Annotated in this window: 49 protein-coding genes and 1 pseudogene (1 of these 50 cut by a window edge); 25 read left to right on the forward strand and 25 right to left on the reverse strand. The window is 64.0% G+C overall.

The window, feature by feature from the left end:
• Window positions 1–237: 237 nt before the first annotated feature.
• The 3 genes from ACI2JH_RS11410 (at window position 238) to ACI2JH_RS11420 (ending at window position 4356) form a co-directional block, all read left to right on the forward strand.
• Window positions 238–1032: a DUF4198 domain-containing protein gene (locus tag ACI2JH_RS11410; protein ID WP_349998863.1), complete on the forward strand. Its 795-nt coding sequence runs from the start codon at window positions 238–240 to the stop codon at window positions 1030–1032.
• Between the two features lie 24 nt (window positions 1033–1056).
• Complete coding sequence (locus ACI2JH_RS11415) at window positions 1057–1884, forward strand: EF-hand domain-containing protein (RefSeq protein ID WP_404736239.1); 828 nt, start codon at window positions 1057–1059, stop codon at window positions 1882–1884.
• A 162-nt stretch (window positions 1885–2046) separates the two neighbouring features.
• Entirely contained in the window at window positions 2047–4356 is a 2310-nt protein-coding gene (locus ACI2JH_RS11420) for a TonB-dependent hemoglobin/transferrin/lactoferrin family receptor (protein ID WP_404736240.1), read from the forward strand.
• A gap of 161 nt (window positions 4357–4517) precedes the next feature.
• On the opposite strand, the gene ACI2JH_RS11425 is transcribed toward ACI2JH_RS11420, so the two are convergent.
• Window positions 4518–5918 carry a DEAD/DEAH box helicase gene (locus ACI2JH_RS11425; RefSeq protein WP_182657198.1) on the reverse strand — a complete coding sequence of 467 codons (1401 nt, stop codon included), beginning with the start codon at window positions 5916–5918 and terminating at the stop codon, window positions 4518–4520.
• Between the two features lie 620 nt (window positions 5919–6538).
• Here ACI2JH_RS11425 and ACI2JH_RS11430 point away from each other — a divergent pair.
• Together ACI2JH_RS11430 and maiA are read left to right on the forward strand one after the other, a co-directional pair.
• A complete protein-coding gene (locus ACI2JH_RS11430; RefSeq protein ID WP_404736241.1) occupies window positions 6539–7528 on the forward strand; it encodes a fumarylacetoacetate hydrolase family protein in 990 nt (329 codons plus the stop codon).
• Window positions 7525–8211: a maleylacetoacetate isomerase gene (gene maiA, locus ACI2JH_RS11435; RefSeq protein ID WP_404736242.1), complete on the forward strand. Its 687-nt coding sequence runs from the start codon at window positions 7525–7527 to the stop codon at window positions 8209–8211. Before ACI2JH_RS11430 ends, maiA begins: the two co-directional genes overlap by 4 nt.
• Window positions 8212–8290: 79 nt before the next feature.
• On the opposite strand, the gene ACI2JH_RS11440 is transcribed toward maiA, so the two are convergent.
• Entirely contained in the window at window positions 8291–9418 is a 1128-nt protein-coding gene (locus ACI2JH_RS11440; protein ID WP_042613770.1) for a PilT/PilU family type 4a pilus ATPase, read from the reverse strand.
• Between the two features lie 125 nt (window positions 9419–9543).
• On the opposite strand from ACI2JH_RS11440, the gene ACI2JH_RS11445 reads away from it, so the two are divergent.
• From ACI2JH_RS11445 to ACI2JH_RS11485, 9 genes are all read left to right on the forward strand, one after another.
• Complete coding sequence (locus ACI2JH_RS11445) at window positions 9544–9912, forward strand: DUF4398 domain-containing protein (RefSeq protein ID WP_191771406.1); 369 nt, start codon at window positions 9544–9546, stop codon at window positions 9910–9912.
• Window positions 9912–10796: a hypothetical protein gene (locus ACI2JH_RS11450; protein WP_182656957.1), complete on the forward strand. Its 885-nt coding sequence runs from the start codon at window positions 9912–9914 to the stop codon at window positions 10794–10796. Before ACI2JH_RS11445 ends, ACI2JH_RS11450 begins: the two co-directional genes overlap by 1 nt.
• A gap of 325 nt (window positions 10797–11121) precedes the next feature.
• Complete coding sequence (locus ACI2JH_RS11455) at window positions 11122–11361, forward strand: YdcH family protein (protein WP_101100166.1); 240 nt, start codon at window positions 11122–11124, stop codon at window positions 11359–11361.
• A gap of 285 nt (window positions 11362–11646) precedes the next feature.
• The gene (locus tag ACI2JH_RS11460; RefSeq protein ID WP_101100167.1) at window positions 11647–13017 is read left to right on the forward strand and encodes a pyridoxal-phosphate dependent enzyme; all 1371 of its coding nucleotides are present in this window, start codon (window positions 11647–11649) and stop codon (window positions 13015–13017) included.
• 126 nt (window positions 13018–13143) lie between these two features.
• Window positions 13144–14325, forward strand: a complete 1182-nt coding sequence (locus ACI2JH_RS11465; RefSeq protein ID WP_404736243.1) for a cystathionine gamma-synthase — start codon at window positions 13144–13146, stop codon at window positions 14323–14325.
• A gap of 77 nt (window positions 14326–14402) precedes the next feature.
• Window positions 14403–15233: an ABC transporter permease gene (locus ACI2JH_RS11470; protein ID WP_223181788.1), complete on the forward strand. Its 831-nt coding sequence runs from the start codon at window positions 14403–14405 to the stop codon at window positions 15231–15233.
• Window positions 15223–16542 (forward strand): ABC transporter ATP-binding protein, encoded by a 1320-nt coding sequence (locus tag ACI2JH_RS11475; RefSeq protein WP_404736244.1) that lies wholly within the window; start codon window positions 15223–15225, stop codon window positions 16540–16542. Before ACI2JH_RS11470 ends, ACI2JH_RS11475 begins: the two co-directional genes overlap by 11 nt.
• Before the next feature lie 5 nt (window positions 16543–16547).
• A complete protein-coding gene (locus ACI2JH_RS11480) occupies window positions 16548–18683 on the forward strand; it encodes a glycosyltransferase (RefSeq protein WP_404736286.1) in 2136 nt (711 codons plus the stop codon).
• An 8-nt stretch (window positions 18684–18691) separates the two neighbouring features.
• Window positions 18692–20629 (forward strand): hypothetical protein, encoded by a 1938-nt coding sequence (locus tag ACI2JH_RS11485; RefSeq protein ID WP_404736245.1) that lies wholly within the window; start codon window positions 18692–18694, stop codon window positions 20627–20629.
• Between the two features lie 19 nt (window positions 20630–20648).
• Here the strand turns inward: ACI2JH_RS11485 and ACI2JH_RS11490 are convergent, their stop codons facing one another.
• From ACI2JH_RS11490 to ACI2JH_RS11535, 10 genes are all read right to left on the reverse strand, one after another.
• Window positions 20649–22061, reverse strand: coding sequence for a glycosyltransferase family 4 protein (locus tag ACI2JH_RS11490; protein WP_404736246.1), 1413 nt, complete (start codon window positions 22059–22061; stop codon window positions 20649–20651).
• A 47-nt stretch (window positions 22062–22108) separates the two neighbouring features.
• The gene (locus tag ACI2JH_RS11495; protein WP_404736247.1) at window positions 22109–22831 is read right to left on the reverse strand and encodes a glycosyltransferase family 2 protein; all 723 of its coding nucleotides are present in this window, start codon (window positions 22829–22831) and stop codon (window positions 22109–22111) included.
• Between the two features lie 20 nt (window positions 22832–22851).
• On the reverse strand, window positions 22852–23862 hold the full coding sequence (gene galE / locus ACI2JH_RS11500; protein ID WP_404736248.1) for a UDP-glucose 4-epimerase GalE: 1011 nt from the start codon (window positions 23860–23862) through the stop codon (window positions 22852–22854).
• A gap of 55 nt (window positions 23863–23917) precedes the next feature.
• Window positions 23918–25480 carry a hypothetical protein gene (locus tag ACI2JH_RS11505; protein WP_404736249.1) on the reverse strand — a complete coding sequence of 521 codons (1563 nt, stop codon included), beginning with the start codon at window positions 25478–25480 and terminating at the stop codon, window positions 23918–23920.
• Complete coding sequence (rffA, locus tag ACI2JH_RS11510) at window positions 25480–26610, reverse strand: dTDP-4-amino-4,6-dideoxygalactose transaminase (RefSeq protein ID WP_404736250.1); 1131 nt, start codon at window positions 26608–26610, stop codon at window positions 25480–25482. Before rffA ends, ACI2JH_RS11505 begins: the two co-directional genes overlap by 1 nt.
• 30 nt (window positions 26611–26640) lie before the next feature.
• The gene (locus ACI2JH_RS11515; RefSeq protein WP_101100177.1) at window positions 26641–27024 is read right to left on the reverse strand and encodes an EamA family transporter; all 384 of its coding nucleotides are present in this window, start codon (window positions 27022–27024) and stop codon (window positions 26641–26643) included.
• Window positions 27021–27776 carry a GNAT family N-acetyltransferase gene (locus ACI2JH_RS11520; RefSeq protein ID WP_182656967.1) on the reverse strand — a complete coding sequence of 252 codons (756 nt, stop codon included), beginning with the start codon at window positions 27774–27776 and terminating at the stop codon, window positions 27021–27023. Before ACI2JH_RS11520 ends, ACI2JH_RS11515 begins: the two co-directional genes overlap by 4 nt.
• Complete coding sequence (locus tag ACI2JH_RS11525; RefSeq protein ID WP_232767772.1) at window positions 27769–28689, reverse strand: glycosyltransferase family 2 protein; 921 nt, start codon at window positions 28687–28689, stop codon at window positions 27769–27771. The genes ACI2JH_RS11520 and ACI2JH_RS11525 overlap by 8 nt, the downstream gene beginning before the upstream one ends.
• 177 nt (window positions 28690–28866) lie before the next feature.
• Window positions 28867–29805: an electron transfer flavoprotein subunit alpha/FixB family protein gene (locus tag ACI2JH_RS11530; protein WP_404736251.1), complete on the reverse strand. Its 939-nt coding sequence runs from the start codon at window positions 29803–29805 to the stop codon at window positions 28867–28869.
• On the reverse strand, window positions 29805–30551 hold the full coding sequence (locus tag ACI2JH_RS11535) for an electron transfer flavoprotein subunit beta/FixA family protein (RefSeq protein WP_182656970.1): 747 nt from the start codon (window positions 30549–30551) through the stop codon (window positions 29805–29807). The genes ACI2JH_RS11530 and ACI2JH_RS11535 overlap by 1 nt, the downstream gene beginning before the upstream one ends.
• A gap of 256 nt (window positions 30552–30807) precedes the next feature.
• Here ACI2JH_RS11535 and rfbB point away from each other — a divergent pair, with 256 nt between their 5' ends.
• The 4 genes from rfbB to rfbD are packed head-to-tail and all read left to right on the forward strand — an operon-like array spanning window position 30808 to window position 34217.
• Complete coding sequence (gene rfbB / locus ACI2JH_RS11540) at window positions 30808–31863, forward strand: dTDP-glucose 4,6-dehydratase (RefSeq protein WP_101100181.1); 1056 nt, start codon at window positions 30808–30810, stop codon at window positions 31861–31863.
• 22 nt (window positions 31864–31885) lie between these two features.
• The gene (gene rfbA / locus ACI2JH_RS11545; protein WP_182656971.1) at window positions 31886–32773 is read left to right on the forward strand and encodes a glucose-1-phosphate thymidylyltransferase RfbA; all 888 of its coding nucleotides are present in this window, start codon (window positions 31886–31888) and stop codon (window positions 32771–32773) included.
• Window positions 32770–33327 (forward strand): dTDP-4-dehydrorhamnose 3,5-epimerase, encoded by a 558-nt coding sequence (gene rfbC / locus ACI2JH_RS11550; protein WP_182656972.1) that lies wholly within the window; start codon window positions 32770–32772, stop codon window positions 33325–33327. The genes rfbA and rfbC overlap by 4 nt, the downstream gene beginning before the upstream one ends.
• Window positions 33324–34217: a dTDP-4-dehydrorhamnose reductase gene (gene rfbD, locus ACI2JH_RS11555; RefSeq protein WP_404736252.1), complete on the forward strand. Its 894-nt coding sequence runs from the start codon at window positions 33324–33326 to the stop codon at window positions 34215–34217. The genes rfbC and rfbD overlap by 4 nt, the downstream gene beginning before the upstream one ends.
• 108 nt (window positions 34218–34325) lie before the next feature.
• Here rfbD and ACI2JH_RS11560 read toward each other — a convergent pair whose 3' ends face one another.
• The 3 genes from ACI2JH_RS11560 to ACI2JH_RS11570 all read right to left on the reverse strand — a co-directional run bounded on the left by ACI2JH_RS11560 (window position 34326) and on the right by ACI2JH_RS11570 (window position 40526).
• On the reverse strand, window positions 34326–35729 hold the full coding sequence (locus tag ACI2JH_RS11560) for a mannose-1-phosphate guanylyltransferase/mannose-6-phosphate isomerase (protein ID WP_404736253.1): 1404 nt from the start codon (window positions 35727–35729) through the stop codon (window positions 34326–34328).
• Between the two features lie 18 nt (window positions 35730–35747).
• The gene (locus ACI2JH_RS11565) at window positions 35748–37094 is read right to left on the reverse strand and encodes a phosphomannomutase (RefSeq protein WP_182656975.1); all 1347 of its coding nucleotides are present in this window, start codon (window positions 37092–37094) and stop codon (window positions 35748–35750) included.
• A 93-nt stretch (window positions 37095–37187) separates the two neighbouring features.
• Entirely contained in the window at window positions 37188–40526 is a 3339-nt protein-coding gene (locus tag ACI2JH_RS11570) for an SNF2-related protein (RefSeq protein ID WP_404736254.1), read from the reverse strand.
• Window positions 40527–40696: 170 nt separating this feature from the next.
• Between ACI2JH_RS11570 and ACI2JH_RS11575 the strand changes: the two genes are divergently transcribed.
• The 3 genes from ACI2JH_RS11575 to ACI2JH_RS11585 are packed head-to-tail and all read left to right on the forward strand — an operon-like array spanning window position 40697 to window position 42652.
• Window positions 40697–41428, forward strand: a complete 732-nt coding sequence (locus ACI2JH_RS11575; RefSeq protein WP_101100187.1) for a CoA transferase subunit A — start codon at window positions 40697–40699, stop codon at window positions 41426–41428.
• 1 nt (window position 41429) lies between these two features.
• A complete protein-coding gene (locus ACI2JH_RS11580) occupies window positions 41430–42062 on the forward strand; it encodes a CoA transferase subunit B (protein ID WP_101100188.1) in 633 nt (210 codons plus the stop codon).
• Entirely contained in the window at window positions 42062–42652 is a 591-nt protein-coding gene (locus tag ACI2JH_RS11585; protein WP_101100189.1) for an alpha-ketoglutarate-dependent dioxygenase AlkB, read from the forward strand. Before ACI2JH_RS11580 ends, ACI2JH_RS11585 begins: the two co-directional genes overlap by 1 nt.
• A gap of 19 nt (window positions 42653–42671) precedes the next feature.
• Here ACI2JH_RS11585 and ACI2JH_RS11590 read toward each other — a convergent pair whose 3' ends face one another.
• The 5 genes from ACI2JH_RS11590 to ACI2JH_RS11610 all read right to left on the reverse strand — a co-directional run bounded on the left by ACI2JH_RS11590 (window position 42672) and on the right by ACI2JH_RS11610 (window position 47242).
• Entirely contained in the window at window positions 42672–43628 is a 957-nt protein-coding gene (locus ACI2JH_RS11590) for a glycosyltransferase family 2 protein (RefSeq protein ID WP_404736255.1), read from the reverse strand.
• A 91-nt stretch (window positions 43629–43719) separates the two neighbouring features.
• A complete protein-coding gene (locus ACI2JH_RS11595) occupies window positions 43720–44364 on the reverse strand; it encodes an ABC-type transport auxiliary lipoprotein family protein (RefSeq protein ID WP_182656978.1) in 645 nt (214 codons plus the stop codon).
• 5 nt (window positions 44365–44369) lie between these two features.
• Window positions 44370–45296 carry an MlaD family protein gene (locus ACI2JH_RS11600; protein WP_042613801.1) on the reverse strand — a complete coding sequence of 309 codons (927 nt, stop codon included), beginning with the start codon at window positions 45294–45296 and terminating at the stop codon, window positions 44370–44372.
• A gap of 3 nt (window positions 45297–45299) precedes the next feature.
• The gene (locus ACI2JH_RS11605) at window positions 45300–46127 is read right to left on the reverse strand and encodes an ABC transporter ATP-binding protein (RefSeq protein WP_319278098.1); all 828 of its coding nucleotides are present in this window, start codon (window positions 46125–46127) and stop codon (window positions 45300–45302) included.
• A 2-nt stretch (window positions 46128–46129) separates the two neighbouring features.
• Window positions 46130–47242: an MlaE family lipid ABC transporter permease subunit gene (locus tag ACI2JH_RS11610; RefSeq protein WP_101100191.1), complete on the reverse strand. Its 1113-nt coding sequence runs from the start codon at window positions 47240–47242 to the stop codon at window positions 46130–46132.
• Between the two features lie 103 nt (window positions 47243–47345).
• Between ACI2JH_RS11610 and ACI2JH_RS11615 the strand changes: the two genes are divergently transcribed.
• The gene (locus tag ACI2JH_RS11615; protein ID WP_101100192.1) at window positions 47346–48605 is read left to right on the forward strand and encodes a threonine/serine exporter ThrE family protein; all 1260 of its coding nucleotides are present in this window, start codon (window positions 47346–47348) and stop codon (window positions 48603–48605) included.
• Window positions 48606–48888: 283 nt separating this feature from the next.
• On the opposite strand, the pseudogene ACI2JH_RS11620 reads toward ACI2JH_RS11615, so the two are convergent.
• The 3 genes and pseudogenes from ACI2JH_RS11620 to ACI2JH_RS11630 all read right to left on the reverse strand — a co-directional run.
• Window positions 48889–49257, reverse strand: a pseudogene (locus ACI2JH_RS11620) (H-NS family nucleoid-associated regulatory protein); the annotation flags it as partial.
• Window positions 49258–49405: 148 nt separating this feature from the next.
• Window positions 49406–51097 (reverse strand): proline--tRNA ligase, encoded by a 1692-nt coding sequence (locus ACI2JH_RS11625; protein ID WP_404736256.1) that lies wholly within the window; start codon window positions 51095–51097, stop codon window positions 49406–49408.
• A 71-nt stretch (window positions 51098–51168) separates the two neighbouring features.
• Window positions 51169–51540, reverse strand: a complete 372-nt coding sequence (locus ACI2JH_RS11630) for a DUF4124 domain-containing protein (protein ID WP_042615516.1) — start codon at window positions 51538–51540, stop codon at window positions 51169–51171.
• An 80-nt stretch (window positions 51541–51620) separates the two neighbouring features.
• Between ACI2JH_RS11630 and pssA the strand changes: the two genes are divergently transcribed.
• The 3 genes from pssA to rimI are packed head-to-tail and all read left to right on the forward strand — an operon-like array spanning window position 51621 to window position 53397.
• Complete coding sequence (gene pssA / locus ACI2JH_RS11635) at window positions 51621–52400, forward strand: CDP-diacylglycerol--serine O-phosphatidyltransferase (RefSeq protein ID WP_101100291.1); 780 nt, start codon at window positions 51621–51623, stop codon at window positions 52398–52400.
• On the forward strand, window positions 52397–52903 hold the full coding sequence (locus ACI2JH_RS11640; RefSeq protein ID WP_404736257.1) for a hypothetical protein: 507 nt from the start codon (window positions 52397–52399) through the stop codon (window positions 52901–52903). Before pssA ends, ACI2JH_RS11640 begins: the two co-directional genes overlap by 4 nt.
• On the forward strand, window positions 52900–53397 hold the full coding sequence (gene rimI, locus ACI2JH_RS11645; RefSeq protein ID WP_349998890.1) for a ribosomal protein S18-alanine N-acetyltransferase: 498 nt from the start codon (window positions 52900–52902) through the stop codon (window positions 53395–53397). Before ACI2JH_RS11640 ends, rimI begins: the two co-directional genes overlap by 4 nt.
• Window positions 53398–53714: 317 nt before the next feature.
• On the opposite strand, the gene ACI2JH_RS11650 is transcribed toward rimI, so the two are convergent.
• On the reverse strand, window positions 53715–56555 hold the full coding sequence (locus tag ACI2JH_RS11650; RefSeq protein ID WP_404736258.1) for a valine--tRNA ligase: 2841 nt from the start codon (window positions 56553–56555) through the stop codon (window positions 53715–53717).
• 79 nt (window positions 56556–56634) lie between these two features.
• On the reverse strand, window positions 56635–57010 hold the 3' portion of the coding sequence (locus tag ACI2JH_RS11655; protein WP_101100359.1) for a DNA polymerase III subunit chi. Its footprint extends 50 nt past the window's final position; 376 of the gene's 426 nt are visible here — the last part of the coding sequence; its start codon lies beyond the right edge, outside the window; it ends in the stop codon at window positions 56635–56637.

A 57010-nucleotide genomic window follows, 5' to 3' on the forward strand; every position in this document is an offset into this window, starting at 1 on the left:
TGGGCCATGCAGGACCGTCTGTTCGCATGGATGCGAACAGCGAGCCTCCATGGACGGATTCACGGCGTGTCCTGCATGGCCCACCCACCCGGCGCCAACCCAGCAACCCGCTCCTGACCCACCCGCCGCGAGGGACCCAGCCGCTCGCAGCCTTAACAATCGTATTGCGAATCATTCGCAATAGGCATAGAGTGTGCGCCGCCGGACTGGGGCCGGTGCCTTCCACTCGAGATGCCGATGAAAACCTGCCTGTTGGCCGGCCTGTTACTGGCCGCCGCCGTGATGCCTGCCCATGCGCACACGCCGTACCTGGCGCCTGCGACCTTCCAGATCCAGCCCACCAGCCTGGTGACCCTGGATGCCAGCTTCGCCGAAACCTTTTTCGTGCCCGAAGTGGTGTTCGACAACAGCACCTTCGTGGTGACCGATCCGGATGGCATGCAGCATGCGCCGGACACCGTGCACCTGCTCAAGACCCGCGCGGTGGTGGAACAGCGCCTGCCGGGCAAGAAGGGCACTTACCGCTTCAGCACCGGCAACCGCCTGGGTGCGGTGTTCCGCACTTTTGAAGTCAACGGCAAGGTGGAAAGCAGCCGCGATCCGTCCAAGCCGCTGCCGGCGGGGGCGAAGATCGTCTCGCATTACCAGAGCCTGTCGCGTTCGGAGGTGTACCTGACCGCCGGCGCGCCGACCACCGAAGCGCTCGCACCGTATGGCAAGGGTCTGGAGTTGGTGCCGGTAACCCACCCGAGCGATCTGTATGCCGGCGAACACTTCCAGTTCGAAGTGCGCTACGACGGCAAGCCGCTGCCGGCGCAGAAGGTCGAGATCAACCGCGCGCTCGGCGATGGACAGGCGCAGCCGGCACCGATCGTGCTGACCACCGATGCCGCCGGCAAGGCCAGCCTGCCGCTGCAGCATGCCGGCGCCTACCTCGCGCTGATCCGCTACCGCGGCGTGGCACCCGAAGGCGCGGCCGCACCGCAGTACGGCAACAACTACACGCTCAGTTTCCGCGTGTTGGAACCCTGAACCCTCCTTCCAAGGCCCACCCGAATGAACAAGAGCGTGATCTTCATGGCCCTCCTGGCCACGACCACCGGCGCTGCCGCACAGGCGCCCCAGACCGGCGCCAAGGCACCATCCTCCGCCGCCGCCGACTTCCTTGAGCAGTTTGATCCTCAGGACACCGGCGCGGTCAGCTGGGCGCAGTTCGAGACCTTCCGCCGCGCCCGCTATGACGCCACCGACACCAACCGCGACGGCAGCGTCGACAAACAGGAATACATCGACGAATACCTGCAGCGCTTCGACGAGCGCCTGGCCCAGGCCCGCGAAGGCCACCTGCGGCAGACCGACACGCGCTTCAAGGCGCTGGACCGCGACAACGACGGCCGCATCAGCCGCGACGAGTTCGACGCGGCCGGAGAACGCACCTGGGCCGGTTACCAGAAGAGCCAGGAAGCGACCCGTGAAAGCGCGGCGGCGACCAACCGCGATCCGCTGAAGATGCCGACTTCGCACACCGCCAACGGCATGCTGGAACTGTATGACCGCAGCGGTGACGGGGTAGTCGACCGGGCCGAGTTCGATGCCGCGCGCGCCGCGACCTTCGCCGCCACCGACGCCGACGGCGATGGCCAGCTGGATCTGGCCGAGTACACCGCCGAGTTCGCCGGCCGCCTGGACGCGCAGCGCGCCTCGGTGCGCCAGGCTGGTGCCCGCCAGGCGGGCGTGCGTTTCGGTGCGCTGGACACCGACAAAGACGATCGGATGACCTTCGCCGAGTACCAGGTGTCGGGCAAGCGCCTGTTCGAGCGCGCCGACACCAACGGTGACCGCATTGTCGACGCGCGCGACCCGGAACCGGTGGCCTCACCCTGATCCACGCCGGTGCCGGCAAGCCGTCGGCACCACGGCGCCGCGACCACGCGTCGCGCGCCCGGAACCCGAACTTCCACGACCTCCCAGCCCGCACCGGCGCCACGCGCGCCGACAGCCAGGAACGGCGTACGTCCAGCCCTTTCTCCCTGCGGAGCTTTCCCGATGAACCTGTCCCTTTCCCTGCTCTCGCTGGAGGTGCTCGCCAGCCTGTCCGCGATGCCCGCCGCGCATGCCGATGCGCCGGCCGATGCCGGTACCCTCGATACCGTGCGCGTGGAAGCCGAACGCGCGAAGAAGAGCACCTCGCGCAACCAGAACGTCACCGTCCTCAGCGCTGCCGACCTGGACGCGGAAATGGCCAACAACATGGAAGAGGCGATCCGCTACATTCCCGGCGTCAGCGTGGTCGACATGGGCCGCTTCGGTGACAACGGCTTCAACATCCGTGGCCTGGAAAGCGACCGCGTGGCGATCACCGTCGACGGGCTGAGCCTGGGCGAATCGGTGGAGACCGCGCGTTCCTACGAGTTCTTCCGCGGCGGTCGCGGCGACGTGGACATCGACACGCTGAAAAGCCTGCAGGTGATCAAGGGCGCCGACTCCATCACCGCCGGCAGCGGGGCGCTGGGCGGCGCGGTGGTGTTCACCACCAAGGACCCGGCCGACTACCTGAAGGCGGCGGGCAATGACACGCACGTCGGCATGAAATTCGGCTACAGCGGTTCCAACGATGAAACGATGGGCACGCTGACCTTCGCCAACCGCACCGGCATCGCCGAATCGATGCTGGTCTACACCCGCCGCGAAGGCCATGAGTCGGAGAGCTGGTACGACACCACGGTGGACCGCACCGGCGTCGGCCGGCGGACGCCGGACCCGGTGGACAGCACCCGAGACAACCTGCTGGGCAAGCTGGACCTGCAGTTGGACCAGCGGAACACGCTGGGTTTCATGATCGAGCGCGGCCGCGCCCGCAATGAAGTGGACAACCTGTCGCGGGTCTATTCGCCAGGCTATCTGGAGCGCCGTGGTGACGACCGCAACGACCGTGACCGCTATGGCGTGCGCTGGCAGTACCGTGCGCAGAATGCGCTGTTCGACAGCATGGAGGCGCAGCTGGACCACCAGGTCACCGAAAGCCGCGGGCTGACCACCATCCTCGCCGGCAGTGGCTGCCCGGGCCGCACCGTGCCCTGCCTGCGCAGCGAGAACCGCTCCACCGAACAGACCCTGGACCGTGCAGCGCTGGATTTCAGCAAGGTGCTGGACAACGCCGGCGCGCGCCATGACATCGTCTACGGTCTGGCCTGGCAGACCCGCGACGTCGACTTCACCGCCGTGGATACGCGCTGGAACGCGGCCGGCGACATCGCCACCGTGGAGCAGGATCCACGCCAGGTGCCGAAGACCGATGCGCGCAACTGGAACCTGTACCTGCGTGACAGCATCACCCTGATGGAGGAGCGTCTGGTGCTCAGTGGCGGCGCACGCTATGACCGCTATGACTACTCGCCGACAGTAGACGCGACCTTCGTCGATCCGACCGGCAGCGTGCGCGACCTGCGGTTCTCCGCGCCCAGTTGGCAGCTCGGTGCCGAGTTCCGCTTCCTGCCCGATCATGCCGTGTGGGCCCAGGTCGGCCGGGGTTTCCGCGCGCCGAGCGTGGCCGATCTGTACTCACCGACCGGCAGCACGCTTGCCTTCGATGCCATCACCGGTGCCCAGGTGCAGTTCGATACGTCCTCGTCCAACCCGGACCTGGACGCGGAAAAAAGCCTCAACGTGGAACTGGGCTACCGCTGGAGCACCGACCGTGGTCAGCTGGGTTTCTCGCTGTTCCGCGACCGCTACAGCAACTTCATCGAGACGGTGACCACCGCACAGGCGTACCCCAACGGCTACCGCACCACTGCGACCGCGCCGATCCAGTACAGCTACAACGCCACCATGCCGATGAATGCCGGCAAGGTCACGGTGAAGGGCGCCGAGCTGGAAGGGCGCTGGCAGTTCAGCCACGCGTGGTCCTCGCGCATTGCCGCCGCTTACAGCGAAGGCGAGAAGGCCAACGGGGACCCGCTGGAAAGCATCGTGCCGGCCAGTGCGGTGGTCGGCCTGCGCTACGCGCCGTCACCGGTGTGGAATGTCACCGCCAACCTGACCCATGCGTGGGGCAAGAATGCCGATGATGCCTACACCACGCTGGCCAACGCAACGCGCGAGACGCCGGACTGGGTCGGCAAGGCCGATGGCTACACCGTGCTGGACCTGGTGGGCAGCTGGAACGTCACCGAACAGCTGCGGGTCAGTGCCGGCGTGTACAACCTGACCGATCGTGAGTACTACCTGTGGCAGCGCGTGCGCGGTAGCTACGAGGGCACCAATACGCTGTATGGCTATGTCAACGAGCAGGGCATCGGGCGGTACAGCGAACCGGGCCGCAACGCGCGCGTGACCGTGGCCTACAACTTCTGACATAGCGCGATGGTAGCGCCGAGCGCTGCTCGGCGTACGCGGAGAATCGGTAGCGCCGAGCCATGCTCGGCGGACGCAAACGAAAAAGGGACGAAGCTCGCGCTCCGTCCCTCTTTCAATCAGGCAAGACGACCGAAATCGTCACCTGTGCATGGCGCGGATCAGACCGCGCGGCTGCTGCTGCCCTGGCTGCGGCCACCGCCACCACGGCGCTGGCCCTGGCCCTGCGCAGCACGCGCCTGGCCGGCACCACCGCCGCCTTCGCGACGACCACCGCCGGCCTTCTTCGGGCCTGCATGGGCGTGACGCGGGGCATCGCTGTGCGGACGACGGGCATGCGAGGTCTTGCGCACGCCACGGTCACCCATATCGCTGTCGGCCTTGCCCGGGGCGCTGTTGCCCCAGCGGATCGGCACCTGCAGCTCGAAGCCCGGCACGTCGCGGATGTCCATGTCGCGGCCGAGCAGGCGCACGATCTGGCGCAGCAGCTTCACTTCATCCTGGGCAACCAGCGAAATCGCTTCGCCGGTGGCACCGTTGCGGCCGGTACGGCCGATGCGGTGCACGTAGTCTTCGGCGACCATCGGCAGGTCGAAGTTGATCACCTTCGGCAGCTCGTTGATGTCGATGCCGCGCGCGGCGATATCGGTGGCCACCAGCACGGTCACGCGACCGGCCTTGAAGTCAGCCAGTGCACGCAGGCGCTGGCCCTGGCTCTTGTTGCCGTGGATCGCGGCGGTCTTGATGCCGGACTTGTCCAGGAACGCGGCCAGCTTGTCGCTGCCGTGCTTGGTGCGGGCGAAGACCAGGGTCTGCTCGCGGCTGTCCTGGGCGAGCAGGTGCAGCAGCAGGTCGCGCTTGCGACCGCCATCGACCGGGTGCACGCGGTGGGTGATCAGTTCGGCGACGGTGTTCTTCGGCGTGACCTGGATCTGCTCCGGGTTGCGCATGAACTCCATCGCCAGCTGCTTGATGCTCTCTTCGAAGGTCGCCGAGAACAGCAGGGTCTGGCGGTTCTGCTTGGGCAGCTTGGCCAGGATGCGCTTGATCGACGGCAGGAAGCCCATGTCGAGCATGCGATCGGCCTCGTCCAGCACCAGCACTTCAATGCCGGACAGGTCGATGCTGCGACGCTCGATATGATCGATCAGGCGGCCCGGGCAGGCCACCAGCAGGTCCACGCCACGGCGCAGGATGTCCAGCTGGTTGCCCATGCCGACGCCGCCGTAGATGCAGGCACTCGGGATGCGCAGGTACTTGCTGTAGCCGCGCAGGCTGTCGTGCACCTGGGTGGCCAGTTCGCGGGTCGGGGTCAGGATCAGGGCGCGCGGCTTGCGCGGGCCGCCGTTGGACACTTCCTGCGAATTGGTGGCCAGGTGCTGCAGCAGCGGCAGGCCGAAGGCGGCGGTCTTGCCGGTGCCGGTCTGTGCGCCGGCCAGCAGGTCACGGCCGGCCAGGGCGAGCGGGATGGCCTGCTCCTGGATGGCGGTGGGGGTTTCATAGCCCTGCTCGGAAAGCGCACGCAGCAGGAAGGGCGCAAGGCCCAGGGATTCAAAAGACATTCGAGAAAGCTCCAAAAACAGAGAACGCCTGACCGAATGGCCAAGCGGGGGCAGATCGATGAGATCGGCTGACTCGGAGCGTTCCCGTGAACCGCGCTGCGAGAATTGGGTGCAGCCGGCGCGGAGAGCGCAGGCTGGAATGCGTGACGAACGGCGCCGGAGTGGGGGCGGGCGAGGGGTCGGGTGACCTGGCTCGCCGGCGATCCCGGAGGGAAACGGACGGCCGCTGCAGACCGGCGAAGTCTAACCGAAGAATGAGATCCGGCGCAAAGGTGCGCGTTCAGGTTTGGCTTTAGTGCAAAAGCCGGATCCGGGTGGGGGCCGGGCGGGGAGGCTGTGCGGGGGACGGCAAAGGCCGCATCCTGCGGGCCTCGTTTCGCGCCATCCATGGCGCTCAACGCCCTCGCACAGCCTCCCCGCCCGGCCCCGCTGACAGGTTCCGTGGCGTCTGGAGAGCGGGTAGCGCCGAGCCGTGCTCGGCGGAGGGTAGGGCGCGAGCGGGGTCTCCGATCATCGGCATGTGCGGCATACACTCCTTGCCATGCGGCGGCGCAGCTTTCCGGCGTCGCGGGGGTTTGATTACACTTGAAACTTGTTTGCCACCTCAGCCGGATGTGCCCATGAAGCTTGGTTCTTTGAAGGAAGGCGGCCGCGACGGCACCTTGATTGTCGTTTCGCGTGACCTGGAGCGCGGGGTGCGCGCCACGGGCATCGCCGCGACGTTGCAGGCGGCGCTGGAAGACTGGGCGCGCAGCGCGCCGCGGTTGCAGGCGTTGTCCGATTCGCTGAATGCCGGCGACGCCGATGGGGTGTTCGACATCGATATGCAGGCGTTGGCCTCGCCGCTGCCGCGTGCGTATGAATTCCTGGATGGCAGTGCCTACCTGCCGCACGTGGCACGGGTACGCCGGGCGCGTGGCGCGGAGGTGCCCGACAGCTTCTATACCGATCCGCTGATGTACCAGGCGACCAGCGCCGGTTTTTATGGTCCGCGCGATGCGGTGAAGGTGGTCAGCGAAGACCATGGCATCGACCTGGAAGCGGAGATCGTCGTGGTCACCGATGACGTGCCGATGGCCGTCAGCCCGGAACAGGCGGCCACGCACATCCAGCTGATCGGGCTGGTCAACGACGTATCACTGCGCAACCTGATCCCGGGCGAGCTGGCCAAGGGCTTCGGTTTCCTGCAGTCCAAGCCGCGCTCGGCGCTGTCGCCGGTGTTCGTCACTCCCGATGAGCTCGGTGATGCATGGCAGGACAGCAAGCTGCATCTGCCGCTGGTGACCCACGTCAACGGCGCCTGGTTCGGTGCGCCGGAAGCGGGCGTGGACATGCAGTTCAACTTCGGCCAGCTGGTGGCGCATGCGGCGAAGACCCGTCCACTGGGCGCGGGCACCCTCGTCGGTTCGGGCACCATCGCCAACGAGGACACCGGCAAGGGGGCGTCGTGTTTCGCCGAGCTGCGCACGGTGGAAACGCTGCGCGACGGCAAGCCGAGCACGCCGTTCATGTCGTTCGGCGACGTGGTGCGCATCGAGATGCTGGACGCCAACGGGGCCAGTATTTTCGGTGCCATCGAACAGCGCATCGAGCAGGCCGCCACGCCGTGAGCGGCGCATCGGCGCCTGCGCCGGGCGGGCAGGGCGAGATCGTCCTGCACACCTATTGGCGTTCCAGCGCGGCCTACCGCGTACGCATCGGGCTGAACCTGAAAGGCCTGGCGTGGCAGGGCCAGGCGGTGCACCTGGTGCGCGGCGGTGGTGAGCAGCATCGGGACAGCTATCACCGGTTGAATCCTCAGGAGCTGGTGCCGACGCTGCAGCATCGTGGGCAGGTGCTGACCCAGTCGATGGCGATCCTGGAGTATCTGGACGAGGTGTTCGCCGACCACGCGCTGCTGCCAGCCGACCCGGCCGGTCGTGCACGGGTGCGTGCCCTGGCCCAGCTGGTGGCCTGCGATATCCACCCGCTCAATAACCTGCGGGTGATGCAGTACCTGGAGGGGCGGTTGCAGCTGGCCGCGGATGCGCGCACGCAGTGGACCCTGCACTGGATGGCCGAAGGGCTGTCGGCCATGGAGACGATGCTGGCCGCCAGCCCGGACACCGGCACGTTCTGCCACGGTGACCGGCCCGGCCTGGCCGATGCGTGCCTGGTGCCCCAGCTGTACAACGCGCATCGCTTCGGACTGGACCTGGCCGGCTATCCAATCCTGCGCCGTATCGAAGCGGCCTGCCTGGCGCTGCCCGCCTTCGATGCCGCCCGCCCCGAGAACCAGCCCGACGCCGCCTGACGAAAAAGGGGACGGAGGGGATTAAGTCGTTTTCGACCCGACCGGTCGAAAACGACTTAATCCCCTCCGTCCCCTTTTTTCAGAAGCCGTGCGAGATGGTCGGCTGGCCGGCGGAGAAGTCCGCGTAGGGATCGTGCTCGCCGCTGCTGCCTTCGGACAGGCGGAACTTCAGCGCCAGCCCGTCGCGTGAATCGGCTGCGCGCAGCGCCTCTTCGATGTCGACGATGCCGTCCTTGACCATCCGGAACAGGCACTGGTCGAAGCTTTCCATGCCTTCTTCCAGCGAGGCTTCCATCGCCGCCTTGATCTCGTGCACCTGGCCGCGGCGCAGCAGGTCGCGGATCATCGGGGTGTTGATCAGCACTTCGGTCGCCGGCAGGCGGCGGCCGTCGTGGCCCTTGACCAGGCGCTGGCTGATGACCCCGCGCAGGTTCAACGACAGGTTCATCAGCACGTTGCGATGCGCGCTTTCCGGGAAGAAGTTGAGGATGCGTTCGATCGTCTGGTCGGCGTTGTTGGAGTGCAGGGTGGCCAGGCACAGGTGCCCGGTTTCGGCGAAGGCGATGGCCGCCTCCATCGTTTCCGCATCCAGGATTTCGCCGATCAGGATCACGTCCGGCGCTTCACGCATCGCGTTCTTCAGTGCGTTGTGGAAGGCGTGGGTGTCCAGGCCGACTTCGCGCTGGTTGACGATCGACATCTTGTGCTTGTGCAGGTATTCGATCGGGTCCTCGATGGTGAGGATGTGCCCGGTCGTGGTGCTGTTGCGGTGGTCGATCATCGACGCCAGCGAGGTCGATTTGCCCGAGCCGGTGGACCCCACCACCAGCACCAGGCCCCGCGGCGTCATGATGACGTCCTTCAGCACCTGCGGCAGGTTCAGCTCTTCGATGCTGGGGATCCGGCTGCGGATGGCGCGGATGACCATGCCGACTTCGCCGCGCTGCTTGAACACGTTCACGCGGAAGCGCCCGGTGTCGGCCAGGGCGATCGCCATGTTGAGCTCCAGGTCGCGTTCGAACTGGGGCACCTGGCCTTCGTCCATCAGCGAATAGGCGATTTTCTTGACCATCCCCGGCGGCAGGCCGGTGTTGCCCAGCGGGTAGAGCTTGCCTTCAATCTTGATGTACACCGGCGCGCCGGTCGTCAAAAACATGTCCGAAGCGTTCTTTTCGGTCATCAGCTTCAGGAAGTAGCCGATATCCATCGCGTTTTTCCCCAAAAACGAGTCGCCGACGGCTCAAGTTGCAAGCATGGCGTCGGCATGACGACAATGGCCGTGCACAACAACCGGCACGGCCTCCCCAAATGAATCGACGTAGCTTCGCACAAATGCGCCATGGCCTGTATGTGATGGCGTTGGCATTCGCACTCTCCGCCCCCGCCCCGGCTTTCGCCCAGGACGGTGCGCTTGAGTTGTCCCAGGCCCGCCAGGCGGTGGACCGGGCCACCCAGGCAGACGCCGACCAGTACGCGCCGGACCTGATCGGCATGGCCCGGCAAGGGCTGCAGCAGGCCCAGCGCGCCGCCGACGACCGCCGCGAGCGCAAGAACGCGCCAGCCATGGCCCTGCGCGCTGCCGCCGACGCCGACCTGGCCCGCGCACGCAGCGAGGAAGCCACCGCGACCTCGCAGCTGCAGCTGCGCCGCAATGAAGTCAACCAGCTGCAGCGCCAGCTCGAAACCGGGGAAAACCGCTGATGCGTGCACGTTCGATCTATCTCGCCGCCGGTCTTCTGGCCCTGCCGCTGCTGGCCGTCGCCGCCGATGACCCGCTGGTGATGCAGCTCAACCAACGCCTCATGGCGATCTCGGCCAATCCGGACACGGCCAACCTGGGCGCCTTTGAACGGATGCAGGCACAGCAGGCGATCAGCACCTTCAGCAACGCCAAGCGCCGCGATCAGGAGCTGACCCGCTACCTGGCCGAGCGCCGGGTGGAGATCGCCGAGACCGCCGTGCGTGCCGCCCTGGCCCAGCGCGAGGTCGACCAGCTGGAGCGCACCCGCAGCGATCTGCTGATCGAGGCCAGCCGTCGCGAGGCGGCGCGCGCGCGCCAGGAGGCCGAGCGCCTGCGCGTGCAGGCACAGATCCAGGCTGAAGAGTCCGAGCGCCTGCGCATGGCCGCCGAAAGCGAAGCGCTGGCCCGCCAGGACGCGGAGAACGCGCTGACCAGCGTAGCCGGCAAGCAGCAGCAGCGTCTCAGCGCAGCCCAGCAGAATGCCGCCAAGCTGGCCCGCGAGGAGGCCGAACTGGTCTCCGGGCAGAAGCTGCCGGGCAGCCGGTTCGACAGCCGTGGGGAAGTGTTCACCCTCGGTGGCGATGCCTACGCTAATGGCCAGGCCGCCCTGTCCAACGCGGCAAAGAACCAGGCCAAGGCACTCGGCGAGTACCTGAACATCGGTCGCAAGGGGCGAGTGCGGATCGAGGCCTATGACAGCGCCAACGGTGTGGGCCAGCGACGTGCCGAGGCGCTGCGCGACGCACTGGTCGCGGCCGGGGTTGCCAGCAACCGGATCCAGGTCGCCGGCAAGAAGGCGGCGTCCACGCGCGCCCGTTCGGCAGAGGTGATCGTTTCACCTTAAAGTATTGTTTTCGTTAATAAATGGGCGTCCGGTCTCACTTGCCTGAACCACTCGTCGCCGCAAGAGGTTTTTTTGTCGCATGGGGCTTGTAGCCCCCCTCGGGCAAGCGTAGGGTCAATCGTCCGGGACGCATCGTGCGGACCGGACGACGGGAGGGCCGGGCCGATGCAATCTGGGCACGAACCGAAGCAGGCAATCATCCACGGGCCAGTGTGGAATGCCGGACGGAACGCCGCCCTGTGCGCCGACCGCGCCCTTCTTCTCCCGACAGACGCCCCGTGCCGCCAGGCCGGGGCGTTCGTGTTTCTGCTGAAGGAGGTACATCATGTTTGAAGATCAGTCCCAGAGCGAGATCGAGGCCCGCCGCGCGCGCGATCCGGAGTTCCGGACCCTGCATGACGAACACCGGAAGTTGAATCGCCAGTGCATGGATGCCGAGCTCGGCGTGTTCGCCGTGAGTGATGTCACCCTGGGCCGGATGAAGCGGGAAAAGCTGCTGGCCAAGCAACGTCTCCTGCGCATGCTCGAGACCGCCCCGCAATCGCAGTCCTCCCCCTCGCATTGACGCATCCGCGCCCCGCCGGGCGTTCCGGCCAGTAACGGCCGTCGTGTCGGCGCGCCGTTGAGGCCGACACCGCCCGGGCACCGCAGGCCGTGGTGCCCGGGCTGCTTCAACCCCGTTCCCTGTCGCGGACGGCGTGGACCTCCTCGTCGGTCCATGTCGTCCGCGCCACTTGGCCCCGGCGCATTCTTCGAGCGCGTGGCCGGCCGGCGAGGCCTACCATCTTCACGCCCATACAGCGGATAATCGACTGTCCGGCCCTGCGCGGCGCGAATCGAAGTTCCCCGAATGCCCATCCATGCTTCCGTCCTCGACCTCATTGGCCAGACCCCCATCGTCAAGGCCCAGCGCCTGGATACCGGTGTCTGCGAGCTGTTCCTGAAGCTCGAAAGCGCCAACCCGGGCGGATCGATCAAGGACCGTATCGGCCTGTCGATGATCGAGGCGGCGGAAAAGCGCGGCGATCTCAAGCCTGGCGCCACGCTGGTGGAAGGCACCGCGGGCAATACCGGCCTGGGCCTGGCGCTGGTGGCCCAGCAGAAGGGCTACAAGCTGGTGCTTGTGGTTCCCGACAAGATGAGCCGGGAAAAAATCTTCAACCTCAAGGCGATGGGCGCCGAAGTGCGGCTGACCCGTTCGGACGTGGCCAAGGGCCATCCGGAGTACTACCAGGACCTGGCCAAGACCATCGCCGACCAGATCCCCGGCGCCTATTTCATCAACCAGTTCGGCAACCCGGACAATCCGGCAGCGCACGAGTTCGGTACCGGCCCGGAAATCCTGGAGCAGATGGGCGGCGAGCTGGACGCGATCGTGTTCGGCTGCGGCAGCTCGGGCACAATGACCGGCCTGTCGCGCGCGTTCTCCACCCTGTCGCCGAAGACCGAGCTGGTGCTGGCCGATCCGGTGGGCTCGATCCTGGCCGAGTACATCAACGACGGCGTGCTCAATGACAAGTCCGGCAGCTGGCTGGTGGAAGGCATCGGCGAGGACTTCCTGCCGTCGATCTCCGACTTCAGCCGGGTCAAGAAGGCCTATGCCATCACCGACGCCGAAAGCTTCCATACCGCCCGCGAACTGCTTGGCAAGGAAGGCATTTTGGGCGGCTCGTCCACCGGTACCCTGCTGGCGGCGGCGCTGAAGTACTGCAAGGAACAGACCACGCCGAAGCGGGTGCTGGTGCTGGTCTGCGACACCGGCAACAAGTATCTGTCCAAGATGTACAACGACTACTGGATGCTGGACAACGGCTTCCTGGAGCGCCCGCAGCACGGCGACCTGCGCGACCTGATCCTGCGCCCGTACGGCCAGCGCGACACCGTGGTCATCGGCCCGAACGACCTGCTGACCACCGCCTACCAGCGCATGAAGCTGTATGACGTGTCCCAGCTGCCGGTCGTTGACGGCGACACGCTGGTCGGCATCGTCGATGAAAGCGACGTGCTGCTGCATGTGTACGGCGATGAAGCGCGCTTCCGCGACACCGTGTCCACCGCGATGGTCAGCAAGCTGGACCGGCTGGACGTGAAATCGCCGATCGAAGCGCTGTTGCCGGTGTTCGACCGCGGCCAGGTGGCGATCATCATGGACGGCGATACGTTCCTGGGCCTGATCACCCGGATCGATCTGCTGAACTACCTGCGCCGTCGCGTTCAGTAAGGCGACGTTCGAAGTTTTTACACATTGAATCCGCGTTTATCAGGGTCAAAGGTCATTAAGGCCGCGCTGATAGACTCCCGAACCTTCAACGGCGACCACCTTGGGCGCCCAGCAGGAAACCCTTATATGTCTGACTCTTCAAGGCCGGCCCACGAGCGCGCGCTTTCGCTGGCCACGCTGGCCATCCACGGCGGCCAGTCGCCCGATCCCAGCACCGGCGCGGTGATGCCGCCGATCTACGCCACGTCCACCTATGCGCAGAGCAGCCCGGGCGAGCACCAGGGCTTCGAGTATTCGCGTACCCACAACCCGACGCGCTTCGCCTACGAGCGCTGCGTGGCCTCACTGGAAGGCGGCTCGCGTGGGTTCGCGTTCGCTTCCGGCATGGCCGCCACCTCCACGGTGATGGAGCTGCTGGATGCGGGCAGCCACGTGGTGGCGATGGATGACATCTACGGCGGTACCTTCCGCCTGTTCGAGCGCGTGCGTCGCCGCACCGCCGGCCTGGATTTCAGCTTCGTCGACCTGACCGACCTGGCCGCGTTCGAAGCGGCGATCACCCCGGCCACGAAGATGGTCTGGATTGAAACGCCGACCAACCCGATGCTGAAGATCGTCGATATCGCAGCGGTCGCAGCGGTCGCGAAGAAGCACGGCCTGGTCATCGTGGTCGACAACACCTTCGCCTCGCCGATGCTGCAGCGCCCGCTTGAACTCGGCGCGGACCTGGTGCTCCACTCGGCCACCAAATACCTCAACGGCCATTCGGACATGGTCGGCGGCATGGTGGTGGTGGGTGACAACGCGGGATTGGCTGAGCAGATGGCCTTCCTGCAGAACTCGATCGGTGGCGTGCAGGGCCCGTTCGACAGCTTCCTGGCGCTGCGTGGGCTGAAGACGCTGCCGCTGCGCATGAAAGCGCATTGCGCCAATGCGATGGCGCTGGCGCAATGGCTGGAAACCCAGCCTGCGGTGGAGAAGGTGATCTATCCGGGGTTGAAGAGCCATCCGCAGCATGAGCTGGCCACGCGCCAGATGAACGGCTACGGCGGTATCGTATCGATCGTGCTGAAGGGTGGGTTCGAGGCGGCGAAGGTGTTCTGCGAGCGGACGGAGCTGTTTACCCTGGCCGAGTCGCTGGGCGGGGTGGAAAGCCTGGTGAACCATCCTGCGGTGATGACGCATGCTTCCATTCCGGTTGAGCGGAGGGAGAAGCTTGGGATCAGTGCGGGGCTGGTGCGGTTGAGTGTGGGGGTTGAGGAGTTGGGGGATCTTATGGTGGATCTTGAGAGGGCGCTTTCGGGCTGACTGCTCTCGTTCAGTTGAAACCACGTATCTCGCCCTCCGTTTGGGAGGGGCGACGCCAGCAATTCAGGAAGTCAAGAATGTTCAATTCAAACCAAGCGATGAGCCTGGCCCCGACTACCGCGATCCGCTCAATAGTGCATTACCGCGTCTTGATTCTGGATATGATCAAGCGAGAGGTAGTCGGCCGCTATAGGGGTTCGGTCATGGGCCTTCTGTGGTCCTTCTTTACGCCCGTCTTGATGCTGGTCGTCTACACCTTTGTCTTCAGCGTCGTGTTCCAGGCCCGTTGGACAGGTGGTTCGGGCTCCAAGACAGAATTCGCGGTAGTTCTGTTCATCGGCATGATGATCTTTGGTTTGTTTGCGGAGTGCATGAACCGTGCACCCTCACTCATCCTGTCCAACGCGAACTATGTAAAAAAGGTGATTTTTCCATTGGAGATCCTTCCAGTGGTAGCGCTCGGTGCCGCGCTGTTCCATTTCGCAGTCAGTATGCTGGTATGGCTGCTTTTCTACGGTGTCCTGTTTGGTGTCCCGTCGATGCAGGCCCTCTGGCTGCCGGTCGTGCTTCTGCCGTTGGCGTTGATGTGTTTGGGCATCTCCTGGTTACTTGCTTCGCTCGGCGTGTATCTTCGCGATGTGGGACAGGTCATCGCCGTCGTCACCACCGCCATGATGTTCATGTCACCTGTCTTCTTCCCGGTGGCTGCGATGCCCGAGGCGTTCCGACCATACCTCTACCTGAGCCCGCTGACCTATTTCATTGAGCAGTCAAGAGACCTGCTCATATGGCATGGCAGCATGCATTGGATGACATGGTTCCAGATGCTTGGACTGTCACTGGCGATGGTTGTCTTGGGCTTTGCTTGGTTCCAGAAGACCAGAAAGGGTTTCGCAGATGTCATCTGAGAACGCCATTGAAGTAAGTAACCTGAGCAAGTGCTATCAGATCTACGACACGCCTCGTGATCGTCTGATGCAGATGTTGTTTGGTGGTGGAAACAAGCGTTTCTACCGTGAATTCTGGTCGTTGCGTGAGATTTCCTTCAGCATTCCGAAGGGAAAGGTATACGGGATTCTCGGCAAGAACGGCGCCGGAAAATCGACGCTGCTGCAGATCATCTGTGGCACGTTGGCGGCGACGACAGGTGAGGCGAGGGTGGCTGGACGTGTTTCGGCGCTGCTTGAGCTGGGCTCGGGATTCAATCCCGAATTCACTGGTATAGAAAACATCTACATGAACGCCCAGTTGCTGGGTCTCACCCGCGCCGAAGTGGACGGAAAGCTTGATCATATCATCGCCTTCGCCGACATCGGCGATCATGTGCATCAGCCAGTCAAGACCTACTCAAGCGGCATGTTCGCGCGACTGGCGTTCTCTGTCGCCATCCATGTGGACCCGGACATCCTTATTGTCGATGAGACGCTCAGCGTCGGCGATGCATGGTTTCAGCATAAAAGCATGGCGCGCATGCGCAAGCTCATGGAGAGTGGCTGCACCGTGCTGTTTGTCAGCCACTCGATTGATGCGGTCCGAGCTCTGTGCGATTACGCGATCTGGATCGATGGCGGTACTCTGAAAATGCAGGGAAATGTCACCGAGGTGACCAATGCCTACATGAATGATGTATTCGTCGAACATAACAGGCTTATTCTTGAAGCAAACGACGTACCCATCCACGATGAGCTCGACAACGTAGCGGTGGCAGGCCCAACGCAGGTTGTTGCAAACGATCAGGAAGAAGCAACGCCGATCGATGCGGAAATGCCTTCCGACGGTGCCGTTCTGCATGTGCAGGCGGTGCAAGTACTTAACGCTGATGGCAAACCGGTTGATCGAATCGAACAGCGGGACGAGCTCTCGTTGGCCATTGACGTCAAGTTCCACAAGGCGTTGAAAAACGTCAGCATTGGTTTCCTCATCAAGGATCAGTTCGGTCAGGAATTGACGGGGGAAAGCATTTTCAACAGCTTCCGCAAGGGCGTGGAAGTGCATGCGGGTCAATTGTTGCGTGTCAGATTCAGGGGGGCGAATCTGCTGAGAGGGGGGCAATCCTACTCGGTTGCGATTCGTATCAATCAGGTCAGCCGATGGGACCGCAGCGACAATGTCGTCATCTATGCCGACGAATTGGCGGCGGTCTTCGATGTGTTGACAGACAACGACGAACCCATGTGGTTCAAATTCAGAATGCCCTTCAAGGTGGAATGCCAGTGAGCCGTATGGAAGTGAGCGTGGTGTTGAACCTGCATCGGGAGTCATTACTCCTGACGCCTACCCTTTTGTCGCTTGACGCGTGCGCACACGAAGCCAGGAAAGCGGGGATTTCGGTCGAACTGATAGCGGTTTTTGACCGGACAGACGGCGCAACCCGGGAGGCGTTCGACGCGCAGCGTCTCGAGGGATTTTCCCGTATCGAGACGGTTGAAGTGAATGTGGGCTCACTTGGGTTGGCGCGAAACGCAGGCATCGAGCGAGCCACGGGTGAGTACATCTGGACCTCGGATTCCGATGACCTGGTTTCATCCAACGCCATCGTCGCCTTGCTGGATACCGCCCGCAACAACCCAAATCCGGACGTGGTCGTTTTCATTGAATATCTCTGTGCCTTCGGCGACCGGTACCACAACGTCCGATACTTCGACTCGAAATATCTCACTGCAGGGGATTTCGCCCTTCATCACCCCTACATTTCCCGTATTTTCGTGCCGCGGGCCGCGTTCGACCAGTGCGGCTACGACGATTTGAGGGTGGCGTCAGGGTTCGCCTATGAGGATTGGCATCTCAATTGCAATCTTCGTGCCCGCGGTTACGATATGGTGGTCGCGCCCGACACGGTCATCTTTTATCGGCAGCGTAACGGCAGTCTGCTCCGGCAGGCGGATGCCGCGTCATCACGCCTCATCCCGCACGGCCCGTTGTTTGATCGCAAGGTGTTTCTTGCCGACGTCCAGCGTTCGCGTTCCCAGGGCGGAGATTGGGCGAAACTTGTGCGGGAGCGGCAGGAGATCGCCTCGGCGGACAATACCGCACTGTTTACTTCCTCATCAAAGCTGATGGGCTATCTGCGCGACGCCGTTGAACTGGAGCCCGAGATCGAACCGTACCGGGTCGAGTCGGCGGGAAGCTATAGCCCCATGCCGTGGAGCCCGGCACATTGGGGAATGCAGCTGGAAAATCTCTACCGGATGATCGGGGGGGAGACCTTCACCGATATCGTGCTGTTGCCTTGGCTGCGTCCAGGCGGTGGCGAAAAATACATCATGCAGGTGCTGGACAGGATTGCCGAGCAGGCGCCTGATTCGCGTCTGCTGGTCGTTGCGGGAGAATCCGCGCCGCGGCACGAATGGGTGTCGCGTCTCCCGGCCGGGAGCGTATTCCTCGATATCTGCAATGCGTTCCCAGCCCTGAACGAGGTCGAGCGGGATGCCATGACCATCCGAGCCTTGCTGGCGGTGTCTTCCGACGGCGCGCGTCTGCACCTGAAATCTTCTGGGTTTGCGCATCGGCTGCTGGACTCGTTCGGCCCGGTAATGGGTGCCAGTTTCCGGATTGTTTATTATCGTTTCTGTGATGGCACGTACAGCTGGCAGGGCAAGATCAGGCGTGGTCCCTGGGGCATGAGCGTGATGCGCAAGCATTTGCCCGGGTTCTGGAAAGTCGTGACCGATTGCAACGCCGTTCTGGACGATGATCAACGCTTTCTCGGCCCGCTTCCCAGCTACGAGGTGGTCTATGCGAAATGTGACGTACCGCGCGTGGTAGACGCAGGGCGGGCGGTACAGAAGCGGCTGCTGTGGGCATCGCGCGTGGATGTGCAGAAGCGGCCGGAGCGTCTGCTGCAGATCGCCACAGCATTGAAGACCGCCGGCGTCAATGTCGAGATCGACGCGTTTGGCTCGGCCGACGCGGGCGTTGATGTGAAGGCGATCTTCGGTTCGGGCACCGGCCTGGCTGGCGCTAAGGTGAACTATCGTGGCGGTTTCTCGTCCGTGTCGGATTTGCCTATCGAAAAATATGACGCATTCATCTACACCAGCGACTTTGATGGACTTCCGAACGTGCTGCTCGAGATGTTGGGCGCTGGACTGCCTGCGATAGCGCCGGACATTGGCGGTATCCGTGAGGTGGTGATTGACGGCGTGACCGGAAAACTGGTGAACAGCGTTGATGAGGCCTCTCTGATAGCCGCGTATGTCGATGCTGTGAAAGAAATCTACGGCGATTGGGAGGCTACGCTGCAACTGGGGCTTCGGGCGCGCGAACTGATCGCTGCGCAGCACGGCGCGGATGTTTTTGCAGAAAGGGTTGCCGGGGCCCTCGATCTCGGCTGGCTGGACTCCCGTAAGGTTTCTTGATGTCGACAATGCTCTTCTACGCTGACGCGGAAAGTATCGAAGTTCTGCGATCCGGTCGCCCCAAGGCGGTGCTGCTCGGCAGCGACTTTGGCTATGGCAATTTCGGCGACGTGTTACAGCACGTCGGCGCGGTTTCGCACTTGCAGCAGACGTCGGCGCTGGATCTGGTTTCGATCTTCGCCCTTGAGGCCATCTCCAGATTCGTTGGAGTCGATGCCCTCAGGCGGGTTTACAAGGTCGATGCGTTGATGTTCGTCGCGACCGAGCCCCTGAACGACGAGGATCTGGCGCGCTTGGGGCTTCACCAGGTGCTGGTGGTCAACGCCGTTTCTCTGGTCCATCTGTATGGCGGGGGATTCCTCAACGAGATGTGGGGCGATTTCTCTCTCAGCATTGCCGAGGAACTCCTCCGCCAGCTCCCTGGAACTACTTACGTTATTTCGGGGCAACAGGTCGCTGCCGGCTATTCAAAACGAGTAGCCGAGCATGTCGCGACCTACAGGCCGCGTCTCGTAGGTGTGCGCGACCGCGACTCCCTGCGCAACGTTCAGGAGCAGGGCGTGTCTGCTGAGTTCTCCTTTGACGATGCCGTGGAGCAGTTGCAATCGCTCTCTAGGCTGTATCAGTTTCGCCGGGGGGAGGGGGCTTTCCTTCACCTCAACTCCTCCGGCTACACGGGTAATGACACCGCATTGCTGGAGATGACGCATCATCTCTCACTGGTATCCGCCCGTATGGGCGGCTCGCAGCTGCCTGTCCTGTTCCAGGCGTTCCAGGATGGTCGCGAACAGGTGATCGACTCTTTGGAAACGGTCAAGCGGCTTGAACGGGCATTTCCATTTGCCGGCGTCCAAGCTGCGCTGCTCGTGGAGGCCATTCTGGCTCCGCCGGGAACGCGGGAGCCGCGCGTGCTGGTAGGTCAGTTCGGCTACTCCTGTTCCTACCACGTCACCATGTGGTTGCAGCTCAACGGCATTCCTTGCTGGTTGCGCGGCAGCAACAATTATTATGACCAGAAGCGCCGGTCGTTGGGAGTGGAAAATAGCTTCGAGTCCTTCCTGGAGACACTTCCGCTGGTTGAGCATGGAGCCAATCTGGAAGCGCGAAGCCGGTGGCTCGGCAAGCTTGATGCCGTAGTCGACAGCGCGGATCGCCAGGGAGGAGTGTTGATGTGGGAAGCGATCGCTCCCGGACGGCGCCAATTCCATTTCAAGGGAGAGCCCCGCCTGGAGACGCTGCTGGGTGACAGTTGGCAAACGGTCACCCAGTTGCAGGAGGAAAAGGGTCAGCTACTGGAAAAGCATGCTGCGGATTCAGCCGACAGCCTGCTCAAGGAAGAGCAGCGACAGGAACTGGAGGCCAAGCTTGCACAGATGCATGCGACGCTGAGGGCTGTGGAACAGGGTCGAGATGAGCTCTCGCTTCAGTTGCAGTCTGCCAGCGAACGTTGCGAGACCATGGACGCGGCGCTTCAAGCGGCCAATGCCGCTGCCGCCGACGCCAGCGCCCGCCTGGAACGTCTGTTTGATACATCGCTGCCCGCCGGCGAACGATTTGGCCACTTGGACCAGGTCCGGCGATATGTGCTCGAGCAACAGAGGATGACTGAGGATCGTCTTCTGGCGTGCAACGAGCAGCTCACCGCGGTCGGCTTCGAGGCTCGCCGCTACCGTCTGCAGGCCGAAGCGGAGCATGACGCGAGCGTGTATCACAGGGCAAGAGACGAGGCCAGCACCAAGCTCCTTCAGGAGATCATGGCCAGTCGTTCCTGGCGGTGGGCACGGCCGCTGCGGGTGGCTAACCGCTTCGCAAGAACCCGTCGTTTTGACGCCTCCGGGAACGTCGGGCTTTTCGAAGCGGCGCGTCTGGTAGGGAATCGCCTGCCAATTGCTTCCTCACTCAGGACGCGTATTGGCGGATGGCTTAGACAGCTGCGCAGGAGCTGAGCTACTGCGGCAGCCGCTGTCACATGTCCGCGTAGCCCTCTATCCGACGCATGCCATTGGCAAATGATTGCCAAGTGAACAGGGCGACGCGCTCGTCCTGCTCACGCAAGCGCTGTTGCCGACTATCGCTGTTGGCCTGCAGCCCCTCGAGAGCCTGTACATAGTCCGCAGCGTCGGCATTCGCGGCGAGCAACCACCGCGCAGGCACCAGATCGCGGATTCCACCCACATCTGGCGCCACAATAGGAAGGCCAGCTTGCGCGGCTTCCAGCAGCACGTTTGGCAGACCATCCCAGGCGCTGGTGTAAACGTAAGCTAGATGCTCCGCAGAAACGATGTCACGGAAGCTGTCAAACGGCCCGTGCAACGTGACATTGTTCAAGCGGCGCAGTTCCTTGTGCACCTGATCGTCGGCGGCCAGGGCAGTTCCGTGGACGTCCCAATGCAGGTGCTTCATGCGGGATGCAAGCTGCAGCAGCAACTCCGGTCTTTTCTGGCGTTCGAGACGACTGGCCCACAATACACGGTTGCCTGCTGCATCCGCACGTGCCGCACGTGCCGCGCGTGTCATGTGTGGCGCAGGGAAATGAACGACCTTGAAAAGATCGTGGTTGATTCCCAACATGTTGCTCCAGCTCTCTGGAGAAGCGCTGTTGTCTGTGATCACGGCATCCAGCAGGTGAGACGTAGTGGGGAGATGCCGCTGTGCGAGTCCATCCACCCGGCCGTCGACTGTAAATTCATCGCAATACAGTGAAGCGAAGACGCGCGTCTGTTGCCGTAAAGCCAAACCAAACTGCTCAAGCATTCTCCAGGCTGTATGCGAATTGATGATATGGATGCGGTCCGGCGCAAGTTGTAGCACGAGCCTGGCGAGCACGATTTCCGGCTCCCGCGTTGGCCCACTAAGCGCGGCCATTTCCTCGCCTGCATCGATGAACGCGACATCCCTGGGGAGGCGACCAGCCCAAGGCGAGTCTCCAGGTTCGGTGGCAATGACCAAGGTGCGTTGCCCCAGGTCACCATGGCAAAGGTTTGCGTGATGCAGCGCCCCCAGATCGGCGCCACCGCGCTTGAGCCACGGCACGAACAGGATCGTGTCAAAGCGACGATTTCCCACCTCGTCCAAGATGCGCTGATACGCCGCGCCGGCGTCCACCCAGTGCGTGGGCGCGTAGCGGGCTACCGGAGCTGATTGGAGGAATGCGCCAGGTGACAGCAGCGTGTCCACTTCCACGGCGAGGCCCCGCATATCATCAACCGCCCATGCAGGAAGTGTGCGCATCGGTTTTGCCGGTTCGCGCAGGTTCCTGCGCGCCAGAAGGCGGTCTACTGACAGTGACCCGCCTGCAGACGGGCAGACACGCCTGATCATCGCAAGTATGAGGGAAAGGAGTCGGCGCTGCGTGCTTTCCTGAAGCTTGGACAGCATCAGGCGATCCACTAGATGGTAGATGCGGCGAATGAAGGCTCTGGAAGTCACGGGCGAGGCGCGAACAAGCGAGTTGGTGGGATGAGTGCACGGTTACCCGCATGGGCGTTGTTCAATGACCCCGACTCCTTTTTGCGCACGTAATGAGCGGTCTTTTCCGCTATAAGGTGGGGGTGGCCCAACGCCAGCGTTTGGCAGTTCCAGTGCCAGTCTTCAAAGCCGAATCCGGACTCTCCTGGACGTGCCAGTACGTACGGTGTTTCCAGATAGATGTCCTTGGCACCAAAACTGCATGAATTCCAAGGATTAGTGACCAGCATGCAGTTGGCGTCGAACTCTGCGGCATTGCTGCCGGTCTGCCACCAGATTCCGGTCTCTGCGCCGAATGTCACGATCAATTCGGGGTGCAGGATAACGTGCTCGTCACCCGCCGCGGTGTCCCAGCAACGGGTGATGAAGCCCGCAGATAGGTAATCATCACCATCGCAGATCAGGATCCATGTTCCCCTCGCTGACAGGATTGCAGCATTCCTGGAAAGTCCGAGATCGCCGCAGTGCACCTCTAGCAACTGGTCGATCAGTCCTGTGTCGCGGTGCATAGTAACAATGCGCGACGTCTCACTGTCGGCATTGTCAAGCGTAGCGACTACCTCCACTGCAATGCCTCGCCGCTCCGCAGCAAGTATGCATCGGCGAAGTGACAAAAGACTCTTGTGGGCCAATAGCCCTTCGCGGTGGAAAGTGATGACTGCTGAGATCTGGGGCAGCATTGGTGATGTCTGGATCCAGGTCAGGTGAGGGCCGCGCCGGAGTGGACTTGCCAGCGCCAGGCATCCACGCACATCTGGTTAAGGTCATGCATGGCGCGCCATCCCAGCACTTCTCGCGCGAGTGTCGGATCTGCGAAGCAGCTGGCTGCATCACCGGGCCTGCGATCAACAATGCGCACCGGGACGCTGCGACCACTGGCGCGCTCGAACGCGGCAACCACCTCCAGAACACTGTACCCGTTGCCAGTACCCAGATTCACCGTCATGCTCTGACCATTCCCGACGATGTGATCGAGTGCCAGAACGTGGGCGACAGCCAGGTCCACGACGTGGATGTAGTCCCGAACTCCGGTTCCATCCGGCGTATTGTAGTCATTACCGAATACCTGAAGATACTCGCGTTGTCCGCTGGCAACTTGGGAGACATAAGGCATCAGGTTGTTGGGCGTGCCATTGGGCGATTCGCCGATCAATCCAGATGGGTGTGCTCCCACTGGATTGAAGTAGCGAAGTGAGGCCACGTGGAAGTGCGGGTCTGCAGCGACTTTGTCAGACAGCAACTGCTCGCAGACAAGTTTGGTGCGTCCGTAGGGATTGGTGGTGCGGGTCGGGGCGGACTCGGAAATGGGGCAGTGGTCAGGATCGCCGTATACCGTCGCCGACGAGCTGAAAACGAAATGGCGTACGCCAACCTCCTCCATGGCCTGCAGGAGGGTGATCGTTCCGGAAATATTATTGTCGAAATAATCGAGCGGGCGTCGCCACGACTCACCAACGGACTTCAGCGCCGCGAAGTGAATGACTGCATCAATCGAGTGCGACCTCAGGACCGTCTTCATCGCCTCGCCATCGCGGACATCGCAACGCGTGAACGCGACTTTCTTCCCTGAGATGGATTGAATGGCGTCAAGCACGTCAACCTGGCTATTGCTTAGGTTATCGCTGATCACGACATCGTGGCCGCTTGCCAGTAGTTCAATACAGGTATGTGAGCCGATGAAGCCGGATCCTCCGGTTACCAGAACTTTCATATGTAGACGTGGGCCTGAGATAGTGGGAAGGCAGGTGCAGTGGTGACCAGGTTCCTCATTGCATGCATACGACAACCTCACCATTTTCCAGATGGAGTGAGGCAGGGTCAGGATACCTCGGCGATGTCGAGCAAAACTCACTGAATTCAGGTGCCAGACGAACCGTTTGATCACTGCCAGTGGCTTCGTCAAACAGCGGATCGAGTGCCCAAGCAACGCTCAATGCGGAAATATTGAGATCGCCTTGGGCGATTTCACGCGCCACGTCGTGTCCCCAGTCAGAATCAACAAGCGCGAGCTTGGATGCCTGCCCGGAGAATTTCCCCGCAGCCATCTGGGTAATGTCACGGGCCTGCATCTGGTCCCAGCGGTTGAGGCGTTGCTGGTTGGAAAGAATCTGAGTGCTGTGCGCCGAGAAAATTCCAGCGCTGGCAACGAGCAGCACGCCTGCCAGTGTAGCCAAACGGCCACCACGTGCCGCAAGCAGTGCAATGGCGGCCGCCAAGGCGAAGGGAACAGCTATCAGTGTACGTGGCACCGGCCACCAGATCGTCGACGCCGCCGTCGGTATGAGTGCAGCGGCTGTAGCCGCCAAGAACGTTACAAGCGAAAGCCATCCCGCTCGCCGGTACCCGCGCAAAGAGGACGCAAGCAAGACAAAGAACCCTGCCAGTGCAAGGATTTTTGCTGGCCAGCCGGCGACGGTCTCCGAATCGGCCCATATAACCTGCACAAGGCCCATCAGTGCTTCGCTGCGTTGGCCAAGCATATCCGCCCCGATAAGCTCCGCGCGTTGGGTGGGCTCAAGGCCGAACATGAGCATGGTCATCTTCGCCACAATCGTACTGGTGGCGATGAGTACTGCACCGATCAACATGGCCCTGATGATCGGCTCAAGCCAGGCCCAACTGCCAGCAGATTTTCCCATGTAGGTGGGGGTGATGCCCATCTGCAGTCGCTGCATGTGCACGCACAACACAGCGATAGACATGTATGAAACGGCCAACTGATTGAATCCCATCGCCAGTGTCATGGCGAAAAGACTCGCCAGCACGTTGAATACCCTGGCTTCCTCCTGCTCCAATGCGAGGCGATACAGCCGGAGCGCAGCCCACAGGCTCAGGAACATCGCCGACATCGGCAATGCTGCCTGACGAAACGATACGTACTCTGCGTAGTAAGGATGGGAGCCCAGGAGGGCGCCGATGCCGACCGCAAGGATGGGGGAAGATCGCTTGGGGAGATCCAGTGCGTCCTTGAAGAACAGTCCGCTGAAAAAGGCGGTCGCAGCCAGCCCTATCGTCGAAAAGCTGGCCATGGTCAGGTTGCTGGCATGCAGCACGACGTCCATCAGCGCACTGCCATAGCGTCCCTGTGACAAGAAGAAATCGACCAGACTTTCGCCGGCGCCCCTGCGGATGATGCCGTAGTCATCAAGGCCATAGCCTGGAGTGAACCCGATCATCTTCGACGCAAGGAAAAAGCCGGCGTAGGACACCAGAAGCAACAGGCCTGCGTCGACACGATGTCCCCAGGACAACTGCGGTGTGGATGCGTCTCTGCTTCCGGTCGGATCCGGATCCGCATTTGACGTTGGCAAGTCAGCTGTCATCTTCATCAGCCCTCACGGATCGACGCCTCGGCGGCGTCCAGGACCTCATCCATCAGCGACTCCAAGCCGAGCCAGAGCGGGAGGCGAACCAGCCGGTTGCTGATGTCGTTGGTGACGTCCAGCGTGCCGGAAGCCCGCCCCAACTGCTCTCCAGCAGGCGAAGAATGCAGGGGGATGTAGTGGAAGACAGTCTGAACGGCGCGAGCCTTCATGCTGGCAATGAAGCGGGCACGGGCTTCCAGGCTGGGTAGCAGCAGGTAATACATGTGTGCATTGTGCTCACATGCCTCCGGTATCACCGGGCGCCGCAAGGTGCCGTCGGCTTCGTGAGGCGCTGCCCACGCATGGTAGCGATCCCAGATTGCAAGGCGCCTGGCAGTGATCTCTTCGGCATCATCCAGCTGAGCACTCAGAAATGCCGCGATGATTTCACCTGGGAGGTAGGACGAGCCCACATCGACCCACGTGTACTTGTCCACTTGCCCACGGAAGAATCTACTGCGGTTGGTGCCTTTTTCGCGGATGATTTCCGCGCGCTCTCCATAAAGGGCATCTCGGCACAGCAGCGCGCCACCTTCCCCGGAGATGACGTTCTTTGTTTCGTGGAAGCTGAAAGCACCAAGATCACCAATCGTGCCAAGCGCTCGCCCCTTGTAAGTTGACATGATGCCTTGTGCGGCATCTTCGACAACGGCCAGTCCGCGCCGCTGCGCAATATCAACGATCATGTCCATCTCGCAAGCCACACCAGCGTAATGGACAACACAGATAGCCCGAGTGCGCGGCGTGATTGCCGCTTCGATCAGTGACTCGTCGATGTTCAACGTGTCGGATCGCACATCGACAAAGACAGGAACTGCGCCTCGAAGTGCGAATGCATTTGCAGTAGATACGAAAGTGAACGAAGGCATGATCACCTCGTCGCCCGGTTTAAGATCCAGAAGCAGAGCGGCCATTTCGAGCGCCGCGGTGCAGGAATGCGTAAGCAAGGCTGTAGATGCTCCGGTGCGCTGTCGCAACCAGGCGTGGCACTGCTTGGTAAACGGCCCATCCCCAGACAGATGGCCATTGGCATGAGCCTGGCTGATCAAGGGGAGTTCCTTTCCAGTCATGAACGGGCGATTGAACGGAATCATGAGGTCTCTTTGCGATGCGATTAAGTAAAATCAGCCTTGGCTGATTATGACCAGTCCGACAATAACGGTCACCAGTCCGATCGCCTTGGATGGAGTGAATGCTTCGCCGAACAGGGGTACTGCCGCAATACATACGATTACGAAGTTGAGCGCCATGAACGGATATGCCCGGCTGAGCTCCAGACGCGACACCGCCAACATCCAGCAGAGCGATGCGGCGAAAGCAGCAAAAAAGGCCGATACGACCCAAGGCTGGAGAAGAAGCTGCACCACCGTTGGCAGTTTGCCCAACCACCCTGCCGTGGTTGCCTGATACGAAGTCGCCTGCCATTTGATGACGAGCTGGCCATAGCTGGTCAGGATGATTGTTGCGGCAACCATCGACCAGGGAAAAAGTGTCGGGGAAAAGTTCATGATGTGCTCCGCTGCGCGGCGATGCGCCGATCAATGTGGAAGGTGTCGTATGCACTTTCCAGCAGTAATCCTGCACGGGACCATTGCCGCTGCACGGTGTAGTTCCAGATCTGCGTGGAAATGCTCAACCGGCCCAGTCCGGTTTCTGCATAGTGGTGCAGCAGGTGACGCAGCAGCGTTCCGTAATGGCCTCTTCTTTCGAAAGAAGGATGGACTGCGTTCAGTACGATCTCCACCCCGCGATCCTTGATGTCGCATGTGGCAAAACCAGCCGCAACGCCGTCGTCAAATACCAGCCACGTATCGCTGCTGGGGTCGGAGGGATCGGCTCGGCTTTGCGCCCACTCGACGTACCCATCAAGAACCTGCGCCGCAGGCAGTAACGGGTTGGCAGCATAATGCGCGCGGTAATTTTTGAACGCCGTGGAAGCGATGCTGCGGATCGCTTCGAGATCGGTGACCTCCGCAAGCCGTACGTTGGCTGCTGCCTTGGCGCTCGGCGCAGGCAAGCCCACGTCATAGTAGACCAGCGTATCGGCATGGATAAGGGCTTCGCCACGCTGGACAAGCGCGTTGGGGATTGCGCAATCGCCTGCGGGGAAACGGGCGATGATCAACTCAGCCGTAGAGGCTTGGATCGCGCTGATCGCGCTTGCCACCTGAACGTGGCGGCCCAGGCTGGCGCGCTCCACGCGAATGGAGAAGCGGTTTGAATCTAGGGGAGAGTAGCTGAGCAGCGGCGATTCATTCATTCTCGTCGTTCCATGAGTCGCGCCAGATGATGTATTGCGGTCGTCTCTTGCTTTCGTTGTGCACACGTCCAACATACAGGCCCACTACGCCAATGCTGGCCATCAGGAAGCTGCCCACTAGCCATACCGAAGCGAGAATGCTGGTGAAGCCTGCTACGCGAATGTCGCCCACGAGGTAGCGGTAGACAGCAAACGCAGCGACGCACAGGCCGACACCGGCCAGTGCGAACGCTGCGGACATGACCAGTCGCAACGGCTTGTCGGAGAAAGACAAGGCGATCCGCGTGGCCATTTGCAGCAGCTTGCGCAATGTGTAGCTACTTCTGCCCTCCGTGCGTCTTCCGTGCTCCACGGAAATGCGCGCGGTTCTGAAGCCGGTCCACCGGGCAAGAAGAGGCAAAAATCGGTCCGTTTCCGGCATCGCGTTCATTGCATCGATGACCTTGCGGCTGTAAGCGCCAAAATTGGCAGTACTAGGGTCGTAGCTTGTGTCAGTCAGCCAGCCAAGGGTGCGGTAGAACGCGCGGGATCCGGTGCGCTTCAACCAAGTGTCACGTCGCTCGGTACGCTGCCCGAGGACAATTTCCACATCGTCGGTAAGTGCTTCTAGGAGCGCCGGAATTTCTTCAGGCACATCCTGCAGGTCGCAGTCCATGACAATGACGGCCGCGCCGCGCGTTTGCGCTATCCCGGCGCTGATCGCCGCATGTTGGCCGAAGTTTCGGGATAGTTTAAGGCCGCGCACTGCAGGGTGAAGCGCGGAGAGTTCGCTGATTCTGCTCCAAGCCTGATCTGGGCTGTCATCGTCCACAAAAATGAGCTCGACGGTCCGGCCCATTCCGCTAACGGCGGCCAATATGCGCTCGGTCAACTCTTCAAGACAGCCCGCGCATCCATAGACAGGAACGACCACAGACACCTCCAGGCCAATCGGAAGACCCCGTGTGCCAGTCCGATCCGTAGTGTTCAATGACAGGGATGTTGAAGAGTTTGGAGACACGCGGGTGAAGAATCCAATAGTTGGAACGGGAAGAGCGTCGGCCGCACAGGGCGGCCGACGTTGCGGAGCCTACTATTCCACAAATGAGCCCTACAGAGCTTTCTCCAACTCTGGCAAAATCGTGAACAGGTCACCCGCCAGTCCAATGTCTGCAATTTCGAAGATCGGCGAATCCGGATCCTTGTTGATCGCAACGATGGTCCCCGCATCCTTGATGCCGGTCAGGTGCTGGATCGCACCGCTGATGCCGATCGCCACGTACAGCTCCGGCGCGATGATCTTGCCAGTCTGGCCGACCTGCAGCTCATTGGGCACGTAGCCGGCATCCACTGCGGCGCGCGAGGCACCGACGGCGGCACCCAGCTTGTCCGCCAGCTGGTAGATCACCTTGAAGTTCTCTTCCGAACCGACGCCGCGGCCACCGGAGACCACGCGCTTGGCACTCTGCAGGTCAGGGCGGTCGCTGCTGGCCGCAGCCAGGCCGACGAAGCGGGTGTGGGTCGGAAGGCTGGCCTCCACGTTCAGTGCTTCCACGCTGGCGCTGCCGCTCTGGGCGGCCTCCGGCCACGAAGCACTGCGCACGGTGGCAACCACGGTCTGGTCGGCCGGGGCCTCGACGGTGATGATCGCGTTGCCGGCGTAGATCGGGCGCTTGAAGGTATGGCTGCCTTCCACGGTCATCAGGTCGGACACCTGGGCGACGCCCAGCAGGGCGGCCACGCAGGGCATCAGGTCCTTGCCGAAGGTGGTGGACGGGCCGAACACGTGGCTGTAACCGGCGGCGGCCTTGGCGATCTGCGGCGCCAGCACCTGCGCGATCGGGTTCGCGTTGGCGGCGTTGGCCACGGTCAGCACCTTGCTGACGCCGCTGATCTTTGCCGCCTCAGCCGCGACCGCGGCCGGATCGGCAGCCAGCACCAGCACGTGCACTTCGGCGCCGCTGATAGCGGATGCCGCGCTGACGGTCTTGGCGGTGGCGGCGTTGAGCTTGCCGTCGTGGTGCTCGGCGATGACGAGAATCGTGCTCATTACAGCAACCCCTTCTGTTTGAGTGCGGCCACCAGCTCGGCGGCATCCTTGACCATCACGCCCTTGCTGCGCTTGCCCGGTGCGGCATAGGTGGTGGTCTTCAGGGTATCCACGGCGTCAACGCCGAGGTCGGCCAGCTGCAGGGTTTCCAGCGGCTTGGCCTTGGCCTTCATGATGTCGGGCAGCTTGATGAAGCGCGGCTCATTCAGGCGCAGGTCGGTGGTGACCACGGCAGGCAGGTCCACTTCCAGCGTTTCCAGGCCGGCATCGACTTCACGGGTCACCGTGGCCTTGCCATCGGAAATTTCCAGCTTGCTGGCGAAGGTCGCCTGCGGGCGGCCCCAGATCGTGGCCAGCATCTGGCCGGTCTGGCTGGCGTCGTCATCGATGGCCTGCTTGCCCAGGATGACAAGCTCCGGCTGTTCTTTTTCGATCAGCTTGAGCAGGGCACGCGCGGCAGTGAGCGGCTGGATGGCCTGGTCGGTCACGATGTGGATGGCGCGGTTGGCACCCATGGCCAAGCCGTTGCGCAGGTGCGCCTGGGCGTCGGCCGGGGCAATGGTGGCGACGATGACTTCGCTGGCGATGCCCTTGTCGCGCAGGCGAAGGGCTTCTTCCAATGCGATTTCATCGAAGGGATTCGGGGACAGCTTGACGCCGTCGGTCACCACGCCGGAACCATCCGGCTTGACCTGAATGCGGACGTTGTAGTCCACCACGCGCTTGTATGCGACGAGGATTTTCATCTGGTACGGGTCCTTCACTATCGGGAGTCGTCCGGTCCTGACAGCAGCAACCGGTTCGGGGGTGGGATCCGATTCTAACTGGCGATTGGCGGCCATGCGAATGCGTATGGTGAGGTAGATGATGGTGCAGCGCGGCATGGCGCAGTCCATATCATCCCCAAAGAGGCCTTCCATGGAGCCCCGTTGTATCCTTTGCGACTGAATCGCCCGCGCCTTGGAGGCCTGGACATTCATCCCATTACAGGAGAAACAGGTAGTGCCCACTTGGCTTGTCACCGGCGGCGCCGGATTCATTGGCGGTAATTTCGTCCTCGAAGCAGCAGCCCGCGGCGTCAAGGTCATCAATCTTGATGCCCTGACCTATGCCGGCAACCTGAAGACCCTGAGCAGCCTGGAAGGCAATCCCGACCATGTCTTCGTGGAAGGTGATATCGGTGACAGTGCGCTGGTATCGCGCTTGCTGGCCGAACACCAGCCCGATGCAGTGCTGAACTTTGCCGCCGAAAGCCACGTCGATCGCTCCATCGACGGCCCGGGCGCCTTCATCCAGACCAACGTGGTCGGCACGCTCGGCCTGCTGGAAGCGGTGCGCGACTACTGGAAGGCGCTGCCGGCCGACAAGGGCGTGGCGTTCCGCTTCCTGCATGTGTCCACCGATGAGGTCTACGGCACGCTGGGCGAGACCGGCAAGTTCAGCGAGACCACGCCGTACGCGCCCAACTCGCCGTACTCGGCCTCCAAGGCGGCCTCGGACCATCTGGTGCGCGCGTTCCACCACACCTACGGGCTGCCGGTGCTGACCACCAATTGTTCCAACAACTACGGTCCGTACCACTTCCCGGAGAAGCTGATCCCGCTGGTGATCGCCAAGGCGCTGGCCGGCGAGCCGCTGCCGGTCTACGGCGACGGCAAGCAGGTACGCGACTGGCTGTTCGTGTCCGACCACTGCGAAGCGATCCGCACCGTGCTGGCCAAGGGCCGCGTCGGGGAAACCTACAACGTGGGCGGTAATTCCGAAAAGCAGAACATCGAAGTCGTGCAGGCGATCTGCGCGCTGCTGGATGCACGTCGCCCGCGCGAAGACGGCCAGCCGCGCAGCAGCCAGATCACCTACGTCACCGATCGCCCGGGCCACGACCGCCGCTATGCAATCGACGCCTCCAAGCTGAAGGACGAACTGGGCTGGGAGCCGGCTTACACGTTCGAGCAGGGCATCGGCTTCACCGTCGACTGGTACCTTGACAACCAGGAATGGGTGAACGGCGTGCTCGATGGCAGCTACCGTCTGCAGCGCATCGGCACCACCGCCTGAGCCCACAAAGGACCACATATCCATGACGCAGCGTAAAGGCATCATCCTTGCCGGGGGCTCAGGCACCCGGCTGTATCCGATCACCAAGGGCGTCAGCAAGCAGCTGCTGCCGGTGTACGACAAGCCGATGATCTATTACCCGCTCAGCGTGCTGATGCTGGCGGGCATTCGTGAAGTGCTGATCATCAACACCCCGCACGAGCAGGCGCTGTTCCAGCAGCTGTTGGGCGACGGTTCGCAGTGGGGCATGGACATCCAGTACGCCGCCCAGCCGAGCCCGGATGGCCTGGCCCAGGCGTATCTCATCGGCCGCGAGTTCCTGGATGGCAAGCCCAGCTGCCTGGTGCTCGGTGACAACGTGTTCCACGGACATGGCCTGACCGAGGTGCTGAAGCGCGCTGATGCGCGCGCCGATGGCGCCACCGTGTTCGGCTACTGGGTCAACGACCCGGAGCGTTACGGGGTTGCCGAATTCGACAAGGACGGCAAGGTGATCGGGCTGGTAGAAAAGCCTGCACAACCGCGCTCGAACTACGCTGTGACCGGCCTGTATTTCTACGACGGCAAGGCCAGCGAGTACGCTGCTGAATTGAAGCCCTCGCCGCGCGGTGAGCTCGAAATCACCGACCTCAACCAGCGTTATCTGGACGAGGGTGCACTGCACCTGGAGCCGCTGGGTCGCGGTTACGCGTGGCTGGACACCGGCACGCACCAGTCGCTGCTGGAGGCTTCGAACTTCATTGAAACCATCCAGACCCGCCAGGGCCTGCAGGTCTGCTGTCCTGAAGAGATCGCACTGGGCAACGGCTGGATTGACGTGGCCCAGCTTGAGTCCTTGGCCGCACCGCTCATCAAGAATGCCTACGGCCAGTATCTCCATGCTTTGGCCCAGCGGGGCTCGGTTCCGTGAAAATCGTCCCAACTCAGCTTCCAGGATGTGTCGTACTGGAGCCTCGGGTATTTGGAGACGCCCGCGGCTTTTTCTTCGAAGGTTGGAACAAGGAGCGTTTCGAGGCAGAAGGTTTGCGGATGGATTTTGTCCAGAGCAACGTCTCGTCGTCCTCACGCGGCGTGCTGCGTGGCCTTCATTACCAGTGGCCTCGGCCGCAAGGAAAGCTGGTCAGCGTTCTGGAGGGTGAGGTCTACGATGTAGCCGTGGATATCCGTCAAGGCTCTCCCACGTTCGGAAAACACGCGTCAGTGATTCTCAGCGCTGAAAATCGGCGGCAGTTCTGGATCCCGGAGGGCTTCGCTCACGGATTCGCGGTGTTGTCCGAGCGCGCTCTGTTCCACTACATGTGCACCGACGTTTACGTGGCGGAGGCGGATTCGGGACTTCGCTGGAACGATGCCGACGTGGCGGTGGACTGGCCGATCTCCAACCCGACGTTGTCGGCGAAGGATGAGGCTGCCCCGTTCCTGAAGGACATCGCCGAAGATCGCCTGCCGGTGTTCGTCGCATGACGGTCCTGGTGTTCGGCGGCAACGGCCAGGTCGGCCAGGAGCTGCTGCGTGCGCTGGCGCCGCTGGGCCAGGTGGTGGCCACCACGCGCAGCGGCGTGCTGCCGGATGGCAGCGCCTGCGAGGTCGCGGACTTCAACCAGCCGGATTCGCTGCATGCGCTGTTGGATCGCGTGCGACCCGACATAGTGGTCAATGCCGCTGCCTATACGGCGGTGGACAAGGCGGAACAGGACGTGGAGGATGCCTTCCGTGCCAACGCCGAGTCGCCTGGCATCATCGCACGCTGGTGCGCGGCTGCGGGCGTGCCGTTCGTGCATTACTCCACCGACTACGTGTTCGATGGTGAAGGCACCGCACCGTACCGCGAAGACCAGCCGACCGCTCCGCTGGGGGTGTATGGCACCAGCAAGCGCGACGGCGAAGATGCGGTGCGTGCTGCCGGCGGGCGCCACCTGATCTTCCGCACGGCGTGGGTGTATGCCTCGCACGGCGCCAATTTCCTGCGCACGATGCTGCGCGTAGGGGCCGAGCGGGATGCGCTGCGGGTGGTGGCTGACCAGGTCGGTACGCCGACGCCCGCAGCGCTGATTGCAGATGTCACCGCAGAGGCCCTGCAGCATACCGGAGGGCTGTCCGGCACGTGGCACCTGACTGCTTCCGGGCAGACCAGCTGGCATGGTTTCGCTGAGGCGATCTTCGCTGAAGCCCTCGCGCGGGGTGTTCTGGCCAAGGTGCCGAGCGTGGAAGCGATTGCCAGCGCGGAATACCCGACGCCGGCCAAGCGGCCGTCCTGGTCGGTGCTGGACAACAATAAGCTGCAGCAGGATTTCGGCATCGCGCTGCCTGCCTGGCAGGACGGGTTGAAGCGGGTGATCGGCGAGATTGCCTGATAGGGCGCCGACGGTGTTCGTGCCCCGTCTGGAGTGAAGCCCCCTTGTTGTTCAAGGGGGCGCGCTGAAGGCGCGGGGATAAGGCGGGATGCGTGGACTTACGGTCGGCTACTGCCGACCGTAAGTATCTTCAAAGCGCACGATGTCGTCTTCGCCAAGGTAGCTGCCGGACTGCACCTCGATCAGCTCCAAGGGAAGGCGTCCCGGATTACGCAGGCGGTGGGTGACGCCGAGCGGGATGTACGTGCTCTGGTTTTCGCTGAGCAGCAGCACTTCCGCACCGCGGGTGACCTCGGCCGTGCCGCTCACCACGATCCAGTGTTCGGCGCGGTGATGGTGCATCTGCAGGCTCAGCGTGCCACCGGGCTTGACCGTGATGCGCTTGACCTGGAAACGTGCGCCGTTGTCGATGGAATCGTAGGCGCCCCACGGGCGGTACACCTTGCGGTGCCAGGTGGCTTCGCTACGCCCTTCGGCCTTCAACTGCGCAACCACGGCCTTGACCTCCTGCATGCGGTCGCCCTTGCCGACCAGCACCGCATCGTCGGTTTCCACGACGATCACATCATCCAGCCCGACCATCGCCACCAGGCGCTGGCCGTAGGCATAGGTGTTGCGGCAGTCGATCGCGATCACATCGCCCTGGTGCGCGTTGCCATCGCCATCCTGCTGCGATACGTCGCGTAGCGCGGTCCACGATCCGACGTCGTTCCAGCCGGCATCCAGCGGCACCACCACCGCATCGGCAGTCTTCTCCATCACCGCGTAATCGATGGAATCAGAAGGAACGGCAGTGAATGCGTCCTTGTCCAGGCGGGTGAAGTCGGCATCACGGCGGGCCTTGCTCCAGGCGTCGCGGCTGCCCGCCAGCATGGCCGGCTGGAAGTGTTCCAGTTCCTGCAGGTAACGCGATGCCTTGAACAGGAACATGCCGCTGTTCCAGTAGTACTGGCCGCTGGCAACGTAATCGGTTGCCGTGGCGAGGTCCGGCTTTTCGACGAACCGCTCGACCGCGCGGGCGCCTTCGCCGGCGGCCGCCTTGATGTAGCCGTAGCCGGTTTCCGGGCCGGTAGGCACGATGCCGAAGGTCACCAGCTTGCCGGCTTCGGCAGCGCCCGCTGCCTGCTCTACCGCGCGCAGGAAGGCGGCGTCGTCGCTGATCACATGGTCCGAGGGCAGCACCAGCAGCAACGAATCCGCGCCATCGCGGGTGGCCTCCAGCGCGGCAACCGCGATGGCCGGCGCGGTATTGCGGCCGACCGGTTCCAGGATGATCGCGGCGGGCTCTGCACCCACCTGCTGCAGCTGCTCTGCGGCGACGAAGCGATGCTCCTCGTTGGCGATGACCAACGGCCCGCGCGCGGCGATGGCTTGGACGCGCTTCCAGGTGGCCTGCAGCATGGTCAGCTCGCTGGCCAGTGGCAGGAACTGCTTCGGATACGCCTCGCGCGACAAGGGCCACAGGCGCGTGCCGGAACCACCGGACAGGATGACGGGCTGGATGCTGTTCATGGATACGGACATCCCGGGTTACTGTTGCAGCAGCGAAGAGATTTCGTCGGTACGCGACTGCAGCAGGGCCGCATCGCCGCGCGTTTCGACATTCAACCGCAGCAACGGCTCGGTGTTGGAGCTGCGCAGGTTGAAGCGCCAGTCGCCGAAATCGGCACTGATGCCGTCGGTGTGGTCCAGCGCGGGTGCATGCGAGGCGAAGTGGTCCATCACGCGTGCCACCGATACCTTCGCATCGGCCACCTTGAAGTTGATTTCGCCGCTGCACGGATAGGCCGCCATGCGGTCTTCAACCCAGTCGGCCAGCGAGCGGCCGCTTTCGGAAACCAGCGCGGCGATCAGCAGCCAGGGGATCATCCCGGAGTCAGCGTAGGCGAACTCGCGGAAGTAGTGATGGGCACTCATTTCGCCGCCGTACACGGCATCCTCACCGCGCATCTTTTCCTTGATGAAAGCGTGGCCGCTCTTGCACAGCACCGGGATGCCACCGGCCTGCTCGACCATCTCCACCGTGTTCCAGACCAGGCGCGGATCGTGCACGACCTTGCCGCCCGGGTGACGCTTCAGCGCGGCCTGGGCCAGCAGGCCGACAAGGTAATAGCCTTCGATGAAACGGCCGGTGTGGTCGAAGAAGAAGCAACGGTCGAAGTCGCCGTCCCACGCGATGCCGAAGTCGGCGCCATGCTCACGCACCGCTTCGGCGGTGGCGGCGCGGTTTTCCGGCAGCAGCGGGTTGGGGATGCCGTTGGGGAAATTGCCGTCCGGCTCGTGGTTGACCCGGATGAACTGCAGCGGCAGGTGTGGCGCCAGCAGATCGACGATCGCACCGGCGCCGCCGTTGCCCGCATTGACCACCACCTTCAGTGGCTTCAGCGCAGCGACATCGACGTAGGACAGCAGGTGCGCGATGTAGGCGCTCTTGTCGTGCTGCTCGCTCTGGCCGGCCTTGGGCGGCAGGGCAGCTGCGGTATCGGCTGCCACCGCATCGGAGATAGCGAACAGGCCGGTATCGGAACTGATCGGGCGCGCTTTCTCGCGCACCAGCTTCATGCCGTTGTAATCCATCGGGTTATGGCTGGCGGTCACCATCACGCCGCCAGCCGCGCCCAGGTGGTCGGTCTGGAAATAGACTTCCTCGGTACCGCACAGGCCGATGTCGATGACCTCGCGGCCTGCGCCGCGCAGTCCGACGACCAGCGCATCCTGCAGCGCCGCGCTGGTCAGGCGCACGTCGTGGCCGACGACCACGGTTCCCGGCTCCAGCTGGTCCGAGAGTGCCACGCCGATGCGCCGGGCCAGGTCTTCGTTCAGTTCGTCCGGCACGCGGCCGCGGATGTCATAGGCCTTGAAGGCGGGCAGGGGCATCGGTCACTCCATTGGGGGGTCCAGCCGCTTAGTTTATACGCCCATGTGTATGGGAATCGTTGTCAGGGCCGCATGCACCAGCACCGCCGCGCGTCATTCATGACCGCGCTTCGGCTTCCCCTTACCCTTCTTCGCCGACAACCCCGGGAGCGGCTCCAGCAACGCCTGCAGGTCCTCCTCGCTGAAGCCGGGTCCCGCCGCGCCGCCATTTTCCAGGATCGAGTCGGCCAGCGCCGCCTTTCGCTGCTGAAGTTCACTGATCCGCTCCTCGATGCTGCCGGCAGCGATCAGGCGGTACACGAAGACCGGCTTGTCTTGACCGATCCGGTGCGCCCGGTCGCTGGCCTGGTTTTCGGCCGCCGGGTTCCACCAGGGGTCGAAATGGATGACGGTATCGGCGGCTGTCAGATTCAGGCCGACACCGCCCGCCTTCAGGCTGATCAGGAAGATGGGCACCTCTCCCTGCATGAACCGGCGCACCGGGGTGGCCCGGTCACGGGTGTCGCCGGTCAGGGTGACGAACGCCAGTCCGCTCTTGTCCAGCGCCTGCGCGATCAGCTCCAGCATGCGCGTGAACTGGGAGAACACCAGGATGCGGCGTCCTTCCTCCACCATCTCCGGCAACAGCGTCAACAGCAGGTCAAGCTTGGCCGAACCCTGCGTGCGCGGCGTGGCCTCGCCGGGCAGCAGGCGTGGGTCGCAGCAGACCTGGCGCAACTTCAGCAGTGCATCGAGCACGACGATGTGGCTCTTGGCCAAGCCATGGCCGGCGACGGCCTCGCGCACCTTCTCCTGCATCGCCGATCGCACTGTCTCGTACAGGTCGCGCTGGCCACCCTCCAATGACACGTGGCGGGTGATCACGGTCTTGGGCGGCAGCTCCGCCGCTACCTGGTCCTTGCGTCGACGCAGGATGAATGGTCGCATCCGCTGCGCCAGCAGCTGCGCGCGTTGGCCGTCACCGCTGCGCTCGATCGGATGGCGCCAATGCAGGTTGAAGGTTTTCTCGCTGCCAAGCAGGCCTGGCAGGACAAAGTCGATATGCGTCCACAGCTCGCCCAGGTGGTTTTCCAGCGGCGTGCCGGTCAGGCACAGCCGGTGCCGGCTCTGCAGCGTGCGCAGGGTGATCGCCGCGCGTGCCTTCGCGTTCTTGACCTGCTGGGCTTCGTCGAGGATGAGCAGGTGATAGGCATGCGCCTGCAGCGCGGCCTCATCCCGCCACACCAGTGGATAGGTGGTCAGCACCAGGTCGTGGGCGGGAATCTGTTCGAACAGCGTCTCTCGGGCAGGGCCATGCAGGACCAGCACGCGCAGACCGGGTGCGAAACGCGCGGCCTCCTGCTGCCAGTTGAACAGCAGGGATGTCGGCATGACCACCAGCGCGGGCCGGTCCAGCCGCCCCGCTTCCTTTTCCAGCAACACGTGCGCCAGGGTCTGCAGCGTCTTGCCCAGTCCCATGTCATCGGCCAGGATGCCGCCCAGCTGCTGTTGGCGCAGGTACTGCAGCCACGCCAGCCCGTCCTGTTGATAAGGCCGCAAGGCGGCAGCCAGCCCGACGGGTGCTGCAACCGGTTGTGGCGTGGGTTCCTGCAACAGCCGCTGGACCATCGCGCCGGTATCGGTGGCGCCGCGCAGCTGCAGGCTTCCGGACTGTTGCAGGGCCTGCAGGCGTCCCCTGTCGCGTGCGGAAACACGCAGGGGCCCAGCGCCGTTGCCAAACAGGTCGCCGAGCAGGGTCACGACGGGCTTCAGCCGCCCCGCCTGGAATGACAGCGCTCCTGCCGTGGGGGAGGCGATCAGGATGCGCTCCTCGTCGTCGATGGCATCCAGCGCGCCCCGCGTCCAGCGCGGATCGGTCTGCAGCAATTGCGCCAGCATCGGTGCGAGCGGCACCGTCTGGCCATCGATCTCGATGTCCAGCGCTACGTCCAGCCAGCCAGCGCCTGAGTCATCGGGCTGCACGTCCCAGAGCACGCTGTCCACTACGGTGATGCGGTGCCGGAAATCCTCCGGGACGGTGACCACCCACCCCAGTTCCTGCAGCCGGGGCAGCTCGCGCAGCATGAAGCTGCCCCAGTCGTAGGAGCGCAGGTGGAAGTGGGGCCCAGCCCCGCTGAGCAGCGCTGGTGACTGCGGGTGGCGATGAAGTCCACTGCTGCGCAACTCGTTTTCCCGCCTGGCCTCTTCGGCCGTATCGCGGGGCAGCAGCTCGATCGTTCCGTCCGCACCCCGCACGAAGCGCGAGGGGTCATCGAGGTGCTTGAAATGGTCGCCGTAGGCGAAGGAGACCGTGGCGAATTCCAGCCGCTGCATCTGACCTCTTCGCGCGCCCCACGTCTGCGGTTGCTCTTCGGTATGCAGCATCAGGTGCGGGACCATGCCATCCACCTGGGCGATGGGCATCGCATCGGCGGTGGCCGGCGGCAGGGGCAGGGCAGGATCCAGCTGCTGGAGCATCTGCGCGGTAAGGGAATGCTCGTCGGGCAGCAACGGCGGCAGCCCAAGGAAGGCATCGGCGTCGGGGCTGGCCACCGCCAGTTGCAGCGGACCCGTCTCGCCGGTTCTCTCGTCCAGATAACAGGCGCACTGATCTTCCACCGCCCCGTCGGCGTTCCCGTCCACCTGCAGCACCGGTCGGGAGCATACGCCCAGCTGGCTGTCGGCCGCCTTCCACTCCAGGTGGCCTGCGCGAGCGGGGCCCGCGCGCAGGGGCAGCAACTCCCTCGTGCCGGGGTGCTGTACCCAGCCATGGCCGGAGGCCAGGATCATGTCCAGCAACGGCTGCACGGCTACACGTCGGCCGCCCTTGCGCTGCTGGCGCAACCACAGCTGCCCGAGAACGGCGATGTCCTGTTGCGACACGTAGCCGGGGGGATCGATGACCAGCTCCGGGGTGATGTCAAACCGCTTCTCGCGCTCCAGCGCGCCGTCTGCCGTCTTCCGCATCCTGTACGCATGGATGCCGAGGCGGAACTGGAATACGGAAAGCACGAACGCAATGCTCTTCGGGTTCTGCTTTGCTTTGCTCGACCCCGCGCGTGCAGCGTGCTGAGCATGCCATTCGGACAGACGGGTGAGCAGCTCGGCGCGAACCGGTTGCGCGTGCTGCGGTAACGGCGCCTCGATTTTCTCGTCTTCGCTATCCTCATCCGGCCCGTGCAGGGCACACAACATGACCGCGGCCACATGCTTGCAGTTGTCACCCACCGGGCAGCTGCAGCGGCCGTTGAGGCGGCTGTCTGGGCTACGAAGGCTGGCCTTGAGGTTGATCGTTACCCGATAAGGCTGGGGGGCAGTGCCGCCCACGTTGGCGCGCAGCAGGTCCCCCTCCGTGCGCAGGTCATATACGCTGTCCAGGTAGCCGGCCGCCTTGCGGATCGTGCGCTCGTCGAGCCAGCGATGCAGATCAATATCATTGAACAGGACGGACATCAGCGGTCTTTCCAACAGGGCGGTATCTGGCCGCACATCGGGATGCAGGCGTGACCGGGACAGCCAGTTTACGAGCTGTGCCCACTGCGGCAAATGCTGCGCCGCACCCCAGCCGGGCACCGGGGTGCCGGTAGAATGCCGTCATCCTTACCGTGTGGGACAGCAACGCAATGGATAGTTCTGGTACCGGCAGCAAGCGCGATAAACGATATGCCAGCGCGGCGCTCGCCCTGCAGGGCGTGGTCGCCGATGGCCAGACCTTGGCGGTCGGCGGTTTCGGCCTGTGTGGTATCCCGGAGGCGCTGATCGCCGCGTTGCGCGACAGTGGGGTCAACGGCCTGACGGTGATTTCCAATAATGCTGGCGTGGACGGTTTCGGCCTTGGCCAGCTGCTGGCGACCCGCCAGATCCGGAAGATGATCTCTTCCTACGTGGGCGAGAACAAGGAGTTCGAGCGCCAGTTCCTGGCCGGCGAACTTGAACTGGAATTCAACCCGCAGGGCACCCTGGCCGAGCGCCTGCGCGCCGGTGGGGCCGGCATTCCGGCGTTCTTCACCGCTACCGGGTATGGCACGGTGGTGGCCGAGGGAAAGGAAACGCGAGAGTTCGACGGCCGCCACTACGTGATGGAAACCGCGCTGTGCGCCGACGTGGCATTGGTCAAAGCGTGGAAGGCCGACGAAGCGGGCAACCTGGTGTTCCGGCGTACCGCGCGCAACTTCAACCCGGCCTGCGCGATGGCCGGCAAGGTCTGCATCGCCGAGGTGGAAGAGGTGGTGCCGGTCGGCAGCATCGACCCGGACCAGGTGCACCTGCCCGGTATCTACGTGCACCGCATCGTGCACAACCCCACGCCCGAAAAGCGCATCGAACAACGCACCGTGCGCCAGGAGGCGAACTGACATGGCCTGGACCCGTGACGAAATGGCGGCGCGCGCTGCGCGTGAATTGACCGATGGTGCGTACGTGAACCTGGGCATCGGACTGCCGACCCTGGTCGCCAACCACATTCCCGAGGGCGTGGATGTCTGGCTGCAGTCGGAGAACGGTCTGCTCGGCATCGGCCCGTTCCCCACCGAGGCGGAGATCGATCCGGACCTGATCAACGCAGGCAAACAGACCGTTACCGCGCGTGCGGGCGCCAGTTATTTCGGCAGCGATGACAGCTTCGCGATGATCCGCGGCGGCCACGTCAACCTGGCGATCCTCGGCGCGATGCAGGTCACCGACAGCGGCGACCTGGCCAACTGGATGGTGCCGGGCAAGATGGTCAAGGGCATGGGCGGCGCGATGGACCTGGTGGCCGGCGTGCAGCGCGTGGTGGTGCTGATGGAGCACACCGCCAGGAACGGCGAGCACAAGATCCTCAAGGAATGTTCGCTGCCGCTGACCGGTGTCGGCGTGGTGGATCGCATCATCACCGATCTGGCCGTGTTCGATGTCACCGGCGATGGCTTGGTGCTGGTGGAAACCGCACCGGGCGTTGAAGAAGCAGAGCTGGTAGAAAAGACCGGCGTGGCGTTCAAGCGAAGCTGATGGCCGCGCTGTTCCCGCAGGACCTGCCTGATGCCGATGTGCGCCACCTTGCGGGGTGGCTGCCTCGTGCGCAGGCAGGGGCCCTGCAGGCAGCGTTGCTGCGGGAGATTCCATGGGAAGTGCACCGGATCCGGATGTTCGGGCGGTTGGTGGATTCACCGCGGCTGAGTTGCTGGATGGGCGATGCGGATGCGCGTTACCGCTATTCCGGTGCGGACTTTCTGCCGCATCCGTGGGCGGATGTGCTGTTGCCCATTCGTGAGCGATTGCAGGAGGAGCTGGGAACGCGCTTCAACAGCGTACTACTCAACCGTTACCGCAGCGGGACCGACAGCATGGGTTGGCACAGCGATGACGAGCCGGAACTGGGGCCGCAGCCGGTGATAGCATCACTCAGCCTGGGCGCTGCGCGCCGCTTCCTGCTGCGCCGTCGAGACCAGCACGCGGCCAAGGCAGAGTTCCTGCTTGCCGATGGGGACCTGCTGGTGATGGCCAGCAGCACGCAGGCCCACTACCAGCATGCGTTGCCGAAATCCTCGCGCGTGCACGGGGAGCGCATCAATCTAACCTTCCGTTGGATCCGGAACTGACCAGGAACTTCTCAGCAGATTAGCGGCGTACCAGATCGATCGCAGCGGACAGCAGCCCGCGCCCGAAGCGACCGTAGTTGCCCGACAGCAGTTCGCCCATGACCACAGGAACCCGCTTGATAAAGGATCGCGACAGGTTGCAGCGCTTGGCGATATGGCGCTTCTTGCGCTCGATGAGTTTCTGAAGGGGTTCCGGCACATGCAGTGCGCGTAGACGTGCGAGCAGAACTTCGGAGAGATCCTGCTCAAGATGCTTCTGTCGCCTCGCTTGGCGCGATAAAGGATCATTGCCGCCCAAGCCGAGCTGGTTGCCGTCATGCAGCCGGTAGTCGATCAACGGGCGCTCCACGCTGTCGATCGTTCCGATAATGGCGGCCAGCGTGGCAAGCCACGCGTCGTGTACCCATCCCGAGGGAGGAAGGGGGAGCGCGTCCCGCAGAATACTTTTGCGGAGTGCCAAGGTGGCGCCCGTCACAAGGTCGCGCTGCAACAAGAGGTCGAGTCCAGTACCGCGATGCATCCGCCGCATCTGGCGTGTACCCACTCCCAGCGAACGAAAAAGGCGCCGCGGAAGCACGTTCCCCTCCCCATCAATCAACCGCGCATCACTATGCAGCGCCAGCAGATCGGGGCGTCTTTCGAACTCGGCACAGAACCGCTCCAGCTTGTCCGCATGCCAGACATCATCTTGGTCGCAGAGGAAGATCACCTCGCCGGTGCAGGCACGCAGTGCGCCATCGAAGTTCAGCCGATAGCCGACGTTCTCAGGGTTTACCTGCAGGTCAACCATGATGCCCTTTGCTTCAGCAACCGGCAAGAACGCGCGCAGGATGTCCAGCGTACCGTCGCTGGAGACATCATCGCGGATCACGATCTGGTCCGGACGTTGGGTCTGTCGCAGCAGGCTGTCCAGCTGCTCCTGCAGGAAGCGCTCGCCGTTGTACGTGCAGACGGCAATGGACGTGGAAAGTGGCATCGGCAAGGTCACGGGGCAGGCTGGCCCGGATTATGACATCGCCGGCCAAGAGCCGCCGGCCGCCGGCCAGCACGACCGACGCACCAGCCAATCAGCGCAGCGAACCGCCGTCCGTGTCCTTCTGCCCACTGCTCAGCGCCCAGCCCACCACATCGGCGGTCAGGGCATTCAGCCCCTTCTCGAAGGCGGCGGTCACCGCTGGCACGTCGGTCGATCCCACCGGCTGTTCCTGGCGGAACGTGCGGTCGATCACCACGCGCTGGTCCACCACATGGATCAGCTTGGCGTTGATTTCGATGACCACGGTCGGCGTGGGTTGGCCGCGGTAATCCGATTCAAAACGGCGGATGTCGGTCGCAAGGCGGTAATCAGCGCGGATACCCGCAGCGGCCCGCCCGACGCCGGCGATCCGGCCGGAATCCTCGAAACCGCGCAGCAGGGCGTCTTCGATCATGTCGGTGGCTGGCTGCGCCCAGGTCGCGCCAGCGTAGATTTCCAGCTCCGAAGGACTCGGCCGCACGTTGATGCGCGGGCTGTCGACCATGCGCGTGGCGCTCGGCTTGGACAGCACCAGCTGCCAGGCCACGGTCGGCCAGGACGGATCCACCTTCACCTGTACGGCCGGGGAGTAGATCGTCACTGCGTTGCGATCACCGCTGGACAGGATCGAACAACCGGCCAGGGTGGCCAGCAGGGCAGCCGGCAGCAGCAGGCGCGTCACGGACAGGGAGGGCATGCGCTTCATTCGGGTTCGAACTCCTTCGGTGCGTCGCGGCCCAGCAGGTAGCGCGCGGGATTGTTCTCAAGGCGGTCGCTGACCCGGCGCAGGTCGCGGATCAGGCCGCGTAGTTCGGTCAGGGTCGGGCCGAGCTGGCCCAGGCCGTCGCTGGCGAAGCTGTTGATGGCCGCCCGGTTCTCGCCGAGGATCGAATTGGCATTGCCGGCTGCCGAATCCATCTTGGTCATGGTGGCGTCCAGCTTTTCGATGATGCCCGGCAGCTCCTGTACCAGGTTCTGGTCCAGTCGCTGGATGGTCCCGTTGGTGGTCTTCAGGGTCTCGTCCAGGCTACGCGCGGCATTGCGCGCGCTGAGCAGCAGCGCCTGGGTGCCCTGTTTCTGGTCGGCCAGCCCGCCACTGATCGATTCGATATTGGCCAGCGTGGCATTGATCGCGGCCACGTTGCGGTCGCTCAGCACCTGGTCCATGCGCTCGACGATGCGGTTGGCCACGTCGGTGATGTTCTGCAGGGCCGAAGGCGTGGTCGGGATGATCGGCGCGGGATCGCGGTTGACCGAGGTCAGCGTCGGCGACTGCGGCGTGCCGCCACTGAGCTGGATGATCGACGGGCCGGTCAGGCTGGTGATCGCCAGCTTGGCACGGGTATCGGTCTTGACCGGCGTGGTGGAGTTGAGGCGGATCTTGGCCACCACCTGGCGCGGGTCATCCGGCACCAGGTTGAGCTCGATGATCGACCCCACCGCGATGCCGTTGTACTGCACCGGGCTGCCCACGGTCAGGCCGGTGACCGCCTCGCGGAACACCACGCGGTATTCCTGCCAGGTGCGGTCGGACGAATACTTGGCTGCCCACAGGCCGAAGGCCAGCAGGGCCAGGCCGGTGATCAGGGTGAACGCGCCTATCAGCACGTAGTTGGCTTTGGTTTCCATGACTCAGGCACTCTCGGTCTGTTCGCCGCGCGCAGCACGTGCGCGGGGTCCGTGGAAATATTCCTGGATCCACGGATGGTCCAGTTTCTCGATGTCGGCCAGCGGCGCGTTGGCGACCACCTTGCGGTCGGCCAGCACGGCCACCCGGTCACAGATGGCATACAGGGTGTCCAGATCGTGTGTGATCAGGAAGACAGTCAGCCCCAGCGCTTCCTGCAGGGTCTTGATCAGGCGGTCGAACGCGGCAGCGCCGATCGGGTCCAGCCCGGCCGTGGGTTCGTCCAGGAACAGCAGCGGCGGGTCCAGGGCCAGCGCACGCGCCAGCCCGGCGCGCTTGCGCATGCCGCCTGACAGCTGCGAAGGCAGCTTGTTGATCGCATCGGCGGGCAGGCCCGCCAGCTTCACCTTCAGCAACGCCAGTTCGTAATGCCAGCGCTCGGGCAGCTCGCGATGGTGTTCCTTCAGGGGCACCTGCACGTTCTCGCCGACGGTCAGGGAAGAAAACAGCGCGCCATCCTGGAACAGCACGCCGGTATTGCGCTGGATGTGCAGGCGGCTTTCGCTGTCGCCACCGCGCGCATCGCGCCCCAGCACTTCGATCTGCCCTTCATCCGGGTTGCGCAGGCCGAGGATGGAGCGCATCAGCACCGACTTGCCGGTGCCCGAGCCGCCGACCACGCCAAGGATCTCGCCGCGCCGCACGTCCAGGTCCAGGTCTTCGTGCACGGTCTGGCTGCCGAAACGGTTGACCAGCCCGCGCACGCGGATGGCCAGCTTCGATTCGTCCTCGCCGGGGGCGTGGTGGATTTCGTGGGTGCGTTCGTCGTTCACCGTCACCAGCCCATCTGCATGAACCACAACGCAGCGAAGGCGTCGAGGATGATCACCAGGGAAATGGCCTGGACCACGCTGGAGGTCGTGCGCTCGCCCACCGACTGCGCGGTACCCTCCACCTTCAAGCCTTCCAGGCAGCCGATCAGGCCGATCACCAGCGCGAACACCGGTGCCTTGGCCAGGCCGACCAGCATGTTGCGTACTTCCATCGTGTCGTACATGCGCGCGATGTACATCTGCGGCGGGATATCCAGGTCGAACGCGCCCACCGTGATGCCGCCGGCCAGGCCGGCGACCATCGCGATGAAGGTCAGCAGCGGCAGGGTGACCAGCAGCGCGACGATGCGCGGCAGCACCAGCAGGTCCATCGGATCCAGGCCGAGCGTCTTCATCGCGTCGATTTCCTCGCGCGCCTTCATCGCACCGATCTGCGCGGTGAACGCGCTGGCGGTACGGCCGGCCAGCACGATCGCGGTCAGCAGCACGGCGAACTCGCGCAGGAAGGCGATGCTGACCAGCTCGACCACGTAGATCTCCGCGCCGAAGTCGCGCAGGATCGTCGAACCGAGGAAGGCGATCACCGCACCGACCAGATAGGAAAGCAGGGCCACCAGCGGCACCGCATCCAGCCCGACCTGCTCCATCTGGTGCACGGTGGCGGTCAGGCGGAAACGGCGCGGCTCCTTCAGCAGGCGCGCGCCCTTGACCAGGCTTTCGCCGAGGAAGCTGGCCAGCGCCACGATGTTCTGGCCGGTCGCGTGCATGCTGCGGCCAAGCCGGTCCAGCGCGGCCAGCACGCCGAAATCCCGTTTCGGCTTGGGCCGGTCGTCGGCGACTTCTTCGATGGTGCAGACCAGCGCCTGGTGGTCTTCGCGGAACTGCAGCGCGTCCTGCCCCAGGTCTGCGCGGTGGGCCACGCGCAGCAGTTGCAGCACGCCGGCCGAATCCAGTTGTTCGATGCCGGTGGCGTCGATGGCGGTCAGTCCCTCGGGGACCTCGCGCAGCACCTCGGCGGCCTGCAGGGCGGTGTGCAGCGTCCAACGACCGGACAGGCGGATGCGGCCCGGTTCATTGGCATCGCGTTCGATCCGGGGATTCTGGTCGGAGGTCATGGTCGGCATCAAGGATGCAGCATAGCGTGTGCATGTCGCATGCAGCGTAGGTCCTGTCCGAATGTCCTTCTGCACGGGCCGGGGCTGGGTAATACTACCGCGCATGCCTGTAGACGCCTCCCCGATAGCCTCGCCCCCCGCCACCTATGCGCAGCGCGTGGCGTTCGTCTGTGAGATCGCCGGGCGCCTGCACAGTTACGGCACCACCGCCCAGCGCCTGGAGGCTGCCGTGGTGGCCCTGGCCCAGCAGTTGGGGTTGGATTGCGAGCCCTGGTCGAATCCGACCGGGATCATCCTGAGCTTCAGCGACCCGGCCAAGGCGATCGGTTCCAGCGACATCACCCGCGTGATCCGGCTGGCACCTGGCGAAAACGATCTGCATAAACTCAGCGTCGCAGATCGCATCGCCGAAGATGTCGCAAACGGCCGGATGAGCCTGGCCCAGGGACACACCGCGCTGCGCCAGCTGGACGCTGATCCCGGGCTGCGCGGAAAGGTCAAGGAAGTGTTGTCCTACAGCCTGGGCGCGGCCGGCGTGGCCGGTCTGTGGAAACTGCCGTGGCTGGACATCGCCACCGCTGGCGCGATCGGGCTGCTGATCGGCCTGCTGGGGCGCTGGACCGGCCAACGCGCGGCGACCAAGGAGGCCAGTGAAGCGCTGGCGGCGCTGTTGGCGGGGCTGGTCGCTACGCTGGTGGCCACCTACGTGGGCGCGCTCAACCTCAATACCGTGGTGATCGCCTCGCTGGTGATCCTGCTGCCGGGTATGTCCCTGACCAATGCGGTGAACGAGTTGGCCAGCCAGCACTGGGTGTCCGGCACGGCGCGGGTGGCGGGGGCGCTGACCACCATCATGAAGCTGACGGTGGGCGCGATGATCGCGGTGACGCTGGCCGATGTGATCGGGCTGGACCCGGTGGTGCGCGCCTCGCGGCCGCAGGGCGCGTGGGTGGAGTGGTCGGCGCTGCTGATCGCGGCGGTCGCCTTCGCCATGCTGTTCAAGGCGAGTCGACGTGATTTTCCGTGGGTGCTGGCGGCCTGCGTGGCCGGCTATGCGATTTCCAAATTCGCCGGGCACGCGTGGGGTGCGCCGGCGGGTATTTTCCTTTCGGCGATGCTGCTGACGGCGGCGGGCAACCTGTTTGGACGGCTGGTGCAGCGGCCGGGAGCGATCATCCGCCTCCCGGGCATCATCATGATGGTGCCGGGAAGTACCAGCCTGCGCGGGGTGCTGACGCTGGTGCAGCAGCAGGATGTCGGAGCGGGGCAGGGGGTGTTCCTGACCGTGTTGAACGTGGTGATGGCGCTGGTGGCGGGGTTGTTGTTCGGAAACCTGCTGATTCCGGCGCGGAAGACGTTGTAGGTTTGTTGCGGGCGAAGGGCGTCGGCGTTGGCGCCGGGCGGGTGGGGTCTGCAGGACACGCCGCAAGTACGTCCTTGTAGGCTGCATCGCCGCATCCCTGCGGCTCAGCGTCCTGCAAACCCCACCCGCCCGACGCCCTGACACATTCCGGGGGCTGCCGGTCCGCGTTGAAATAAAAGAGGGTGCTGTGGTGGGTGACGACCGTTGGTCGTCACGCTGTTGCGGGCACAAAAAAACGCCGGCTTCGCAGCCGGCGTTTCTCAGATCGCGAGGGCTTTCAGGCCTTCTTGATCAGGTAATCCTCCACCTTCTTGCCCTTGCTGGTCAGTTCGGCCAGCCAGCGCGGCTGCTTGCCGCGGCCGGTCCAGGTTTCCTTGGTGTTGGCCGGGTTGCGGTACTTCGGGGCAACCTTGCCCAGCTTGCGGCCGGCGGTCTTGGACGGTGCCTTGGTCGCGGCCTTGCGGGCGCGCGGTGCCGGTGCGCCGCCGAACAGTTCTTCGATGCTGTAGCCCTCGACCTTGGCCAGCTTCTCCAGCTGGGCGCGGACCTTGGTGATCGGGCGACGCTTGGCGACGATGGTCTGCTGCTTCTTGGCGGTGCGGATCAGTGCACCCAGTTCACGGGCCGACAGACCGGTCAGATCAATACTCATGCAGTGCTCCAGGCAATATGGAAAGGGTCTGCCAGTCCTTGGCTCGGGCCCAAGAGTAATGTGCATTTACTTCAAGCACAAACAGGAAACAGCACATTTGGGGCCAACAGCAAAAGAAAAGCCGGGATTAACCCGGCTTTCAATCTTTTTACCCCAGCAGTTTGCGCATCAGGCTGTCGCGATCCAGGCTTTCGGCCTCGCTCGCGCTGCGTGAGCGATATTCGAAAGTGCCAGCGGCCAAGCCGCGTTCGGAAACCACCACGCGCTGCGGAATGCCGATCAGTTCCATGTCGGCGAACATGGCGCCGGGGCGCAGGCCACGATCGTCCAGTGCGGCATCCAGCCCACCGGCACGCAGCGATTCCAGCAGCTCGGTAGCGGCGGCGGACACGGCGGCGTCTGCCTTGGGGTTGATGACGCACACCACTACCTGCCACGGCGCCATTGCCTCGGGCCAGACGATGCCGACCTCGTCGTGGTTCTGCTCAATGGCGGCGGCGACGATGCGCGAAATACCGATGCCATAGCAGCCCATGCTCAGCACCGCGGCCTTGCCATTCTCATCAAGCACGGTGGCATTGAGTGCCTTCGCATACTGGCGGCCCAGCTGGAAAACGTGGCCCACTTCGATGCCGCGGGCAATCTTCAGTTCGCCGCCGTCGCGGGCGCGGTCACCGGCCTGCACATTGCGGATATCAGCGATTTCCGGTTCCGGCAGGTCACGGCCCCAATTGACGCCGGCCAGGTGGAAACCTGCCTCATTGGCACCGACGACAAAATCGGCAAGTGCGGCGACCTCCGGGTCAGCCACGACACGGATCGCCTTGGCCGGACCCACCGGGCCCAGGAATCCGGGCACGCAGCCGAGGTAATCGCTGATTTCCGCCTCGGTGGCAAACCGGTGGTCGGACAGGCCGGGCACCTTGGCCAGCTTGATCTCGTTGACCTCGTGGTCACCGCGCACCAGCGCCAGCACGAAGGTCTCCCCGGCCATCAGCGCGACCGATTTGACCGTGCGCTGCAGTGCCAGTCCGAGCAGGGCAGCCACCTCTTCGCAGGTCTTCTGGGTCGGGGTTTCAAGCTTGCGCATCGCCTCGCCGGCGGCCGCACGGGCGGCGGGCTCGGCGGCCACGGCCGCTTCCATGTTCGCCGCATAATCCGAGCCGGTGGAAAACACCAGCGCGTCTTCGCCGGAATCGGCGATGACATGGAATTCCTGCGAGGCGTCGCCGCCGATCGCGCCGGAATCGGCCTGTACCATGCGGAAATCCAGTCCCAGTCGGGTGAAGATCCGACTGTAGGCAGCCTTCATGTTTTCGTATTCGCGGACCAGGTCTTCGTCGTGCAGGTGGAAGGAGTAGGCGTCCTTCATCAGGAATTCGCGCGCGCGCATCACCCCGAAGCGCGGCCGGATCTCGTCGCGGAACTTGGTCTGGATCTGGAAGAAATTGACCGGCAGCTGCTTGTAGCTGGACAGTTCCTGCCGCGCGAAATCAGTCAGCGCTTCTTCGGCGGTGGGGCTGTAGCAGAACTCCTGCTCCTTGCGGTCCTTGATCTTCAGCAGCTGCGGGCCGAATTTTTCCCAGCGCCCGGTGGCTTCCCACAGCTCGCGCGGCTGGATCGTCGGGATCTGCAGTTCGACCGCGCCGGCATTTTCCATTTCCTCGCGGACGATGCGCTCGACCTTGCGCAGCACGCGCAGGCCCAGCGGCGACCAGATATACAGGCCGGAGGCGAGCTTGCGGATCATCCCCGCGCGCAGCATCAGCCGGTGGCTGGTCAGCTCGGCGTCGCTGGGGGTTTCCTTGGTGGTGTGCAGGTGGAACTGGGACAGGCGCATCGTCGGCATCATCTAACGGCGGAAGCCGTTATTCTGCCAGCCCGGCGCCTGTCGTGGGCGGCGGGCGGGTTTCAGGCCTGCGGGCAGTAGGCCTTGGCGGCCGCTTCGGCGAGCGCCCGCTGGTTGGCGCGCTGGGTGTCGTCCAGCGCGGTTTCGGCCGTGCCGTCACCATTGGTGTCCTGCATGACCGGACCGCTGCCATCGAGCAGCGCCAGGTTGGCCCGCGCGGTGACGCACTGCGGGGCAAGCGGGGCGTCGGTGGCCGCCGCTGCCGGCGGATTGCCCGGGTCGCGGGTCTGCTGCCGGGTTTCAAAGGCCTTGCCGGCCGGCGGGCTCTCCGAATACTGGGTCACGCCGTTGGCGTCCTTCCATTTGTAAACCGGACCGGCAAACGCCGATCCGCTGGCCAGCAGCAGGAAACTCAAGCAGAACAGGGTACGCATGGAGACTCCAGGCCTGACCGGCGGGAAAGCGTGATTGCAGCACCGCAGCCGTCGGCTGGCAAGTCGATTAAACTCGGGGGATGGATCCCATCACACCGCCGCCGCCGCGTTCGCGCACCATTTACCTGCTTCCCAACCTGTTCACCACGGCGGGCCTGTTCGCCGGGTTCTACGCGATCATCGCCGCGGCGAACGGTGATTTCGTGTACGCCAGCATCGCGGTGTTCGTGGCTGCGGTCATGGACGGGCTGGACGGCCGGGTCGCGCGCCTGACCGGCACCAGCAGCGAGTTCGGCGTGCAGTACGACTCGCTCGCCGACCTGGTCAGCTTCGGCATGGCGCCGGCGCTGGTGATGTACCACTGGGCCCTGTCCTCGCTGAAGTACGACGGTGAGCTGCTGGGCCGCGTTGGCTGGGCGGTCGCCTTCCTGTACGCGGCCTGTGCCGCGCTGCGCCTGGCCCGCTTCAATACCCAGGTGGCGGTGGTGGACAAGCGCTGGTTCGTCGGCCTGGCCAGCCCGGCTGCGGCCGGCCTGATGATGTCCTTCGTCTGGGCTTTCGCTGATGGCACCCTCGGCTGGACCGGTGAGCAGCTGCGCTACGTAGCGCTGGGGGTCACCCTGGTGTCGGCCCTGCTGATGGTCAGCCGGATCCGCTTCTGGAGTTTCAAGGGCGGTGGTGCGAAGGGACCGCGTGCCGACCGCGTGCCGTTCCTGGTGTTGGCTCTGCTGCCGATCGGCATCGCCATCGCGGTGATCGACCTGCCGCGCGTGTTGCTGGCGGTAGGCGTCATCTACGCGCTGTCCGGGCTGGTCATGTGGACCATGCAGCGCCTGCGCAAGCGTCCGGACGCGGCGTGAGTGCCGACCTGCCCGTCCTGTGGACACCGGCCCAGCAGGCCTGGCTGCAGGCGATGGGCTACAGCGTGCTGCATGAAGGCGCGTTGGCGGCCGAGCTGGAGGCCGCGGCCGCTGCGGCGCAGGCGATCGAGCCTCCCGCGGTTGAACTGAGCCTCGCCCCGGTGGCATCGCGCCCGGCAGTGGCCCGGCAGGCGCCCCCGGCACCGCGCACCGCGCCGGAACCGGTGGCCACGCGCGTGCCGGTGGCCCCGCGTCCGGATGCCGGGGAGCGGAACGACACCGATGCCGCGCCGCGTGCAATCGCTGCACGGCGGCCATCGGTCCGCCTGCCGGACCGCCTGCAGATCGCCTTGCTGCGTGCCTCGGGCTGCAATCCCAATGATCCGGAAACACAGGCCTTGATGGACAGCTGGCCATTGGACACGCTGCGCGCCGATCCGGCCGCCAAGCGTGCGCTGTGGCCCGTGCTGCGTGCGTTGCGCAGGAAAGGGCGCGGCGCATGAGCGCGGTGGCCCGTCCCGTGCAGGCCAGCGTGCGTGCATTGCGCGAAAGCGACCTCAATGCGGTCATGGTGATCGAGGAGCGGGGGTACCCGTATCCGTGGACGCGTGGCATCTTCCTGGACTGCCTGCGTGCGGGCTATCCGGGCCTGGCGATGGAAGAGGACGGTCTGCTGGTCGGCTATGCATTGTTGAGCATCGCCGCCGACGAAGCGCACCTGTTGAACATCTGCGTGGACCCGCTCAACCAGTCACGTGGACGCGGGCGGCAGTTGCTGCGCGCCATCGTGGGGCTGGCGCGTGACCGCGGCGTGCAGCGCGTGTTCCTGGAAGTGCGGCCGACCAATACGCCGGCGCTGTCGCTGTACCACAGCGAAGGATTCAACGAGATCGGTCGTCGTCCGCGTTATTACCCCGCTGCCGACGGTCGCGAGGATGCGCTGGTGATGGCCATCGAACTGGTGGCCGACGACATCGACCGGATGCCGCCGCTGTAAGCGGGGGCACATGATGCCCAGCGGCCGTCACTACCGTAGCGGTGGTCAGGTAGCGCCGAGCCACGCTCGGCGGGGGCAACGGCGGGGCAACGGCGTGACGACCAACGGTCGTCACCCACAAGGTCAGATGGTCGTCAGCCACCCGATGTGACGGCCAGCGGCCGTCACTACCGTGGCGGTCAGGTAGCGCCGAGCCATGCTCGGCGGGGGCAACGGCGGGGCAACGGCGTGACGACCAACGGTCGTCACCCACCAGGTCAGATGGTCGTCACCCACCCGATGTGACGGCCAGCGGCCGTCACGACCCACGCCGCGCGTCAGAGCTTGGCGCGCTGTTCCTGCAGGCCGGCCAGCTGGGTGGTCCATTCGAGCAGGCGCACGCGTTCCTGCTCGACCACCGCCGCCGGTACCTTGTCGGTGAACTTGGCCAGCTTGGCTTGGCTCTTTTCCTTTTCGCCCTGCACGCGGGCCAGTTCCTTGTCCAGGCGCGCGCGCTCTGCATCCAGGTCCACCAGGCCTTCCAGCGGCACCAGCAGCTTCAGCTCGCCGACGATCGCCGGAGCAGCCGGCGGCGCGATTTCGCCATCGGTCAGCCACTGGATGGTTTCCAGCTTCAGCAGGAACGACAGCGAGGCGGCAAAGCGCTCGATGCGCACCCGGTCCTGCTCCAGCCCGGCCTGCAGGCGCAGCGGTACCAGTCTGGACGGGGCCACGTTGAGCTCGCTGCGCACACGACGCACGGCGCTGATCACCGCCTTCAGCCACTCCACGTCCGCTTCGGCCTGGGCGTAGTCACCGGCGAACTCTTCGGCGCTGGGGTAGGGACGCAGCGACAGCGAATCGCCGCCGATGCCCAGGCGCGGTGCAACCTGCTGCCACAGCTGTTCGGTGATGAACGGGGTCAGCGGATGCAGCAGGCGCAGCAGCGCTTCCAGCACGTACAGCACGGTGTGGCGGGTGCTGTCCGCATCGGCCGCGTCGGCGCCGTTGAGGGCCGGCTTGCTCAGCTCCAGGAACCAGTCGCAGAACTCGTTCCAGGCGAACTCGTACAGGCACTGCGCCAGCAGGTCGAAGCGGTAGGCGGCGAAGTGGCCCTGCGCTTCGGCAGTGGTGGCCGCCAGGCGCGCGAGGATCCAGCGCTCGGCATCGGTACGCGGCTTGGGCGCGCCGGCGAACGCAGCGCCTTCGGTGTTCATCAGCGCGAAGCGGCTGGCGTTCCACAGCTTGTTGCAGAAGTTCTTGTAACCCTCGGCGCGGTTCATGTCGAACTTGATGTCACGGCCGTGGGTGGCCAGCGCGGCGATGGTGAAGCGCAGCGCATCGGCACCGTGCGCGGCGATGCCGTCCGGGAATTCCTTGCGGGTGGCCTTCTCGATCTTCTCGGCGGCGCGGGGCTGCATCAGCCCACCGGTGCGCTTGGCCACCAGGTCATCGAGGGAAATGCCATCGATGATGTCCAGCGGATCCAGCACGTTGCCCTTGGACTTGGACATCTTCTGGCCTTGGCCGTCGCGGATCAGGCCAGTGAAGTACACGTCCTTGAACGGCAGTTTGCCGGTCAGGTTGTCGGTGGCCATGATCATCCGGGCGACCCAGAAGAAAATGATGTCGAAGCCAGTGACCAGCACCGACGAGGGCAGGTAGCGGTCGAAGCCGCGCTCGGCCATCGCCTGTTCGTTCGGCCAGCCCAGCGTGGAGAACGGCCACAGTTGCGAGGAGAACCAGGTCTCCAGCACGTCGCTTTCCTGGGTCAGTGCCACCTCTGCGCCCAGCCCGTTGGCGGCGCGCACTTCGGCTTCGTCGCGGCCGACATAGCAGGTGCCTGCCTCATCGAACCACGCCGGAATGCGATGGCCCCACCACAGCTGGCGGCTGATGCACCAATCCTGGATGTTGGTCATCCAGTGGCGGTAGGTGTTGATCCAGTTCGGCGGCACGAAGCCGATCGCACCCGGCTTTCCATCGGTACCTTCCACCAGTTCCAGGCCACGCCGCGCCAGTTCGTCCATCTTCACGAACCACTGGTCGGTCAGGTAGGGCTCGATCACCTGGCCGGTACGGTCGCCGCGCGGCACCTGCAGCTTGTGCGGCTTGGTTTCCACCAGCACCGCCAGGTCTTCCAGTTCGGCCAGCACGGCCTTGCGCGCGTCGTAACGGTCCAGTCCGCGGAAGCGTTCCGGCGCATTGTCGTTGATCGCCGCCACCGGGGTGAACAGATTGATCATCGGCAGGTTGTGGCGCAGGCCTACCTGGTAATCGTTGAAATCATGCGCCGGGGTGACCTTGACCACGCCGGTGCCGAAGGCACGGTCGACGTAGTCATCGGCGATCACCGGCACGCTGCGGCCGGTCAGGGGCAGGGTCACGCTGCGGCCGATCAGGTGCAGGTAGCGCTCGTCTTCCGGATGCACCATCACTGCGGTATCGCCGAGCAGGGTCTCCGGACGGGTGGTCGCCACGACCAGGTAATCGCGGGTTTCGCGCAGCGTTTCCACGCCGTCGGCATCGCGCTCGACGTGCTCGTAGGTCAGCCCGTCATCGAGCTTGTAGGCGATCGACCAGAGGAAACCGTCTTCCTCTGCGCTCTCCACTTCCAGGTCGGAAATCGCGGTCTTCAGCACCGGATCCCAGTTGACCAGACGCTGGCCGCGGTAGATCAGGCCCTGTTCGTGCCAGCGCACGAAGGCCTCGATCACCGCCTGCGACGGCTGCGGGTCCATGGTGAAGGTGCTGCGCGACCAGTCGGCCGACGTGCCCAGGCGGCGCATCTGCCGTTCGATGGTGTCACCGGACTGCTGCTTCCATTCCCACACCTTGCCGATGAAGGCTTCCCGACCCAGCGTGTCGCGGGTCTCGCCGTTGCCTTCCAGCGCCAGGTTGCGGCCGACCACCATCTCCGTGGCGATGCCCGCGTGGTCGGTACCTACCTGCCACAGCGTGTCGTAGCCGCGCATGCGGTGGTAGCGCACCAGCGCATCCATCAGGGTCTGCTGGAAGGCATGGCCCATATGCAGCGTGCCGGTCACGTTTGGCGGCGGCAGCAGGATGGTGTACGGCTCGCCCTTGCCCGACGGTTTGAAGTGGCCAGCCTTTTCCCAGGCATCGTAGGTGTCCGTTTCAAAGGACGTCGGGTCGTAGCTGGAGTCGAGTCGGGTCATGCGGGGCAACCAGAAGATGTTCGGGGGGAATTCAGGGCGATCGGTCGGCGCATCAAGGGCAGCGCACATCCGGCGCCGCTTACATATCGTGCTTGGACAGATCGTAACCAGCATCTTTGTACTGCCGCCAGCGCTCGCGCAGCGGCTCGCGCGCGTCCGGGTCGGCCGGGACGACTTCCAGTACGCGCTCGCATTCGCCCATCCAGGGCGTATCGCGCAGGTTGATCACCAGCGGGCGCGCCGGTTCCACGCCACCGGGAACGGCGATCAGCACCATGGCTTCCTCTTCATCCATGTCCTCGCCGGCGATCTGGTGCGGGATGTAGGCCTCCGCATCGAAGGACCACAGCAGCTCGTCCAGTTCTTCGGCCTGGGCCAGGTCACGCGCCAACACCAGGGTGAACAGCCCGGCATCGTTGGCCTTGCGCGCCAGCTCGCAGACCAGGCGCAACGGC

This window comes from Stenotrophomonas sp. NPDC078853 (assembly GCF_044901215.1).
GTDB lineage: Bacteria > Pseudomonadota > Gammaproteobacteria > Xanthomonadales > Xanthomonadaceae > Stenotrophomonas > Stenotrophomonas lacuserhaii.

Excerpts from the sequence above, each read along its gene's own strand:
- ACI2JH_RS11410 (WP_349998863.1), top strand. The coding sequence starts at position 238 with ATGAAAACCTGCCTGTTGGCCGGCCTGTTACTGGCCGCCGCCGTGATG.
- ACI2JH_RS11415 (WP_404736239.1), top strand. The coding sequence starts at position 1,057 with ATGAACAAGAGCGTGATCTTCATGGCCCTCCTGGCCACGACCACCGGC.
- ACI2JH_RS11420 (WP_404736240.1), top strand. The coding sequence starts at position 2,047 with ATGAACCTGTCCCTTTCCCTGCTCTCGCTGGAGGTGCTCGCCAGCCTG.
- ACI2JH_RS11425 (WP_182657198.1), bottom strand. The coding sequence starts at position 5,918 with ATGTCTTTTGAATCCCTGGGCCTTGCGCCCTTCCTGCTGCGTGCGCTT.
- ACI2JH_RS11430 (WP_404736241.1), top strand. The coding sequence starts at position 6,539 with ATGAAGCTTGGTTCTTTGAAGGAAGGCGGCCGCGACGGCACCTTGATT.
- ACI2JH_RS11440 (WP_042613770.1), bottom strand. The coding sequence starts at position 9,418 with ATGGATATCGGCTACTTCCTGAAGCTGATGACCGAAAAGAACGCTTCG.
- ACI2JH_RS11445 (WP_191771406.1), top strand. The coding sequence starts at position 9,544 with ATGCGCCATGGCCTGTATGTGATGGCGTTGGCATTCGCACTCTCCGCC.
- ACI2JH_RS11450 (WP_182656957.1), top strand. The coding sequence starts at position 9,912 with ATGCGTGCACGTTCGATCTATCTCGCCGCCGGTCTTCTGGCCCTGCCG.
- ACI2JH_RS11455 (WP_101100166.1), top strand. The coding sequence starts at position 11,122 with ATGTTTGAAGATCAGTCCCAGAGCGAGATCGAGGCCCGCCGCGCGCGC.
- ACI2JH_RS11460 (WP_101100167.1), top strand. The coding sequence starts at position 11,647 with ATGCCCATCCATGCTTCCGTCCTCGACCTCATTGGCCAGACCCCCATC.
- ACI2JH_RS11465 (WP_404736243.1), top strand. The coding sequence starts at position 13,144 with ATGTCTGACTCTTCAAGGCCGGCCCACGAGCGCGCGCTTTCGCTGGCC.
- ACI2JH_RS11470 (WP_223181788.1), top strand. The coding sequence starts at position 14,403 with ATGTTCAATTCAAACCAAGCGATGAGCCTGGCCCCGACTACCGCGATC.
- ACI2JH_RS11475 (WP_404736244.1), top strand. The coding sequence starts at position 15,223 with ATGTCATCTGAGAACGCCATTGAAGTAAGTAACCTGAGCAAGTGCTAT.
- ACI2JH_RS11480 (WP_404736286.1), top strand. The coding sequence starts at position 16,548 with ATGGAAGTGAGCGTGGTGTTGAACCTGCATCGGGAGTCATTACTCCTG.
- ACI2JH_RS11485 (WP_404736245.1), top strand. The coding sequence starts at position 18,692 with ATGCTCTTCTACGCTGACGCGGAAAGTATCGAAGTTCTGCGATCCGGT.
- ACI2JH_RS11490 (WP_404736246.1), bottom strand. The coding sequence starts at position 22,061 with ATGCTGTCCAAGCTTCAGGAAAGCACGCAGCGCCGACTCCTTTCCCTC.
- ACI2JH_RS11495 (WP_404736247.1), bottom strand. The coding sequence starts at position 22,831 with ATGCTGCCCCAGATCTCAGCAGTCATCACTTTCCACCGCGAAGGGCTA.
- galE (WP_404736248.1), bottom strand. The coding sequence starts at position 23,862 with ATGAAAGTTCTGGTAACCGGAGGATCCGGCTTCATCGGCTCACATACC.
- ACI2JH_RS11505 (WP_404736249.1), bottom strand. The coding sequence starts at position 25,480 with ATGAAGATGACAGCTGACTTGCCAACGTCAAATGCGGATCCGGATCCG.
- rffA (WP_404736250.1), bottom strand. The coding sequence starts at position 26,610 with ATGATTCCGTTCAATCGCCCGTTCATGACTGGAAAGGAACTCCCCTTG.
- ACI2JH_RS11515 (WP_101100177.1), bottom strand. The coding sequence starts at position 27,024 with ATGAACTTTTCCCCGACACTTTTTCCCTGGTCGATGGTTGCCGCAACA.
- ACI2JH_RS11520 (WP_182656967.1), bottom strand. The coding sequence starts at position 27,776 with ATGAATGAATCGCCGCTGCTCAGCTACTCTCCCCTAGATTCAAACCGC.
- ACI2JH_RS11530 (WP_404736251.1), bottom strand. The coding sequence starts at position 29,805 with ATGAGCACGATTCTCGTCATCGCCGAGCACCACGACGGCAAGCTCAAC.
- ACI2JH_RS11535 (WP_182656970.1), bottom strand. The coding sequence starts at position 30,551 with ATGAAAATCCTCGTCGCATACAAGCGCGTGGTGGACTACAACGTCCGC.
- rfbA (WP_182656971.1), top strand. The coding sequence starts at position 31,886 with ATGACGCAGCGTAAAGGCATCATCCTTGCCGGGGGCTCAGGCACCCGG.
- rfbD (WP_404736252.1), top strand. The coding sequence starts at position 33,324 with ATGACGGTCCTGGTGTTCGGCGGCAACGGCCAGGTCGGCCAGGAGCTG.
- ACI2JH_RS11560 (WP_404736253.1), bottom strand. The coding sequence starts at position 35,729 with ATGAACAGCATCCAGCCCGTCATCCTGTCCGGTGGTTCCGGCACGCGC.
- ACI2JH_RS11565 (WP_182656975.1), bottom strand. The coding sequence starts at position 37,094 with ATGCCCCTGCCCGCCTTCAAGGCCTATGACATCCGCGGCCGCGTGCCG.
- ACI2JH_RS11570 (WP_404736254.1), bottom strand. The coding sequence starts at position 40,526 with ATGTCCGTCCTGTTCAATGATATTGATCTGCATCGCTGGCTCGACGAG.
- ACI2JH_RS11575 (WP_101100187.1), top strand. The coding sequence starts at position 40,697 with ATGGATAGTTCTGGTACCGGCAGCAAGCGCGATAAACGATATGCCAGC.
- ACI2JH_RS11580 (WP_101100188.1), top strand. The coding sequence starts at position 41,430 with ATGGCCTGGACCCGTGACGAAATGGCGGCGCGCGCTGCGCGTGAATTG.
- ACI2JH_RS11585 (WP_101100189.1), top strand. The coding sequence starts at position 42,062 with ATGGCCGCGCTGTTCCCGCAGGACCTGCCTGATGCCGATGTGCGCCAC.
- ACI2JH_RS11590 (WP_404736255.1), bottom strand. The coding sequence starts at position 43,628 with ATGCCACTTTCCACGTCCATTGCCGTCTGCACGTACAACGGCGAGCGC.
- ACI2JH_RS11595 (WP_182656978.1), bottom strand. The coding sequence starts at position 44,364 with ATGCCCTCCCTGTCCGTGACGCGCCTGCTGCTGCCGGCTGCCCTGCTG.
- ACI2JH_RS11600 (WP_042613801.1), bottom strand. The coding sequence starts at position 45,296 with ATGGAAACCAAAGCCAACTACGTGCTGATAGGCGCGTTCACCCTGATC.
- ACI2JH_RS11610 (WP_101100191.1), bottom strand. The coding sequence starts at position 47,242 with ATGACCTCCGACCAGAATCCCCGGATCGAACGCGATGCCAATGAACCG.
- ACI2JH_RS11615 (WP_101100192.1), top strand. The coding sequence starts at position 47,346 with ATGCCTGTAGACGCCTCCCCGATAGCCTCGCCCCCCGCCACCTATGCG.
- ACI2JH_RS11625 (WP_404736256.1), bottom strand. The coding sequence starts at position 51,097 with ATGCGCCTGTCCCAGTTCCACCTGCACACCACCAAGGAAACCCCCAGC.
- ACI2JH_RS11630 (WP_042615516.1), bottom strand. The coding sequence starts at position 51,540 with ATGCGTACCCTGTTCTGCTTGAGTTTCCTGCTGCTGGCCAGCGGATCG.
- pssA (WP_101100291.1), top strand. The coding sequence starts at position 51,621 with ATGGATCCCATCACACCGCCGCCGCCGCGTTCGCGCACCATTTACCTG.
- rimI (WP_349998890.1), top strand. The coding sequence starts at position 52,900 with ATGAGCGCGGTGGCCCGTCCCGTGCAGGCCAGCGTGCGTGCATTGCGC.
- ACI2JH_RS11650 (WP_404736258.1), bottom strand. The coding sequence starts at position 56,555 with ATGACCCGACTCGACTCCAGCTACGACCCGACGTCCTTTGAAACGGAC.